The 57,671-nt window shown below is 36.5% G+C and carries 51 protein-coding genes (1 of these 51 only partly in view); 20 read left to right on the forward strand and 31 right to left on the reverse strand.

Features of this window, described 5'->3' with window-relative positions; genetic code table 11:
* The 4 genes in view from ACWPWS_RS05910 to kduI are tightly spaced (at most 17 nt apart) and all read right to left on the reverse strand, a layout consistent with a single transcriptional unit that may run on beyond the window.
* A protein-coding gene (locus tag ACWPWS_RS05910) for a sugar kinase (protein ID WP_454045854.1) crosses the window boundary here: on the reverse strand, positions 1 to 996 show its 5' portion. The gene continues 9 nt to the left of window position 1, outside the view; the window shows 996 of its 1,005 coding nt (coding positions 1-996); the start codon lies at positions 994 to 996; the stop codon falls past the left edge of the window.
* Between the two features lie 9 nt (positions 997 to 1,005).
* A complete protein-coding gene (gene uxaC, locus ACWPWS_RS05915; protein WP_454045855.1) occupies positions 1,006 to 2,403 on the reverse strand; it encodes a glucuronate isomerase in 1,398 nt (465 codons plus the stop codon).
* A gap of 17 nt (positions 2,404 to 2,420) precedes the next feature.
* A complete protein-coding gene (locus ACWPWS_RS05920; RefSeq protein ID WP_047430171.1) occupies positions 2,421 to 3,203 on the reverse strand; it encodes a gluconate 5-dehydrogenase in 783 nt (260 codons plus the stop codon).
* A gap of 8 nt (positions 3,204 to 3,211) precedes the next feature.
* Positions 3,212 to 4,048, reverse strand: a complete 837-nt coding sequence (gene kduI, locus ACWPWS_RS05925; RefSeq protein ID WP_454045856.1) for a 5-dehydro-4-deoxy-D-glucuronate isomerase — start codon at positions 4,046 to 4,048, stop codon at positions 3,212 to 3,214.
* A gap of 872 nt (positions 4,049 to 4,920) precedes the next feature.
* Between kduI and ACWPWS_RS05930 the strand changes: the two genes are divergently transcribed.
* The 15 genes from ACWPWS_RS05930 (at position 4,921) to ACWPWS_RS06000 (ending at position 24,160) form a co-directional block, all read left to right on the forward strand.
* Positions 4,921 to 7,938: a SusC/RagA family TonB-linked outer membrane protein gene (locus ACWPWS_RS05930; protein WP_454045857.1), complete on the forward strand. Its 3,018-nt coding sequence runs from the start codon at positions 4,921 to 4,923 to the stop codon at positions 7,936 to 7,938.
* A gap of 10 nt (positions 7,939 to 7,948) precedes the next feature.
* Complete coding sequence (locus ACWPWS_RS05935) at positions 7,949 to 9,784, forward strand: RagB/SusD family nutrient uptake outer membrane protein (protein WP_454045858.1); 1,836 nt, start codon at positions 7,949 to 7,951, stop codon at positions 9,782 to 9,784.
* Positions 9,785 to 9,866: 82 nt separating this feature from the next.
* Positions 9,867 to 10,889: a pectinesterase family protein gene (locus ACWPWS_RS05940; RefSeq protein ID WP_454045859.1), complete on the forward strand. Its 1,023-nt coding sequence runs from the start codon at positions 9,867 to 9,869 to the stop codon at positions 10,887 to 10,889.
* A 32-nt stretch (positions 10,890 to 10,921) separates the two neighbouring features.
* Positions 10,922 to 12,337 (forward strand): pectate lyase, encoded by a 1,416-nt coding sequence (locus ACWPWS_RS05945; RefSeq protein WP_454045860.1) that lies wholly within the window; start codon positions 10,922 to 10,924, stop codon positions 12,335 to 12,337.
* Positions 12,324 to 13,382: a DUF4861 family protein gene (locus ACWPWS_RS05950; protein WP_454045861.1), complete on the forward strand. Its 1,059-nt coding sequence runs from the start codon at positions 12,324 to 12,326 to the stop codon at positions 13,380 to 13,382. The genes ACWPWS_RS05945 and ACWPWS_RS05950 overlap by 14 nt, the downstream gene beginning before the upstream one ends.
* An 11-nt stretch (positions 13,383 to 13,393) precedes the next feature.
* Positions 13,394 to 14,647, forward strand: coding sequence for a glycoside hydrolase family 88/105 protein (locus ACWPWS_RS05955; RefSeq protein WP_454045862.1), 1,254 nt, complete (start codon positions 13,394 to 13,396; stop codon positions 14,645 to 14,647).
* Between the two features lie 55 nt (positions 14,648 to 14,702).
* Positions 14,703 to 16,346 carry a glycoside hydrolase family 43 protein gene (locus ACWPWS_RS05960; protein WP_454045863.1) on the forward strand — a complete coding sequence of 548 codons (1,644 nt, stop codon included), beginning with the start codon at positions 14,703 to 14,705 and terminating at the stop codon, positions 16,344 to 16,346.
* A 50-nt stretch (positions 16,347 to 16,396) separates the two neighbouring features.
* Positions 16,397 to 17,242 carry a rhamnogalacturonan acetylesterase gene (locus ACWPWS_RS05965; protein WP_454045864.1) on the forward strand — a complete coding sequence of 282 codons (846 nt, stop codon included), beginning with the start codon at positions 16,397 to 16,399 and terminating at the stop codon, positions 17,240 to 17,242.
* A gap of 1 nt (position 17,243) precedes the next feature.
* Positions 17,244 to 18,911 (forward strand): glycoside hydrolase family 28 protein, encoded by a 1,668-nt coding sequence (locus tag ACWPWS_RS05970; protein WP_454045865.1) that lies wholly within the window; start codon positions 17,244 to 17,246, stop codon positions 18,909 to 18,911.
* A gap of 347 nt (positions 18,912 to 19,258) precedes the next feature.
* Entirely contained in the window at positions 19,259 to 20,167 is a 909-nt protein-coding gene (locus tag ACWPWS_RS05975; protein WP_454045866.1) for an alpha/beta hydrolase, read from the forward strand.
* A 16-nt stretch (positions 20,168 to 20,183) separates the two neighbouring features.
* Positions 20,184 to 21,164 carry a pectinesterase family protein gene (locus ACWPWS_RS05980; RefSeq protein ID WP_454045867.1) on the forward strand — a complete coding sequence of 327 codons (981 nt, stop codon included), beginning with the start codon at positions 20,184 to 20,186 and terminating at the stop codon, positions 21,162 to 21,164.
* A 300-nt stretch (positions 21,165 to 21,464) separates the two neighbouring features.
* Positions 21,465 to 21,605, forward strand: a complete 141-nt coding sequence (locus tag ACWPWS_RS05985) for a hypothetical protein (RefSeq protein ID WP_454045868.1) — start codon at positions 21,465 to 21,467, stop codon at positions 21,603 to 21,605.
* Positions 21,606 to 22,199, forward strand: a complete 594-nt coding sequence (locus ACWPWS_RS05990) for a rhamnogalacturonan acetylesterase (RefSeq protein WP_454045869.1) — start codon at positions 21,606 to 21,608, stop codon at positions 22,197 to 22,199. It begins immediately after the preceding gene.
* A gap of 43 nt (positions 22,200 to 22,242) precedes the next feature.
* A complete protein-coding gene (locus ACWPWS_RS05995) occupies positions 22,243 to 22,581 on the forward strand; it encodes a cupin domain-containing protein (protein WP_454045870.1) in 339 nt (112 codons plus the stop codon).
* 472 nt (positions 22,582 to 23,053) lie between these two features.
* Positions 23,054 to 24,160: a pectate lyase family protein gene (locus tag ACWPWS_RS06000; RefSeq protein ID WP_454045871.1), complete on the forward strand. Its 1,107-nt coding sequence runs from the start codon at positions 23,054 to 23,056 to the stop codon at positions 24,158 to 24,160.
* Between the two features lie 112 nt (positions 24,161 to 24,272).
* Here the strand turns inward: ACWPWS_RS06000 and pelA are convergent, their stop codons facing one another.
* The 4 genes from pelA to ACWPWS_RS06020 all read right to left on the reverse strand — a co-directional run bounded on the left by pelA (position 24,273) and on the right by ACWPWS_RS06020 (position 28,174).
* A complete protein-coding gene (pelA, locus tag ACWPWS_RS06005) occupies positions 24,273 to 25,292 on the reverse strand; it encodes a pectate lyase (protein ID WP_454045872.1) in 1,020 nt (339 codons plus the stop codon).
* Positions 25,293 to 25,320: 28 nt separating this feature from the next.
* Positions 25,321 to 26,499 (reverse strand): DUF4861 family protein, encoded by a 1,179-nt coding sequence (locus ACWPWS_RS06010; RefSeq protein ID WP_454045873.1) that lies wholly within the window; start codon positions 26,497 to 26,499, stop codon positions 25,321 to 25,323.
* A 348-nt stretch (positions 26,500 to 26,847) separates the two neighbouring features.
* Positions 26,848 to 27,531, reverse strand: a complete 684-nt coding sequence (locus tag ACWPWS_RS06015) for an MBL fold metallo-hydrolase (RefSeq protein WP_454045874.1) — start codon at positions 27,529 to 27,531, stop codon at positions 26,848 to 26,850.
* A 55-nt stretch (positions 27,532 to 27,586) separates the two neighbouring features.
* A complete protein-coding gene (locus tag ACWPWS_RS06020; protein ID WP_454045875.1) occupies positions 27,587 to 28,174 on the reverse strand; it encodes a Crp/Fnr family transcriptional regulator in 588 nt (195 codons plus the stop codon).
* A 102-nt stretch (positions 28,175 to 28,276) separates the two neighbouring features.
* Here ACWPWS_RS06020 and ACWPWS_RS06025 point away from each other — a divergent pair, with 102 nt between their 5' ends.
* Positions 28,277 to 28,468 (forward strand): GNAT family N-acetyltransferase, encoded by a 192-nt coding sequence (locus tag ACWPWS_RS06025; RefSeq protein WP_454045876.1) that lies wholly within the window; start codon positions 28,277 to 28,279, stop codon positions 28,466 to 28,468.
* A 650-nt stretch (positions 28,469 to 29,118) separates the two neighbouring features.
* On the opposite strand, the gene ACWPWS_RS06030 is transcribed toward ACWPWS_RS06025, so the two are convergent.
* The 7 genes from ACWPWS_RS06030 to pnuC form a co-directional block, all read right to left on the reverse strand.
* Positions 29,119 to 29,997, reverse strand: a complete 879-nt coding sequence (locus ACWPWS_RS06030; protein ID WP_454045877.1) for a glycerophosphodiester phosphodiesterase family protein — start codon at positions 29,995 to 29,997, stop codon at positions 29,119 to 29,121.
* 16 nt (positions 29,998 to 30,013) lie between these two features.
* On the reverse strand, positions 30,014 to 31,417 hold the full coding sequence (locus tag ACWPWS_RS06035) for a RagB/SusD family nutrient uptake outer membrane protein (protein WP_454045878.1): 1,404 nt from the start codon (positions 31,415 to 31,417) through the stop codon (positions 30,014 to 30,016).
* A 4-nt stretch (positions 31,418 to 31,421) separates the two neighbouring features.
* Positions 31,422 to 34,646 carry a SusC/RagA family TonB-linked outer membrane protein gene (locus tag ACWPWS_RS06040; protein ID WP_454045879.1) on the reverse strand — a complete coding sequence of 1,075 codons (3,225 nt, stop codon included), beginning with the start codon at positions 34,644 to 34,646 and terminating at the stop codon, positions 31,422 to 31,424.
* Between the two features lie 71 nt (positions 34,647 to 34,717).
* Positions 34,718 to 35,530, reverse strand: coding sequence for a FecR family protein (locus ACWPWS_RS06045; RefSeq protein WP_454045880.1), 813 nt, complete (start codon positions 35,528 to 35,530; stop codon positions 34,718 to 34,720).
* A 174-nt stretch (positions 35,531 to 35,704) separates the two neighbouring features.
* A complete protein-coding gene (locus tag ACWPWS_RS06050) occupies positions 35,705 to 36,199 on the reverse strand; it encodes an RNA polymerase sigma factor (protein WP_454045881.1) in 495 nt (164 codons plus the stop codon).
* A 141-nt stretch (positions 36,200 to 36,340) separates the two neighbouring features.
* Entirely contained in the window at positions 36,341 to 37,372 is a 1,032-nt protein-coding gene (locus tag ACWPWS_RS06055; RefSeq protein ID WP_454045882.1) for a hypothetical protein, read from the reverse strand.
* Positions 37,359 to 37,955: a nicotinamide riboside transporter PnuC gene (pnuC, locus tag ACWPWS_RS06060; RefSeq protein ID WP_454045883.1), complete on the reverse strand. Its 597-nt coding sequence runs from the start codon at positions 37,953 to 37,955 to the stop codon at positions 37,359 to 37,361. The genes ACWPWS_RS06055 and pnuC overlap by 14 nt, the downstream gene beginning before the upstream one ends.
* Before the next feature lie 234 nt (positions 37,956 to 38,189).
* Between pnuC and ACWPWS_RS06065 the strand changes: the two genes are divergently transcribed.
* Together ACWPWS_RS06065 and ACWPWS_RS06070 are read left to right on the forward strand one after the other, a co-directional pair.
* Positions 38,190 to 38,423, forward strand: coding sequence for a hypothetical protein (locus tag ACWPWS_RS06065; RefSeq protein WP_454045884.1), 234 nt, complete (start codon positions 38,190 to 38,192; stop codon positions 38,421 to 38,423).
* Complete coding sequence (locus ACWPWS_RS06070) at positions 38,420 to 38,782, forward strand: hypothetical protein (protein WP_454045885.1); 363 nt, start codon at positions 38,420 to 38,422, stop codon at positions 38,780 to 38,782. The genes ACWPWS_RS06065 and ACWPWS_RS06070 overlap by 4 nt, the downstream gene beginning before the upstream one ends.
* A gap of 9 nt (positions 38,783 to 38,791) precedes the next feature.
* Here the strand turns inward: ACWPWS_RS06070 and ACWPWS_RS06075 are convergent, their stop codons facing one another.
* Positions 38,792 to 39,403: an alpha-ketoglutarate-dependent dioxygenase AlkB family protein gene (locus ACWPWS_RS06075; protein WP_454045886.1), complete on the reverse strand. Its 612-nt coding sequence runs from the start codon at positions 39,401 to 39,403 to the stop codon at positions 38,792 to 38,794.
* Between the two features lie 194 nt (positions 39,404 to 39,597).
* On the reverse strand, positions 39,598 to 40,170 hold the full coding sequence (locus tag ACWPWS_RS06080) for a DUF892 family protein (protein ID WP_454045887.1): 573 nt from the start codon (positions 40,168 to 40,170) through the stop codon (positions 39,598 to 39,600).
* Positions 40,171 to 40,806: 636 nt separating this feature from the next.
* Between ACWPWS_RS06080 and ACWPWS_RS06085 the strand changes: the two genes are divergently transcribed.
* Positions 40,807 to 43,416 (forward strand): TonB-dependent receptor, encoded by a 2,610-nt coding sequence (locus ACWPWS_RS06085; RefSeq protein WP_454045888.1) that lies wholly within the window; start codon positions 40,807 to 40,809, stop codon positions 43,414 to 43,416.
* A 107-nt stretch (positions 43,417 to 43,523) separates the two neighbouring features.
* Here ACWPWS_RS06085 and ACWPWS_RS06090 read toward each other — a convergent pair whose 3' ends face one another.
* The 10 genes from ACWPWS_RS06090 to ACWPWS_RS06135 form a co-directional block, all read right to left on the reverse strand.
* Complete coding sequence (locus ACWPWS_RS06090; protein WP_454045889.1) at positions 43,524 to 44,105, reverse strand: YdeI/OmpD-associated family protein; 582 nt, start codon at positions 44,103 to 44,105, stop codon at positions 43,524 to 43,526.
* A 248-nt stretch (positions 44,106 to 44,353) separates the two neighbouring features.
* A complete protein-coding gene (locus ACWPWS_RS06095) occupies positions 44,354 to 45,640 on the reverse strand; it encodes an HlyD family secretion protein (protein WP_454045890.1) in 1,287 nt (428 codons plus the stop codon).
* 1 nt (position 45,641) lies between these two features.
* Positions 45,642 to 46,310: an ATP-binding cassette domain-containing protein gene (locus ACWPWS_RS06100; RefSeq protein ID WP_454045891.1), complete on the reverse strand. Its 669-nt coding sequence runs from the start codon at positions 46,308 to 46,310 to the stop codon at positions 45,642 to 45,644.
* On the reverse strand, positions 46,297 to 47,838 hold the full coding sequence (locus ACWPWS_RS06105; RefSeq protein ID WP_454045892.1) for a cysteine peptidase family C39 domain-containing protein: 1,542 nt from the start codon (positions 47,836 to 47,838) through the stop codon (positions 46,297 to 46,299). The genes ACWPWS_RS06100 and ACWPWS_RS06105 overlap by 14 nt, the downstream gene beginning before the upstream one ends.
* Entirely contained in the window at positions 47,829 to 48,602 is a 774-nt protein-coding gene (locus ACWPWS_RS06110) for a tetratricopeptide repeat protein (protein ID WP_454045893.1), read from the reverse strand. Before ACWPWS_RS06110 ends, ACWPWS_RS06105 begins: the two co-directional genes overlap by 10 nt.
* A gap of 10 nt (positions 48,603 to 48,612) precedes the next feature.
* Positions 48,613 to 49,248 (reverse strand): hypothetical protein, encoded by a 636-nt coding sequence (locus ACWPWS_RS06115; protein ID WP_454045894.1) that lies wholly within the window; start codon positions 49,246 to 49,248, stop codon positions 48,613 to 48,615.
* Complete coding sequence (locus ACWPWS_RS06120; protein ID WP_454045895.1) at positions 49,218 to 49,817, reverse strand: hypothetical protein; 600 nt, start codon at positions 49,815 to 49,817, stop codon at positions 49,218 to 49,220. The genes ACWPWS_RS06115 and ACWPWS_RS06120 overlap by 31 nt, the downstream gene beginning before the upstream one ends.
* Positions 49,814 to 50,518: a CPBP family glutamic-type intramembrane protease gene (locus ACWPWS_RS06125; RefSeq protein WP_454045896.1), complete on the reverse strand. Its 705-nt coding sequence runs from the start codon at positions 50,516 to 50,518 to the stop codon at positions 49,814 to 49,816. Before ACWPWS_RS06125 ends, ACWPWS_RS06120 begins: the two co-directional genes overlap by 4 nt.
* 79 nt (positions 50,519 to 50,597) lie before the next feature.
* Positions 50,598 to 50,768 carry a hypothetical protein gene (locus tag ACWPWS_RS06130; protein WP_454045897.1) on the reverse strand — a complete coding sequence of 57 codons (171 nt, stop codon included), beginning with the start codon at positions 50,766 to 50,768 and terminating at the stop codon, positions 50,598 to 50,600.
* Positions 50,769 to 51,139: 371 nt separating this feature from the next.
* Complete coding sequence (locus ACWPWS_RS06135) at positions 51,140 to 51,451, reverse strand: hypothetical protein (protein ID WP_454045898.1); 312 nt, start codon at positions 51,449 to 51,451, stop codon at positions 51,140 to 51,142.
* A 30-nt stretch (positions 51,452 to 51,481) separates the two neighbouring features.
* On the opposite strand from ACWPWS_RS06135, the gene ACWPWS_RS06140 reads away from it, so the two are divergent.
* Positions 51,482 to 52,060 (forward strand): hypothetical protein, encoded by a 579-nt coding sequence (locus tag ACWPWS_RS06140; RefSeq protein ID WP_454045899.1) that lies wholly within the window; start codon positions 51,482 to 51,484, stop codon positions 52,058 to 52,060.
* A gap of 50 nt (positions 52,061 to 52,110) precedes the next feature.
* Here the strand turns inward: ACWPWS_RS06140 and ACWPWS_RS06145 are convergent, their stop codons facing one another.
* From ACWPWS_RS06145 to ACWPWS_RS06160, 4 genes are all read right to left on the reverse strand, one after another.
* Positions 52,111 to 52,983: a hypothetical protein gene (locus ACWPWS_RS06145; RefSeq protein ID WP_454045900.1), complete on the reverse strand. Its 873-nt coding sequence runs from the start codon at positions 52,981 to 52,983 to the stop codon at positions 52,111 to 52,113.
* A gap of 106 nt (positions 52,984 to 53,089) precedes the next feature.
* Complete coding sequence (locus ACWPWS_RS06150) at positions 53,090 to 53,644, reverse strand: hypothetical protein (protein ID WP_454045901.1); 555 nt, start codon at positions 53,642 to 53,644, stop codon at positions 53,090 to 53,092.
* A 55-nt stretch (positions 53,645 to 53,699) separates the two neighbouring features.
* Positions 53,700 to 55,316, reverse strand: coding sequence for a polymorphic toxin-type HINT domain-containing protein (locus ACWPWS_RS06155; protein ID WP_454045902.1), 1,617 nt, complete (start codon positions 55,314 to 55,316; stop codon positions 53,700 to 53,702).
* Between the two features lie 16 nt (positions 55,317 to 55,332).
* Positions 55,333 to 57,465 (reverse strand): type VI secretion system Vgr family protein, encoded by a 2,133-nt coding sequence (locus ACWPWS_RS06160; protein WP_454045903.1) that lies wholly within the window; start codon positions 57,463 to 57,465, stop codon positions 55,333 to 55,335.
* Positions 57,466 to 57,671: the final 206 nt, after the last annotated feature.

A 57,671-nucleotide genomic window follows, 5' to 3' on the forward strand; every position in this document is an offset into this window, starting at 1 on the left:
TATTCTTCCTCCTGAATTTCCATTCATCACTTCCAGGATGTCTTCTACACTTGAATAGTTAATATCCCCCGGAATAGTATGTTTTAAAGCACAGGCTGCGTTTGCAAAATTCAATGCTTTTTCATCATCAAAATTCTTTAAACCATAGATCAGACCTGCGGCAAAAGCGTCTCCCGTCCCGATTCTGTCAACGACAGGATTGATTTCAAGGAGATTGGTTTCAAAATAGGTTTCATCTACCCATGCTCTTCCCTGGGTTTGCTGAGTGCTGGCTGTGACCCCAATTCTTACTTTATCAAAAATCCTTTGAACGGAAGGAATCTGTTGTTTTAATTCTTTACAGGCTTCAATAAAACCTTCTTTGTCTGAGGAAAACTGAGTTTCGAGAATTTCATTGATTTCGTTTACTCCTCCGATAAAAATGGTGGAATAAGAAACCAGTTCTTTCAGTATTTCATTTCCTTTTTTGCCATATTTCCAGAGATTTGAACGATAAGCCGGATCGGTCGTCACTTCAATCCCCATCTCCTGAGCGGTTTTCAGCCCCTCTTTTAAAGCTTCATAGGCCGATTCCGAAATACCGGGACTGATTCCTGTCCAGTGGAAGTATCCGCATCCTTCAAGCGCTTTTTTCCAGTCTATTTTTTCAGGCCGGATGTTCGCAAAAGAACCGTTCAGCCTGTTATAAGCAATTCTGCTGGCACGAACTGATGATCCTGCTTCAAGAAAATACAGTCCCAGAGGATGTTCATTCTTGTTGATAAAAGTGGTATCAATACCAAAACTCTGAATGAAAGAAACCGCAGATTCTCCAACAAAATCATCGGATACACAGCTGATATGCTGTACTTCACAACCTATTGTTGCCAATGAAGCAGCGACATTCAACTCTGTTCCTCCAAAAAAGAACTCCATTTCATGACTTTGTTTCATGGTTCTGTTTCCGGGTGGAGAAAGCCTCATAATGACTTCACCGAATGTGACTATTTTGCTCATGATATTCAATTAAAAATCAAAATAGTTTTTTGCGTTATGATAACAGATATCTGAAATAGTTTTCCCAATCAGTTCAATGTCATCCGGCAGTTCGCCATTCTTCATTTCTTCTCCGAAAAGATTACACAATACTCTTCTAAAATATTCATGTCTTGGATAAGAAAGGAAACTTCTGGAATCTGTGAGCATTCCTACAAAGCAGCTAATCAATCCCATATTGGAAAGGGCATTCATTTGTTTAATCATCCCATCTTTCTGGTCGAGAAACCACCATCCTGAACCAAACTGTACTTTTCCTTTGATGCTTCCATCATTAAAATTTCCGATCATTGTCGCGAAAATTTCGTTATCAGCTGGGTTTAAATTGTATAAAATGGTTTTTGTAAGTTTATCTTTTCCATCTAAAGTGTTCAAAAATCGGGACAACGTCTCCGCCTGTACAAAGTCTCCAATCGAATCCCAGCCGGTATCAGGTCCCAGAACTCTATGCATTCTTTCATTATTATTTCTCAAAGCTCCCAGGTGGAATTGCTGCACCCATCCGTATTTATGATAAGCCTCCCCTAAGAATAATAAAATGGCTGTTTTAAATTGATTCACCTGCTTTTCGGCAATCACTTTTCCGGCCAATTTATCATTGAAAATAGTATTCACTTCGGCTTCTGAAGCTTCTTCAAAAGAAATATTGTTTAAACCATGGTCACAAAGTCTGCATCCGTTTTCGTGGAAATACTCAATTCTTTTAAGCAAAGCATCACATAAAGTCTGGTAAGAATTGATTTCAATATCTGCTGAAGCTCCCAGTTTTGCGATATAATCTGCAAAATTGTGGTTTTCAATCAAAATGGCTTTATCCGGACGGAACGCCGTGCTTACTTTGATACTGAAATCGCTTTTCGCCAGATCCTGATGGTAATTCAAAATATCTGTAGGATCTTCTGTGGTACATAGAGATTCCACATTCATCATTTTCAAAAGACCTCTGGTAGATTTTTCCGGTGTCTGAAGCTGAGCGGTGATATTCTCATAGATCTCTGATGCGTTATCTTCACTTAATAATTCATCAATTCCGAAATATCTCTTTAATTCCAGATGAGTCCAATGATACAGAGGATTTCTCAATGTATAAGGAACCGTTTTTGCCCATGCTTCAAATTTCTCTTTGTCAGTAGAATCTCCTGTGATGAATTTTTCATTCACTCCCATGGTACGCATAGCTCTCCATTTGTAATGATCACCGGCAATCCATACTTTAGAGATATTTTCAAAAACAGTGTCTTCTGCAATATCTTTAGGGATCAGATGATTATGATAATCGATGATCGGCTGTTTTTCTGCAAACCTGAAGTAAAGTTCTTCAGCGTATTTATTTTGTAATAAAAATTGATCTGTTATAAAAGGTTTCATTCTAGTCTAATCTGTAGTTATTCATTAGCAGGTTTTCCAATGGTGGCGAGAATTCCTCCGTCAACGTAAATAATCTGTCCGTTGATGAATCTGCTTGCATCAGAAGCAAGGAAAATAGCTGTTCCTGCAAGGTCTTCCGGATTTCCCCACCTTCCTTCCGGTGTTCTGCTGATGATAAAATCATTGAAAGGATTTCCATCCACACGGATGGGTTCTGTCTGGGAAGTAGCAAAATATCCGGGACCGATTCCGTTCACCTGAATATTATGTTTTGCCCATTCTGTTGCCAGATTTTTAGTAAGCATTTTAAGGCCGCCTTTTGCAGAAGCATACGCCACTACATTATCGCGTCCCAGCTCACTCATCATCGAGCAGATATTGATAATTTTCCCGGATTTTCTTTTAATCATATATTTCCCGATTAATTTCGACATGATAAAAGGTCCGGTAAGGTCTACATCAATTACTTTTCTAAAGTCTTCCACTTCCATATCAATAGCCGGAATACGTTTGATAATTCCTGCATTGTTGACAAGGATATCTATTTTTCCATGGGTGGCTTCCATTAACGCTACTTTTTGGGCAGCTTCCAGTTCATCCGTCACATCAAAAATATAGCCTGTTGCTTTATACCCTTTTTCGTGGTAGTAATTCAATGCTTCTTCCAGTTTTGATGGCGTTGTACTGGTGATTGCCAGTTCGGCACCAGCAGCAGCAAGGCCTTCTGCCATTGCCATTCCTAATCCGTGAGTACCGCCGGTAACGACTGCTACCTTACCGGATAAATCAAATAAATTCATTGGGAAAATTACTTTAGTTCGTTTGTTTTAATACCGTCCATATCGCCGTAATCCATATTTTCTCCGGCCATACCCCAGATAAAAGTATAATGGGATGTTCCTACCCCAGAGTGAATAGACCATTCGGGAGACAATACTGCCTGCCTGTTCTTCATGAACAGGTGACGGGTTTCATGAGGCTGTCCCATAAAATGGCTTACCGTCTGCCCTTCTTCCAGATCAAAATAGAAGTACGCTTCCATTCTTCTGGCATGAGTATGGGCCGGCATTGTATTCCATACACTTCCGGGGTGTAGTTCCGTCATACCCATTTGGAGCTGGCAGGTTTCAACTACAGAATTCACAATCAGTTTATTTATCGTACGTTTGTTGGCGTACTTTTCTTCACCCAATTCCACAATTTCTGCTTCATTTTTCGTGATTTTCTTTGTGGGATATGAATGGTGTGCCGGTGCTGAATTGATGTAGAAATAGGTTTGCTCTTCGCCATCTTTTTCAAAAAATACTTCTTTAGCTCCTTTTCCCACGTATAAAGCTTCTTTATTCCCAAGGTTATATACCGTTCCATCTACCGTTACTTTTCCGGCACCACCTACATTGATGATTCCCAGCTCTCTTCTGTCCAGAAAGTTTTCTGCTTTCAGATCGTCTGTAGGTTCCAGCTTCAAAGCTTTGGACGAAGGCATTACCCCTCCTACAATAAGCCTGTCATACATAGAATAGACAACTTTTATTTTATCCTCATTGAATAAATCATTGATCAGAAACTCACTCCTAAGATCTTCTGTAGTATACTTTTTAACATCTTCCGGATGATGGGCGTAACGAAATTCTGACTGTATCATACTCCTATTTTTACTTTTCTTTTTTGCGGTTTTCTCAAACCCGTTAAATTAAATGTAATCGATTGCATAAAATTACACTAAAATTGGCAGAAATACTTGTGGGATAAATATAGAATTATTCTTTAATTAGTTAACAAAAAATTAATTTAATTTTTAAAGTAGTTGATTTTCAAATATATAAAATTAAAAACAATGCTTGTTTTGATTGAAATAAAAACTTTTCATTCGGAAAAAATTAACCAAAAACAGAACCAGGAACCTTCAAAAATATAAAATCATGCCAAAATAAAACGATATTTTTAAGATATCAAATTGATAAAAATTAAACACTTTTGCAAAATATACTATATACATTATGATATATCATTAAAAACAACAAAATACAGATGCGAAATCCTGTGGAAAAAGATGACAAAAATCAGAAAATATCACAAAATTTTGTTTCAAGATAATAATTCAGGGATTTTTTTGATGCAAAAACAGATGAATTTTAAGTTATTTTTAAGTTTTCTAAATCTTAAACATTAAAAAACCGAAAAATTTCTATCCCCTCCCATAATATTCAGAACGAACAACTATAAACCTTATTTACAGTGCATTATATGATCAAAACTCACAACATCCGATTAGAATATTCTTATTTATACCATCAAATTAATAAAAAAATAACATTTTTTTCTTTGCATATTGAAAAATAATATTAGTTTAGAAGCCAGAATAATGTTTTATAAAAAATTACGCAATCGATTGCACAAAGGCGTAAAAAATATTAAAAGCTTCATGACCACTAAAGTCCGCAGAATACTTAACAGTCCTAAACAAGAAAGATTGAAAAAACTTTCAAGCAAGAATTAAAACTATAAGGATATACAATGGATAAAAGAGTACAATCAATAAAGTGGTTATATTTAACTGTTTTTCTGCTTCCTGTCCTTGCAATGGCTCAAGAAAAAGAAACAAAAAAAGATAAAGAAACCAAACTGGATGATGTGGTTTTAGTGGGATATACAAAGGTTTCTAAAAAAGATGTTACCAACGCTGTTTCTTCGGTGAAAGGCGAAGCGCTTAAAGATATGCCGTCTACCAATGCTGCTGAAGCTATTCAGGGAAGACTGGCCGGAGTACAGGTTTCCCTGAGTGAAGGATCTCCCGGCGCTGATGTGGATATTGTAATCCGCGGTGGAAACTCCATCACTCAAAGTAATGCCCCGCTCTATATTGTAGATGGTGTACAGATGGATAATGCCCTGACGATCTTATCACCAAAGGAAATAGAATCAATTGAGGTTTTAAAAGATGCTTCATCAACCTCTATATTCGGTTCAAGAGGAGCCAACGGTGTGGTTCTGATCACAACGAAAGGAGGCCGTAAAAAGGGAAAGACAACGATCAATTATAATGGTTTTGTAGGGGTAAGAAGCATTCAGAATAAGCTTAATGTTCTGGAGCCTTATGAATATGTACTTTATCAGTATGAACAATATTATAAGAACGGAGACCTGAAAGATATTGAAACTTTTAACACCCGTTACGGAACATTTGACCAGCTGGATAAATATAAATCTGTCAAGAATGTAAACTGGCAGGATAAACTCTTCGGAAGAGAAGCTTTCAACTTTACCCATAATGTATCTCTATCCGGAGGAAATGAAAATTCGGCATTCTCTTTAACTCTGAATAATGTAGAAGAAGACGGGATTATGATTGGTTCCGGATTTAAAAGAAATATGGCCAACTTCAGGTATGATTATGATATTTCAAAAAAGCTGAGCATTGGTCTTAATGCCCGTTACAGCCGCCAAATGATTTATGGCGCGGGAACTTCTGCTTCCGGTTCGCAAACGACCAACAGATTGAGAAATGCTATAAGATATCAGCCTTTTGAAGGAGGTTCTGCGGTAGATGTTGATGAATTTGATCCGTTATTCGCAGATCAGACCAATCTTGTCAATCCAATTCTCCTGGCCAATGATGAAGTAAAAGAAAGCGGAAGAAATGATTTATTGCTTAATGCAACGCTCGATTATAAAATCAGTAAAGATTTCACTTTTCGAAGTGTAATCGGATATGTGCAGAGAGATCAGATTGTCAACCAGTTTTCCGGTCCTGTAACCAACCTTGCAAGACAGAATAATGATCAGCCTGTCGTATTTTTAAGCAACGCTCAAACCAGAAGGATTACCAATACCAATACCCTGAATTATAGAAGAACCTTTGGAAATCACAAGCTGGATTTGCTAGCGGGTCAGGAAACGGTAAGAACAGACGGAGAATCAACGTCTATTAATATAAAATGGTTCCCGAAATCTTCTTCGGCACAGGAAGCATTTGCCAATTCACAACTGGCTTCACCTCCGTCAGGAATGGTTCAGGATGCTCCTAAAACCGCAAGAGAAGTAGACCGTCTGGCATCTTTCTTTGGAAGAGTAAATTATATCTATAATAATAAATATATCGCAACGGTATCCATGAGAGCTGACGGCTCAAGCGTTTTCAAGCCAGGTCCCAACCAGTGGGGATACTTTCCTGCAGCTTCTTTAGCCTGGAAAATCAAAGAAGAAAATTTCTTAAAACAAAGCAATTTTGTCAATGAACTGAAACTTCGTTTAGGATATGGAAAATCAGGAAATAACAGAATCGGAGCTTTTTTATATGATACCTTCTTCACCTCTTCTTCAGACTATGGATATGCTTTTGGAACCAGCGTTACACCAGGTGCCACAACAGGAAATATCATGGCAAACCCTAACGTGAAATGGGAGACTGCAACTTCTTATAACGCAGGTCTTGATTTTGGTTTATTTAAAGGAAGACTTTATGGTACTATTGATGTCTATAAAACGCATACAAAGGACCTTTTATTACTGGCCAAAATACCACAGACTTCGGGGTATGAGTTTCAATATCAGAACTCAGGAAGCAGTGAAAATAAAGGGATCGAATTATCAATGGGAAGTACCATCATCAGTAAAGAAAATTTTTCATGGAAGATTGATGCCAATATCTCATCCAACAGAAATACGATCAAAAGCTTAGGAAACAATGCTTCTGCAAGTTCCAATTCTTACTACTACCCTTCCGGATGGCAGAATAACCTGTTTGATTTCCTTGTACAGGTAGGAAAACCGGTAGGAACTTATTGGGGATATGTTACGGCCGGAAGATATGAAGTGAGTGATTTTAATTATGATGCAGCCACTCAGATTTATACTTTAAAAAACGGAATTGCAAGCTCTGCCGCTGTGGCTAACGGGGCAAAAGCTGTACAGCCGGGAGATCTTAAACTTCAGGATCTCAATGGTGACGGAGTGATTGATAATAAAGACATGACCGATCTTGGAAGCGCACAACCTAAATTCTATGGTGGTTTTACGCAAACATTCCGTTATAAGAACTGGGATATGAGCTTACTTTTCAATTTCTCAATAGGAAATAAAGTATACAATGCCAACAAAATAGAATACACTACTCAGTATCTGTATAAGGATAATAATATGCTGGCAGAAGTAGCGGACCGCTGGAGATGGTTTGATAACGCCGGAAATAAGGTGACAGACCCAACAGCTCTTGCTGCCCTTAATGCCAATACAACCATGTGGACTCCGCCCGCAGGTGCTTACTTCCTGCATTCCTATGCCATTGAAGACGGTTCTTTCTTAAGACTGAATAACCTGACCATCGGATATAGTCTTCCAAAAGGATCTTTAGAAGCCATCGGAGTGAAAAACCTGAGACTGTATGCTACTGTGAATAATTTATTTACAATTACCGGCTATTCAGGATTTGATCCGGAAGCCAATACAAGAAGAAATCCATTAACTCCGGGAGTTGATTATTCAGCTTATCCAAGAAGCCGATTTATCTTATCAGGAGTAGATATCACTTTCTAAAACGAACGCTATGAACAAAAATAAATTTTCAAGCCTTTTTCTATCCCTTGCATTTGTATTAACCCTGAACTCATGCAGCGACTATTTAGAGGTAGAAAACCTTTCCAATACCGCAGAAAAGCAGCAGTTTGATTCAGCACCGGATACTTTTGCTGCTCTTGTAGGAGTTTACAACAGTGCTATGGGCGACAATACCTATGGACAGAGAATGAACCTTATTCTTTCCCAGTCAGGAGACGATTTCAGGACGTCAGGAGATTACAATGCCAATGACAGAAGAGGAGTCAGCTGTTTTGGAGCAATTCCTACCAATACAGAATTATTAAGACCTTTCCTTGATACTTACACGGGTATTGAAAGAGCCAATCTGGTTATTAAAAACATTCCACTTTCTCCTGTATATCAAACAGGATCTGCAGCTGATAAAAAGCTGATGGACCGTTATCTTGGGGAAGCTTTGACATTAAGAGCAATGTTTTACTTTGATCTTATTAAAAACTGGGGAGATGTTCCCTTTCAGGACAAACCTTCAGCTGATCTTCCTTCGGTATATTTACCTAAAACAGATCGTGACATCATTTATGATCAGATACTGGAGGATCTTGCTCAAGCTTCAACTTTAGTTCCATGGAAATCTGAAGGAGGAACTACAGCACAAAGACTTTCAAAAGCTGCTGTAAAAGGATTAAGAGCGAGAATCGCCCTGGCAAGAGCAGGATATTCTCTGAGAAGAAGTCCCCAATTAATGGTACAAGGCACCAATCCTCAGAAGTATTATCAGATCGCTTATGATGAGTGTAAAGAAATCATCAATTCCGGACAGCATAAGCTAAATCCTAGTTATGAAGGCCTTTTCAGATCATTGCATACCAACAGTCCGGATACAACGAATGAAATTATTTTCGCTATCGGAGCATTTGGAGGAAACTCACGAACAGATTCTAAAATCGGATATTATAATGGGTTAAGACATGATGACTCAGACTGGAAATCAGCAGGAGGAATCAGTGCTATTCCTACTTATTTCTATGAATTCGGTAAAAATGATCTGAGAAGAGATGTCAATATTGCTATTTTTAGGGTAAGTACGAGTAAACAGGAAGATCTTCAGACTTCTATTAACTGGAATGACGGGAAATTCAGAAAATCCTGGACGAGTATTACAGGAACATCCCAGAATTTAGGAATTGACTGGCCGCTTTTGAGATATGCAGATATTTTATTAATGTTTGCTGAGGCAGATAACCAAATTCACAGTGCTCCTTCTCAGGAAGCTATCGATGCCGTAATGGCTGTCAGACAAAGAGCTTATGCCGGAAATATTGGCCAGGTAGGAACCATTCCAACTTCTAAAAATGACTTTTTCAAATATATTGTTCAGGAAAGATTATTGGAATTCGGAGGCGAAGGTTTAAGAAAATATGATCTGATCCGCTGGAATCTTCTGGAAACAAAGATCAATGAAACCAGACAAAAGCTTACAGATTTCATGAACGGTACCGGAGCTTATGCCAACGTTCCTGAATACATTTTTTATAAAAAACCAGCTTCCACTGTTGTTAATTATGTGCCTGCAAAAACGGCTCAGCAAAATGTACTGGATATGGATATTTATGTCAATGGAATCAATAAAGCCGATGTTTTCTACAATCCTAACCAAAGTGTTGCCACACCTTCAGGATATACGAAAATCAACTGGAGACTTGCCATGACACAGCCTTACATCAACGGAGATCCTGTGAAAAGTTATGCTTATTATTTCCAGCCTAATAAAAAGGAACTTCTTCCTATAGCACTGGACGTAATCAATTCAAATTATAATCTTACTCAGGATTACGGATACTAGACAGTTTAAGTTTACATTCATATCAAAAATACAGGTTGTTCTCTTTGGGGATACAGCCTGTATTTTAAACCAAAATTGCTTTATGAAATATTCCATTTTTTTAAAAAACACGGCTCTGTTTTCTGTTGCTTTGATTGCTTTATTGAGCCTTCTTTCTTTCAAAACAAAGGATAAAACCATCGTGGTTTCGAAAGACGGAAAAGGTGATTTCACAACCATCCAGCAAGCGATTAATGCTATTGAAAACAATTCTTTAGTAAGAACAAAAGTTTTTATTAAAAACGGAATTTATAAAGAAAAGATCACCATCCCGGAAACAAAAGGAGCCATACTGCTGGAAGGTGAAAATCCAGAAAAAACGATCATTACTCACGATGATTATGCCTCCAAAAAGAATCCTGAAGGAAAAGAGATCGGAACTACAGGTTCGTCTACAATATTTATTTATTCAAATGATTTTACGGCAAAGAATATTTCATTTGAAAACAGTTCCGGCAAAGTAGGACAAGCCGTTGCCGTATTAACCTCCGGCGACAGGATTGCGTTTGAAAACTGCAGATTCCTGGGAAATCAGGATACTCTATATTTAAAAGGAGCACAGGATCTTGAAGACAAGACAAAACCGTCAAGAAATTATTTTAAAAACTGTTATATAGAAGGAACAACGGATTATATTTTTGGAGCAGGAACAGCCGTTTTTGAAAATTGTATGATCTACTCCAAAGAAACAGCAAGTTATATTACAGCCGCTTCTACTCCACAGGGAAATGAATTTGGGTTCGTTTTTATCAATTCAAAAATTACCGGAAATGCAAAAGACCATTCCGTCTATCTGGGAAGACCATGGAGACCTTTTGCCAGGACGGTTTATATTGACTGTGAGCTTAACACAACTATAAAGCCTGAAGGATGGCATAACTGGAACAAAACCGAAGCCGAAAAGACCACATTTTACGCAGAAAGCAACTCAAAAGGAGCTGGAGCTACTATTGCTCAAAGAGTTTCGTGGTCGCATCAATTAAATAAAGAAGAAAGAAAAAAATATACTCCAGAGAACATTCTTAAAGGAAATGATCAATGGAATATAAAAAAGAGCCTACAATAATTTAACCTACTCCTAAAGAGAATTTTAAAATCATGGCAAAGAGCTTAATCAAACTATTCGTTACCGGAATTGTATGCAGTATTTCTCTGCTGATCAATGCGCAGGAAGCATTGAGTTTTCCCGGTGCTGAAGGTTTTGGAAGATTCACAACAGGCGGACGTGGCGGAAAAGTATATTTCGTAACCCATCTGAGAGACGATAGCTCTGAAGGAAGTTTAAGATACGCTTTAGATCAAAAAGGTCCGAGATATATTGTATTTAAAACCAGTGGAACAATTTACCTGCAGTCTCCTTTAAAAATAAAAGAAGGTGATGTCACCATTGCCGGACAAACCGCTCCCGGAGACGGAATTACCGTTGCTAACTACGAAACATTTGTAGCGGCTGACAACGTTATTATCCGTTATCTGAGATTCAGAATGGGAGATCAGAAAAAATTTGAAGGCGATGCTTTGGGAGCCCGATTTATCAAAAATCTGATGGTGGATCATTGCTCAATGAGCTGGTCTACAGACGAAACCGTTTCCATCTATGCCAACGAAAACACAACCCTTCAGTGGTGTATCATTGCGGAAAGCCTCAGAAACAGCTTCCATCAGAAAGGTGCTCATGGTTATGGCGGAATTGCCGGAGGTAAACGGGCATCATTCCATCATAATATCTATGCTCATCACGACAGCAGAAATCCAAGACTGGGTGAATACGCAGGAAGTAAATTTGCACTGACAGACCTTACTGATTTCAGGAATAATCTGATCTACAACTGGGGCCACAACAGTATCTATGGAGGTGAAGGAATGAATGTGAATCTCGTTAATAATTATTACAAACCCGGCCCTTCAACGTTAACCAGACAACGGATTGCCGCCATCGATAAAAATGAAAACCCAAAAACAGAAGTCTATAATATCTGGGGAAAATATTATATCAACGGAAATGTGATGGAAGGAAATCCGGAAGTTACCAAAGATAACTGGACAGAAGGTGTTTTCAGCCAGATGAAGGCAAGCTACAACTTAGTAGAAAAGGATAGAAATTCTATTAAAATCAATCAGCCTCATGATATTGAAAATAACATCAAAACCCATTCTGCGGAGGAAGCTTACAGGAAAGTGCTCAAATCCAGTGGAGCAAGACTGGTAAGAGATGCTGTTGATCTTCATGTTTTAAAAGACATTGAAACCGGAAGTTTTACTTACAAAGGTTCAAAAGGAAGTAAAAACGGAATCATTGATTCCCAAAATGACACAGGTGGATTTCCTCTGTTAAAACAGGCAAATCCTCTCCCAGATTCCGACAATGACGGAATCCCGGATGAATGGGAAATCAAACATCATTTAAACCCAAAATCTGCCAATGCCAACGGCAGAGATCTGGATCATAACTATGACAATATAGAAGTGTATATGAATGATATTGTCCACAAAATAACCGATGGGCAAAACTAATAACCATAAAAACTCATCAACAGAAATCGGTAACCCAACAGGAAAAAGTATGAAACTCAGTTTATTTAAAATAGTTATAGCAGGCGCTTTTATCAGCACAAACCTTTCAGCACAGACTTCTGTGATTGAAACCATTAAGAAAAACCCAAAAGCACCTTTTTCTTACGCTGAACTTTCTGTAAAAGAAGGCGGAAAATGGGAAGGCAATCAATACATTGGAGGAACTTTCAAAAATGTTCAGGAGCTTACCCTGCCGGAAGCCCATACGGATCACTCCTCGTATATCAGATATGAAGGAATTGGTCTGGAAAACAATCAGGTTGGCTACAGACTTTATCTGGACTGGAGAAATGCTACGGATATTTTTGGTAAAAAAGTAACCACTCTGGTATTACCGGATGTGGGTCAGGATGGTTTTGAATCTTATCATCATGATGCTCCCTGGGGACAGGATATTCTGAAATCCGGACGTACCATCGGAATCGGATCTTACGGAAGATATGATGAACAGAATGATTATGTGGAAACTTTTAAAATCGTAAAAAGGACTACCGCAAAAGTGGTTAATGAAAAAGACCAGTCTTATGCTACGATCGATTACAAAGGTTGGAAAACATGGGGAAATCCGGTAGATTTGCAGTCAAAACTGACTATTTTCCCCAAAGACCGTTTCGTAAAAGTAGACCTTACCCTAAGCAACAGTCTTTCAGGTTTATGTACAGGAATCGTTGCTTTTAAAAACATTCCCTTAAAACAAGGAATCAGTAAAAATAAAAAATGGGGTTATATTGCGACTTATGGACCGCAAACTTTAGCCAAAAAAGAAGACAATCTGGGAATGGCAGTCTTCTATCCTATTGAAAGCTTTGATCAATATCTAAAGACAAAATCTACCCATACGATCATTTTCAAAAAGACAAAAAATGTATCCTACTACTTTTTAGGAGCCTGGTCACAGGAACCCAACGGCTTAACCACCGAAGATGCTTTCTACAAGGATCTGGATCAAAAACTGGATATTCTGGATAAAACTCAACAACTTTAAAGTTTAAACTTATGAACTTTATTAATAATTCTATAACAATCTATGCATTGGCAGCAGTATGTTCAGGACTCTTTTTTTCCTGCGCACAACAACCGTTGCAAAATTCTTCATCTGAAATACAATCACAAGTAAATGGAAAAATTTCAGCCAAACTTCCATGGTCGGAAAGAATGCTTCTTTCTGAAATACAACGCTTTCCTCAGGCATGGATGCTGGATTACAACAAAGCTCCTAAATGGAGCTATCCCACAGCCATCGTTCTGGAAGGCGCGGAAAGATTATACGAAAAAACCGGAAACAAAGAATATTATCAGTATATCACAACCTTCGGTGATACCATGGTGAAAGAAAACGGAAGCATCGTTTCTTACGACCTTTCCAAATACAATATTGATATGCTGAATTGCGGAAATATCCTTCTATACCTTTACCAACAGGAAAAAAAAGATAAATATTTAAAAGCTTTACAAACCCTGCGTTCTCAGATAGACGGCCAGCCAAGAACTTCAGAAGGTGGTTTCTGGCACAAGAAAATTTATCCTAACCAGATGTGGCTGGACGGATTATATATGGGTGAACCATTTTACGCACACTACACTCATTATTTTTCAAAAGGAGAAGAAGCTGAAAAAGCTTACAGTGATATCATCAATCAGTTTGACCTCATTCAAAAGCATCTTTTAGACAAAAAAACAGGACTGCTCTATCACGCCTGGGACGAAAGCCGTCAACAGCAATGGGCCAACAAAGAAACAGGTCTTTCACCCAATTTCTGGTCGAGAGCAATGGGCTGGTATGGAATGGCTATCGTAGATGTTTTAGACTATTTGCCTCAGAATCATCCGGGAAGAGCAAAATTATTTTCCTATTTAAAATCATATTGTGATGCAGTCATCAAAGTACAGGATTCCAAAACAGGACTTTGGTATCAGGTATTGGATAAAGGCGGAAAAAAAGGAAATTATCTGGAAGCTACTGGCTCTTCAATGTTTGTATACACCATGATAAAGTCCGTCAATAAAGGATATTTACCCAAATCGTATAAAACATATGCCAAAAAAGGATACGATGGCATTATCAAAAACCTGATAACAGTAGATGAAAACGGCGTTGTCAGCTTAAATAAATGCTGTGCTGTGGCAGGATTGGGCGGAACACCTTACAGAAGTGGTTCTTACGAATATTACGTGAATGAAGAAGTCCGTTCCAATGATCCGAAAGGAACTGGTCCGTTTATTCTTGCCAGTTTAGAATTTGAAAAGTAAAAAATTGAGAAATTCTCAAAAAAAGTCAAGATAACTTTAATGTTTAATTGATTCTATGAAGACAAAAAGTATTGTAAATATCATTGCCGTCACAGCATGTTCAGTAGCATCAGCATACCTTCAGGCACAGGAGAAAAACTATGTTTCCGAAGTATGGACTGCTGATCAGGGAAAAAACTACAGAAATCCTGTTTTATATGCAGACTACTCTGATCCGGATGTGATCCGTGTGGGCAGCGATTATTATATGACGGCATCCAGCTTTAATGAAACTCCGGGACTTCCTGTCCTTCATTCCAAAGATATGATCAACTGGAAATTGGTTAATTATGCCATTCAGGACATCCTTCCTCAGGAACATTTCTCCACCCCGAAAAGAGGTGACGGAGTTTGGGCACCCAGTATGAGATTTCATAAAGGAGAATTTTATATTTATTGGGGAGATCCGGATTTTGGAATTTATATGGTGAAAACCAAAGATCCATTAGGAACCTGGGAAAAACCGGTTTTGGTAATGGATGGAAAAGGATTAATAGATTCCTGTCCGTTCTGGGATGAAGACGGCAATGCCTACCTGATTCATGGCTGGGCGGGAAGCCGCGCCGGAGTAAAAAGTATTCTAACTCTTAACAGAATGAATCCTGAAGGAACAAAAGTTCTGGATAAAGGTATTCATGTATTTGACGGTCATGATGCCCACCCTACGGTTGAAGGACCTAAACTATATAAAAGAAACGGCTATTATTATATTTTTGCTCCTGCTGGCGGTGTAGCAACAGGTTGGCAGCTTGCGCTGAGATCAAAAAATATTTATGGCCCTTATGAAGAAAAAATAATATTGGAACAGGGTTCTACAACCATTAACGGACCTCATCAGGGAGCGTGGGTAAATACTCCTTCTGGTGAAGACTGGTTTTATCATTTTCAGGATGTGGATGCCGGAGGAAGAATCATTCACCTACAGCCGATGAAATGGGAAAAAGACTGGCCTGTAATGGGAGTAGATTATAATAAAAATGGAATAGGCGAACCTGTTTCAACCCATAAAAAACCGGATGTTGGACAACTCTACCCTGTTTCAACTCCTCCGGAAACTGATGAATTTGACGGTGAAAAATTAGGATTACAGTGGCAATGGAGCGCGAATGAAAATATTGTATGGTCTTCCAAACTTCCCGGACAACAATTTTTAAGACTCTTCTCTATAAAAGTTCCGGAAGGTGAAAAAAATCTGTGGAATGTACCGAATCTGTTAACCCAAAAATTCCCGGCTCCGAATTTTACTGCCACAACAAAGGTAAAATTAGTTCCCGAAGAAGCTAAGGAAGGCAAGACCGCGGGATTATTGATCATGGGACTAGACCATGCATCATTGGTGATCACCAACAAACCTGACGGTTATTATGTACAACTAAGAAAGTCTGAAAAAGCAGAAAAAGGCGGAGAAGAAAAAATACTATTTGAAACTCTATTAAAAAGTAATGAAGTTTATTTAAAAGTCAATGTAAATGAGCCTAATGGTCTATGCCAGTTCAGTTACAGTGAAAATGGTAAAAATTTCATCAAAACAGGTGAAGTTTTCCAGGCAAAACCGGGAAAATGGATTGGAGCAAAAGTAGGGCTTTATAGCATCAGTACGGCAAAAGCACCAAGAGGAGGATATGCCGATTTTGACTGGTTCAGAGTTACTAAGAAATAAAGTAGAGAATAAAAAATGATGCCTTTCCGATTATCCAACAAAAAAGAGTCATGAAGAAAAGAATATATAAACCCGTTTTGTTTTTAGTAAGTGCCCTGGTTCTGTCAGCCTGTCAGTCACAGGATAAAGCACAAAAAACGGCAATAAAAACAGATAGAAAAGTAACCCATATTTACCTCATCGGAGATTCCACAATGGCTGATTATACAGGAAATTATGATCCAGGAAAAGACTATATGAAAGTGCGGTATCCCATTACAGGTTGGGGACAGGTTTTTCAGCCATTTTTTGTGAAAGACAGTATACAATCTCTGAAGCCCATTATTAAAACTGATTCTGTGGCGGTTATTGACAGGGCTCATGGCGGAAGAAGCACACGAACTTTTTTCCAGGAAGGAAGATGGCGTTATGTGTATGAGCATCTTCAGCCTAATGATTATGTGATCATGCAGTTCGGACATAACGATAGTTCTGAAAAGCATCCTGAACGTTATGTGAATATTCAGGGATATAAGGAATTTTTACGGTTATTCGTTTCTCAGACGATACAGAAAGGAGGAAATCCAGTTATTGTAACTCCGGTAGCCAGAAATTACCCCTGGAAAGACGGAAAACTTGAAAATGTACACGGTGAATACTGGCAGGCTCCTATGGATATCGCTAAAGAAATGAACGTTCCTTATATTGATTTAAACAAGCTATCCATGGAGTATTTTACTAAAAAAGGACAGGATTTTACAACGAATCATTATTTTATGAATCTTCCGGAAAATACATATGAAGCTTATCCAAAAGGACAGAAAGACAATACCCACTTTCAGCCTGAAGGAGCAGAAGCAGTCGCCTCTTTAGTCTATCAGGAATTTAAAAAAATAATTAAAACTCAAAAAAAATAACATGAAGAAGTCACTTACAATTATAGGTTTAGCCGCAGCAATGATGTTTTCGGGGCAGGCTTTTGCCCAGAACCTGGATATTTACAAAAACATTGAGTTTACAATGCCTCAGGTTGCAGAAACCTCTTTTCCTGCCCAAACAGTTTCCATCACACAATTTGGAGGAATCTCAGGTGGAAATGTAAAAAATACGGCCGCTTTCAAAAAAGCCATTGAAGACCTTAGTAAAAAAGGAGGCGGAAAACTGGTAGTTCCCAGAGGAATGTGGCTCACGGGACCTATTGAATTAAAAAGCAACATCAATCTTCATGTGGAAGAAGGCGCTTTCATTATTTTCAGTAAAGATAAAAATGATTATCCTTTGGTAGATGTAAGTTTTGAAGGGCTCAATACCATTCGATGCCAGTCTCCTATCTCCGCAAAAAATGCTACGAATATTGCCATTACAGGGAAAGGAGTCATTGATGGAAGTGGTGACGCATGGAGAGCCATCAAAAAAAGTAAAGTTGCAGAATCTGAATGGAAAGAAATCATAAAATCAGGGGGAATTCTATCTTCCGATGGCAAAACATGGTATCCTTCAGAAAGTTATAAAAAAGGATTTGAAAGCAGCTCAAGCTTCAATGTTCCTGATAAGATCTCAAAAGACGAACTCAACACAGTAAAAGACTTTCTGCGTCCGGTGATGGTGAGTCTGGTAGGTTGTGACAAAGTATTGTTAGATGGTCCTACCTTCCAGAATTCCCCGGCGTGGAATCTTCATCCATTAATGTGCTCCAATGTAATCCTAAGAAATCTTACCGTAAGAAATCCATGGTTCTCTCAAAATGGTGACGGTGTAGATCTGGAATCCTGCAAAAATGTTCTGATCTATGATAATACATTTGATGTGGGAGATGATGCTATCTGTATCAAATCCGGGAAAAATGAGGATGGCAGAAAAAGAGGAATGCCTACTGAAAATGTTATCATCAAAAACAATGTAGTGTATCATGGCCATGGAGGATTTGTTGTGGGAAGTGAAATGTCCGGAGGTGCCAGAAATATTCATGTTTCCGACTGTACTTTCATCGGAACAGATATCGGGCTTCGTTTTAAAACAACCCGTGGAAGAGGCGGAATTGTAGAAAATATTTACATTAAAAATATTGATATGATTAATATTCCTACCCAAATGATTGGTTTCAATATGTTTTACGAAGGTTCTTCCCCGGTTTTAGAAGAGGGGCAAAAACAGGAAGGAAATAAAACCCCGGAAAAAGTTTATCCTGTAACGGAAGAAACTCCGGTTTTCAGAAATATCTTCTTTAAAAACATCAATGCCATTAATTCTTATGAAGCTATTACCCTATTTGGTCTGGCTGAAATGAACCTTAAAAATATTGTAATTGAAGATTCAAAATTTGATACCAAAAAAGCACTGACAATTGTTGATGCAGATGGAATCCAGTTAAAGAATGTAACCCTGAAATACACTGAAGGAACGGGAGCAACAGTTTATAACAGTAAAAACATTAACCTGTCTACTGTGAAATTCGAATCACCAATCAAGCCTTACATCAAAGTTTTAGGAAACAAAACCGGAGCAGTAGCTGTACCTAAAGATTTACTATCTGATAAAAGCGCTGTTTCTACAGGAACAGAGGTAGCTAAGAACTCAATAAAATAGTTGATTATCGCAAAGACGCAAAAAATTAAATTAACAGTATTTTTAAGACGCAATGATTCTATCTTCGATAAAATTGAAAGCCTCTCATTTTGCTGAAAATCTCATATTGAGCGAAGTCGAAATATTCTCGCGCCTTATAAACAAAATAAAGGATAAAAATTTTGCGCCTTTGCGTATCCCAACATTTATAAAATTAAACAATTATTAAACCATTAAGATGAGTTAAATTTTTAAGAATATTAAGTTAGACTTTGCACTAAAAATTCCACTTAAAAATCAGAAGGATTTTCTTCATTTATCTTAATAGCTTAAGATTCTTAATAGTTTCAATGTAAAAATCTGACAAAATGATTTTTAACAAAAGACATACTTATATTTCTATTTTCTTCGTAGGGACGATGGCATTCGGGCAGGTAAGCAGACCGAATGCTTCTCCTTACACCAATGAAGGAACTTTTGAAAAATTAAAGAAAAAATATCCCTCTATTACCCCTATTGATCGCCCGGTTCCTCCAAATATTAAAATCGACAAGGATATTGAATACAAAAACATCAATGGTTCATCATTAAAAGCCGATGTATACTACCCTCTTGATGATTCAAAAAAGCATGCAGGAATTGCAATGGTTCACGGTGGCGGGTGGATTTCCGGAAGCAAGGACAATGAAAAATATATGGCAATGGAGCTGGCATCAAAAGGTTTTGTAGTCATAGCTGTTGGTTATCGCCTTGCTGATATTGCCAAATATCCTGCAGGTATTCAAGATATCGAAACGGCTATTCAATGGATCAGAAAAAATCACAGAAAATATTCTTTAAATAAAGATAAAATGGTGGCTTTTGGTGAATCTGCCGGAGCACAAATGGCAACCCTGGTAGGCGTAAAAGCCAAAAACAAAATAAAGGCAATCATCAATGTTGACGGAATTGTTTCCTTCATCCATCCAGAAGCTGAGGAAAGTACCTATGCTTCCTATTGGCTGGATGGAGACCGGAATACCAATCTAAAAAACTGGACAGAAGCTTCACCGCTGGAATATGTTGATAAAAATACTCCGCCTACTCTTTTTATCAACAGCTCTCAACCCAGGTTTCATGCCGGAAGAGATGATATGATGAAAAAACTAAAGGCTTACAACATCCCTACTGAATTTCATGAAATTAAAGATTCACCACATTCATTCTGGTCGGCAGAACCATGGTTTACTCAAACATTGAACTATACTGTTGATTTTTTAAATAAAGTGTTGAAATAATTTTTAACCGGTTCTTATGAAAAAATTATTTGTAATTCTGTTCCTGCCAATCGTTCAGTTTCTATGGGCACAGAGCAAACCTTACATCAGCGTTACAGTGGCACAGGATGGAAGCGGAGATTTTACCGCCATTCAGAAAGCAATCAATTCTGTGAGAGATCTTGGTCCGGCAGAAGCTTTAATTAAAATCAAAGCTGGGATTTATCATGAAAAATTGGTTATTCCTTCTTCGAAACATAAGATCACTCTGGAAGGGGAAAACAGAAACAATACGATAATTACCAACAATGATTTCTCCGGAAAACCAGATGCTTTTCATGAAAAGATGACGACTTTCAACTCCTATACTCTTCTGGTAATGGGTGATGATATCAAAATCAGCAATCTGACCGTTCAAAACAGTTCATGCAATGAAGGACAAGCGGTTTCTCTTCATGTAGAAGGAGACCGTTTTGTAATGAAAAACGCCAATATTATTGGTTGTCAGGACACTTTTTATGCTGCAACCAACCATAGCAGACAGTATTTTGAAAACTGTTATATAGAAGGAACTACCGATTTTATTTTCGGACAGGCAACCGTTGTTTTTAAAAACTGTACGATTAAAAGCATAGCCGATTCTTACATCACTGCTGCCGCCACGGAAATTGACAGAAAATATGGATTTGTATTTTTCGATTGTAAGCTTGTTGCTAAAGATGAGGTATCTAAAGTTTATCTCGGAAGGCCGTGGAGACCGTATGCTAAAACAGTTTTTATCAATACGGAAATGGGAAAACACATTCTGCCCGAAGGCTGGAATCCCTGGAAAGGAGATAAAATGTTTCCCGATAAAGAAAAAACAACTTATTACGCAGAATCCGGCAGTAAAGGCGAAGGAGGAAATTCTTCAAAACGGGTAAGCTGGTCTCATCAGCTAACCAAAAAAGACCTGAAGAATTACACTCTGGAAAAAATATTTGATGGCTGGAACCCTAACATAAATAATAAGCAATAGGTAATAAGTAATATCCAATATACAGAAGATATTTAAATAAAAAAGCAAATGAAAAATAATGACCAATTTTTCTATCCCATTGACATTGGAATATGAAGCGTTAAAAAAATTATTTCTGTGAACGTTAAGAAAATTCTATTGTTTGAGTGCGACACCAGTAATGACCCGAAGAAGAAAAATCGAATTCGCACGAGTTTAGAATTTTTAGAGAATAGAATTAATTTTTAGCGGAAGATTCCCAGTCTTGAATTTTTGATTCTTTTGTTTCAAGACAAAAGAATTATACTAAATAAGATAAACATGAAAAAAAAACTTACCCTTCTTATTTTCTTCCTTTCCATCATCACCTATGCACAGCAACCTACGCTATTCCTCATTGGTGATTCTACCATGGCCAATAAAGAAAATCCGGATAAAAACCCGGAACATGGCTGGGGGTAGATGCTTCCCTCTCTTTTTACCTCCGGAATTTCTCTTCAGAATCATGCAACTAACGGGAGAAGTTCAAAAAGCTTCAGAACGGAAGGAAGATGGAATAAAGTGATGAATCAGCTTAAGAAGGGGGATTTTGTGATCATCCAGTTTGGGCATAATGACCAGAAAATCAATGACTCGATACGATTTACCAATCCATATACTCAATACAGAGCCAATCTTGAAAGATATGTAACTGAAGCGAGATCAAAAGGTGCTATTCCTATTCTGATGACGTCTATTGTCAGAAGAAACTTTAATGAGAACGGTGTTTTGGTGGATACACATAAAGAATATCCTTTGGTGGTCAGAATGGTTGCCAATGATCTTAAAGTTCCTTTGGTGGATTTACAATTATTGTCAGAGCAGCTGGAAATTTCCTATGGTCCGGAAAATTCAAAAAAACTGCATCTGCATTATAAAAAAGGGGATGAACCTTATTATCCGGAAGGAAAAGATGACGATACCCATTTGTCAAAGCTGGGTGCAGCATCTATTGCAAAACTGGCTGTAACTTCTTTGAAAGATCTGAAAACAGGCTTAGAGAAGTATATTAAATAATACGAATTGTACAGATTGCACAAAATTTTAATTAAAATATAAAATGGATTTCAAAAAAGAACCTTTCTTCGATAGGAACACGGCATGGGAAGATTTAGGAAATGGTATTTCCAGGCAGTTTGTTGGATATAATTCCCAGATAATGATGGTGATTGTAAAATTTGAAAAAAATGCTGTAGGAACTTTGCATCAGCATTTTCATTCTCAGATCACATATGTCGCTTCCGGAAAGTTTGAAGTTACAGTAGATGATGAAACAAAAATCTTACAGGAAGGAGATGGATTTTTTGCACAGCCCAATATTTTCCATGGGGTGAAATGTATTGAAGAAGGAAAGCTCATTGATGCTTTTGCGCCTTTCCGGGAAGATTTTCTTGTTTAATAAGGTAAATAGAGGTTGGAAAAACGCAAAGGCGCAAGGTTTTTTTTGAAATACTATCCGTTTTTAAGACACAAAGATTTTATCTCCGATAAAATTGAACAACAAATATTTTATGAGTTTCTTCAGGTTTTGCAAGTTGAGCCGATCATCATGAAAAGATCCGCGAGATCTGTAAAATCTGTGAGAAAAAAAACACTCATTTGCCTGATATTTCATATTGTGCAAATCCGAAATATCCCTGCGCCTTTGCGATAATCCTACAAAAACAAAGCATTAAAAATATAAAATACTGTCATTTTCAGCTACCAGTTTAAAACAATAAACAAATTTTTAAACAAAACATAAAATGCAACCGATTGATCAAATAAAATATTTAATATTATAATTATATAAATATTAATATAGTAAAATATAAAATACTTTACTATTAATACTTTAATTTTACACAAGAACAAATCACAAAATATAAACTATGAAAACAACGTTCAAAGCGGCTCTGTTATCAGCCGCTCTAAGCTCTGCTTTTGCCTTAACCGGATGTGGTCAGGAAGAAATCAACAACGACCTTACACAAAGCGAACTCAACATTAAAAACTCGCTGACACAAAAGATTGTTCCTCTGGCCAATTGCGTAGCTCCGGGATGGGCTTCTCAAAACGGAGGAACAACCGGTGGTGGAACAGCAGCCGAAACAACCGTTTCCAACTACGCTCAGTTAAAAGCTGCTATTGAAAATACAGCTGTGAAAGTGATCAAAGTAACCGGAACCATTACCATCACTACCCGTTTATCGCTTCAGGATCAAACAGGAAAAACAATTTATGGAACAAGCGGAGCCAAACTGGTTTCTACAAACCAGACCAAAGATGGTTCAGGCATTATCAATATTAAAAGGTGCAACAATATTATTATCCGAAACCTGATTTTTGAAGGTCCGGGTGCTTATGACACCGATGGTTGGGATAACGCTATTCTGGATGACTGCCGAAATGTATGGATAGACCACTGCGAATTCAGAGATGGTGTAGATGGAAATTTCGACATTAAAAACAAATCCGACTATATTACGGTTTCCTATACCAAATTTCATTATCTGAAAGCTCCAAAACCAGGAGGCTCAGGAGGAACGGATGACCACAGATTCTCGAACCTTATCGGATCCAGCGACGGAGCAACTGCTGATGCCGGAAAACTGAATGTAACTTTTGTCAGATGCTGGTGGGCGCCTGGATGCAGAGAGCGTATGCCGAGAGTACGATTTGGTAAAATTCATATCCTGAACAGCTATTTCAACAGTTCCGTAAGCAACAAATGTATTGCTGCCGGAGTACAGGCGAATATTCTGGTAGAACGAAATGTTTTTGAAAATGTAAAAGAACCTATCAATCTGATGAGTGGATTTACCGCAGTAACCCAATCCGGAAGCAGTTTCATCAATGTTACCGGAAATACAGCAGGAAGCGGAACGGCATTCACTCCGCCATACAGTATCACAAAACTTAACGTGGCAGATGTGAAAGCAGATGTAACGGCTAATGCAGGTGCTACTTTAGGAGGAAATGTCTGTGATCAGTTTTAAAAGAGACTTAATAACAACAATAATAAAAGGAAGAGGGCGTCTCAGAAATGAGATGCTCTTTTTTATCTTACAAAAAATAAGCGGGCCTAAACCCGCTTCTGTTAAAGATCAATTATTCACTTAGTTTATTTTTCTCCAGCCATTTCGGGTATTCCTTGGCTAAAAGCTTTTCTGCAAAATCACCAAACCAGCTGTATCCGTTTCTTCTTTCTTCCGAAACTTCATTGTAATTATACTTTACACTGCCATCGCGATCTCCAAACAAAGGTTTATTGGTATGAATATCATAAAATCTTGCCCAGATCACGGAATTTTTATCTTCAGCCAATACTCTAACTGCTTTACCATTCTGTTTGGTAACATTGTAGCTATATCCCTCAATTTTATTCTGCTTAAACCACGCTACTGCTGCTTTTATTGACTTTTCTATTTCGGGAGTCACGGGCTGCTGCATCAAAAACCTTATAATTCCTACCGATTCTCCGGTGGCTAGTGAAACAGGCTCGAAAGCTCTTGCCTTATCCGGCTGCAATGTAATTTCATGATACTGATCTGCCCAGATGGAAGGATTTCCCTTTTGGACTACCTGAGTTTTCAAAATACATCCAATACCTTTCTGAACAGCTATTTTTGATTTTTCTTTTAAAGAAGATGAAATCACATCAAAATTATTCTTGTCTTCCGCAGCATTGTACAAAACAGTAAGAGCATTGATCATTGCATTATCGTTATAAGTTACCTGCTTTCTATAAAGCCCCGTATTGGGATAATACTGCGGGAATCCTCCATTATCATACTGCATCAGAAGGAGATAACTGATTCCTTTTTCTGCAGCTTTTAAATAATCTGGGTTTTTGGTTGTTGCGTACGCTTTAATCAAACTGTTGATTTCTCTGGATGTTGCATTATTATCAATAGTTGCATGATCATCCCCGGTAGATTTTATCTTTCTTAAAAGGTTTTTATCAATCGGCAGGCTATAGTTTACCACCGACTTATCTTCCAGCTGTTTTCCCCAGCCACCATTAGGAAGCTGATAGATCAGCATTTTCTCCGCCAGAGTATCCTTAATCTGAGCAGAATAAGTTACCGACAGCAGTCCTAATGCCAATGTGTATATTTTTAGATTCATTTTATATTATTTAAAAATTACCACTTCATTATTCTCCTACTTCCACTACTAATGGTTTTGCAATGATCCGGGCCTGCTTCTGAAGCATTTTCTCCCAGTCCTTCTCTGTTTGAACCTGCCCGCTTTTCTGCCATGCAAATCCGGCGTAATACGTTAACACTTTTGAAGGTTTGGTCACAACATACAAATTACTTTCATCAGGAACATTTGAGGTAAAAGCGATTGATTTTTCAACGATTTTCGGGTTTACAACAATTCCTTCTCCCACAAAAGCATCGTCTATTTTCTCCCAGTGAAGATAATATCCGTCTTGATCATTCAGTTGGGTTTTTCCTTCATTTTTATCCAGCGAAATTCCGATAGTATAATTAGGAGCAGGTTTTTCTGATTCAAAAACAGATTCAAACTTAGAAAAGTTGGAACCCAGATCCAAAGAAACTCTTTTGGTTTCTTTCACTTCATATTCACTCCATGGCTGATAAGTCAGTTCAAAAACTGTTCTTAAAGGACCTTCAGCAATTGTTCTGGAAGTAACAAAGTTTTGGGAAACCTGAAGTTTTTCATTTTTCCAGATTCCAATTCCACCTGTTCCCCTGCTGTTTCCCACATGGTAAGGATCATAGCCTTCCCCTCTTGTATCTTTATGATAATACATGGGATCTGTAAGATAACCTTTATACCATTTGTTAATAACAGGCTGGTCTGTTCTTTTCAGCCAGATGTCCACACCGCTTGAAAGTGTACTGCTTTTTATTCCCTGCAAAGCTTCCTGCTGGCCTTTCGGACCATAAACCCTGAAAGCAATTTTATCATTTTCCCAGGCGTAATCATCTACTCTTTCCGGGACTAATCTCGAATAGGTAGAAATTCCGATTTCTGGGATTTGAACGCTCCCATCCGCAACAATAGTGTATACATTGGTCTTTCCTGCATCAATATTTACCAGAAAAAGTAGTTCTTCATTTTTTCCATCACCATCATAATCTATCCATTGAATTGGTAACCATTTCCCTTTTGCATCCTTTATTCTAAGTTCCTCCTCACTGTTTTTATGTAAGAATGACTTCAGCATACTCCTGGGAATTGCCACTACCTCAGTTCTGGAAACATCCAAAGGATTAACAATCTTTACAGATCTTTGAGCATATAAAAAACACGAAAAAATGCAATCGATTGCGCAAATTAATTTAAAACTTACTTTATTCATACATAGAGGTCTACAGTTTCTCCAAAAATAGAAAATATTTTCAATATAGAGATTATAAACTTAGAGTTTCATCATAGGCAATGGTAGCTAATAGCTCATAAATGATCATACTTTTCAATTCCTCCATCATAATCCTGTAAATAATTTAAAATTTAATAAAACCAAATGACACCATTTAAAAAAACAGTGTCATTTTTATTTCGACAGAAAATAACCAACATCAGGGATAAACAATTGATAACCATTTATTTCATAGAACCATTAGTATATGAACGAAAAATAATACCATATGAATGAAGCCTGCATAAAGCACATTCAATCCGTAATTTACCGCACAGTTTATTTTTATTAAACAAAAACGCTGCATTGGGCAACAAATTCCTCAAACTTCCGATCTCTATTTTGCATGACTGGTCCGTGACCGAAGCAGAGTATGGCTGGATTCAGTTCTGCCAGTTTCTGAAGCGATTTGATGTTACGCTGCTGATCTGAGGTGAATATGTTTGGTGGAAGCCGGAGACCCGTTGCTGTTGTGAGCAGGTTCATATTTGTCGCCGCATCTCCGATGATCAGTACGCCATCTCGCTCACGGAATAAAGAAATATGACCTGCCGAATGTCCGGGAGTCTCTATTACCCGAAAGTTTCCAATCTTATCATTTTCAACGATTGTCTGATCTACTTTGTGTCCCTGCCCTGCCCAGTACTTTTGCTGAAGCTTTGCTACCCAATGCCGGGGAGTTGGATAGTCATTGGTTACCCTACCTGTTTCGGTTCTCAAAACTTCATCAGGATGACAGAGCAAAGGTATTCCGAACTCAGCGCATATCTGATCGCTGCAGCCCTGGTGGTCTGCATGGGCATGGGTCAGTACATGTTGATAAACGGGGATTTTCTGGAGAGCTTTCTTTATAGTGGCATACGAACTCCGTATTCCGGAGTCTATCAATACACCTTCGATAATATAGCAGTTGATACTATTTCGTGGCATCAGTGAAATCTGGAATACCTCGGGAGCAATTTGACGTAACATAGTTTTTTTTGTGCAAATCTACATCGCTGATCAGGGCATAATAAGGACATTTGTCCTATAATATACTGGGTCTGTGGATTTGTCCCTTCGCTCGTGTAAGTGATCGCTGCGTAAGACCCAGATACGATGCCAGATCCTGTGTTGTTACACGCTGAACGAGTATCGGTTCACTAGATAAGACATGAAGATATTTATCCACAGCCGACTTATTATTATAATTCAGCATATAACGTTCCTTTTGGATATACTCCTGCTCCATCACCAGTTTTATCACTTCGTTCAAAGCGGCCAACTGACCAAGCAGATACTGATAGTCCAGGTAGCTTATCCTATAGATTATGCTATCCTCAATAGCCCTGATACTCCTTCTGGATTTTTCCTGTGCCATAAACTCAGGAAAGGAGGTGGCAAATTCATTTTCAAACTTGAAGCAGGTGATATTTTCCCTTCCTTCCTTATCGGTGGCATATGCTTTTACAGAGCCACTGGCGACAAATCCTATATAACGGCAGGGCTCATCCTCACGAATAAAAAAATCACCTTTTTTTAAACTGATCGGTTTGAAGAACTTCTCAGCAAAGGTAATTTCCTCAGCTGATAATCCTCCTATGGTGGATAGGTAATTTTCAAATACGTCAGTCATTTCGCACTCTTTTTATTATTTTATTTCTTCTTAACCGTCTATGGGTTACTCAACAAATCCAGGATACAAAACTAACAATTATTGTACATTAAAAAAGGATCGATGTCCTTTACTATTTCAACTTTATGGATGTGGATCGGAATTCATTGTATCGGAGAGGAGAATGCACAGGCAGAACTGGGAATTACATTACATACAGCTTTAAAAGGTAAAGGATATGCTTCTGAAGCTTTAACCGAAATTATTGATTTCTTAATAATGATTTGTATAAACATAGAATTACAGGTTCCGTAGATCCTGAGAACACAGCTTCATTCAGCTGATGGAAAGGATGGACTTAAAGAAAGAAGGACAGTTTTTGAAAAGTCTGTTCTGGCAAAATGAATGGGTTGAAAATAAAAATAGTTTACCAAGGCACTACTGTACCGTATATTTTTCGTAAAATGGAGAGAATTTTGTTCTTACAATAGTTAAAGCAACTAAATCATTGCAAATCAAATAGGATACAATCATGGTATGGTACCACTTTTTAATGATAACGATAATCCAATTATCATTTTCTATCAATGGATACATCTCTTTTTCAAAATGCCTGATAACATAATCCTTCCTCTTCCCGTTGAGTGAAAATAAGTCTTTCATAATCTTTGGTAATCTTTAATAATTTTTAGTTTAACAAGTTTTTATGCTGGCTTATTACATGGTTAGCTTTATTATTCCAAATATAGTGAAATACATAGCATTTGTTTTATGACACAAATCATAAACCATATGTTAAAATGTCCTAAAAAAGGCGTATTCCAGTTATTTTTTTCTTAAACTTTCAATTTCCAAAGTAAATTTTTTGAGTATCATCCTGAACAATCCATCGTAGGAAATAAAGCTTATACAACTACCCAATAGATAAAAAGAGCTGAAATTGAATATTTCAGCTCTTCTAATTCTTAAAAATAAAGTTTTTTACTTTTCAAATAATGGATCAGTTCTTTCGGGCGGTCAGTCTGGATAATGTTGACTCCTTTATGAATATACCAGTCATATATATTGGGATGATCCAGAACCAGGTCATCATTATTTCCGGCATTATGATGGGGCCACAATGAATTCACCCAAATTTTAACCTTATTTTCTCTGAGTTTTTTAAAATCAATCAGGTTCTTTTCTGTTGTTCCGATTGTAAATTCAAAACCGTAAACTTTATAGCTCTTAAGGTACTCTGAGATTTTTTTCAGATCCTCCTCTTTCCCCAGCTGGATAATCGGCATATAGTGAATTTCATTTTTTATATCACCGTATTTCTGATTGAACTCTGAGTAAGATTCATGACCTTTAAACAAAATCTGATCAAGCATATTTCGTTTTTTCACCAAAGGATATACCTGTTTTATATAATCAAAACCTTTGTCCAGATTCAGAAGTATTTTTCCATCAGAAATCTCTAAAATTTCCTGTAAAGTAGGCACACTCATTTGGGTTTCCACTCCTAATCCGTCTCTCAGATGGAGTTTTTTAATCTCGGCCAATGTAAAATCAGACGGCTTTCCTTTCCCTGTTGTCGTTCTGTCGATGGTATTGTCATGCATCAGGATCAAAACACTGTCTTTCGTCATGGCAAGATCTATCTCAGCCATATCGACTCCTTTTTCAATGGCTTTTTTTACTGCCCACACCGAATTTTCCGGAGCCTCTCTCCAATCTCCACGGTGAGCAACTACCATGACTTTACGGTCTGGAAAAGTGGAAAGTGAGATTTTCTTTTGCTGAGCAAAACACAAAGAAGAAAAAATAAGAAGAGAAAGTGGTAATAATTTATTGTTAAGCATAATTTCAAATGTTAAATTAATATCCTGGATTTTGTTTAATGGCCGGATCAGTATTAATCTGACCTTGTGGAACCGGCATCAGAAGGTGGTATGGCTTAATCTGCGCCGTACTGTATCCCGCATTATTACTAAAATAAGCAGTCATCACAGAAATAGCCTTTCCCGTCCTCACGAGATCAAACCATCGGTGTCCTTCTCCTACAAATTCAAGCCTTCTTTCGCTGTCAATTTCATTCAGTAATGTCTCTTTTGTTGAGAGGTTTACAGAAGCAATTCCTGCTCTGGTTTTAATTTTGTTTAGCCATACATTGGCATTGGCAAAATCATTCTGCTGAGCAAAACATTCCGCCATCATCAGGAAAACATCAGCCAATCTCAACACCACAAAATTGCTTCCTCCATCAGCAATCGTATTGGATGTTTTCACAAGTTTTTTACTGAAAGGAATTCCGTTTGACGTAAGACCGATATAGGCAGACCTCCTTGTATCTCCCGCCAAATAAAGATTGTAGACTTCTTTGGTGGGAAGATTATGGCCTTTCGCTCCGGAAACTGATCCGGAAGGACTGAACATCTGAAATGCCGAACTTCCTTCCGAATTTCCGTTCAATCCGGAGGTGAACTGTACATCAAAAATAATTTCAGCATTATTTTTATTAGTGACATCAAAAATTTTATTGACATCGGTCAAAAGTTGATAGCCTAAAGATTCAATCTGACTTAAATAGGTCAGTGATTCTGCAAACTTGTTCTGTGTCAGAAGCACTTTACCCAAAATTCCCAAAGCCGCTCCTTTGGTTACTCTACCCTTTTGCGTTGTGGTGGTTGGTAAAAGATCAATCGCTTCTTTCAGATCTTTTTCTATTGCTGAATATACCTCTGCGACAGGTGTTCTTGGCTGCCCAAAGTAATCGTTAACATTCGTGGTTTCTTTTAATACCAATGGAACATCACCATAAATTCTTACCAGATTAAAATACATCAGCGCTCTCAGAAACTTCATTTCTCCGGTTCTCGTATTTTTCAGGGCATCGGTCATATCAGGGATTTTTCCAATCCTTGTCAGAATAATATTCGCCTGCTGAATCCCAACATAATTGTCCTTCCAGGTACTTGCAATAAGGCTGTTATTAGGCTGAATAGTGAAAAAATCCAGCTCTCCATACGTAAAAGAATCATTGGCTGGAACCTCATCATACGTGTTGTCAGAAGGCAATTCTCCCAACGCAGGCATTGCCAGCTGATACTGTCCTGTGTACTGAAGGGCTCCGTAAACTGAAACAATTCCCTGCTCAATTTCAGAAGCATTGGTATAGAATTGTGAGGAAACTTTCTGGGCTTCAGGATTTACATCCAAAAGATCAGACGAACAAGAAAACATCACAGAAAGACTGAATATTGTAAAGAATATTTTTTTCATGATTTTAAAATTTAAGGTTAAAGCCTACAGAATATATTTTAGCTACCGGGTAATAAGCCTGATCAAATCCTTGGGTAAGAACATTGTCTGAAGTGGCATCGATATTCATTCCTTTATATTTTGACAGCGTGAAAAGATTGTTTCCTACCAGATAGACCTGTGCGTTTTCCAACCCGATATTTCCAAGCATTGATTTTGGAAAATTGAAAGCAAGACGCAGCGATCTCAATCTCACATAATCGGCATTTTTAAAATAGAGATTTGAAGTTCTGGCTTCTTTTCTGTTGTTGGAAAAGTTCATATTCGGCATTCCGAAAAATCCATTGGGATTGGTTGCTGCATTATAGCGGTTGTCAAAATAATACTGCGAGGCCATTCCGAAACCTTCTCCCGATTCTAAAGTAGTGACAGCATCTGCATTGTAAATTCTCTTCCCTATTTCGCTGTATAATGAGAAGCTTAATTCAAAAAGTCCATATCTGAAATTATTATTGAAACCGAGAATGTATTTGGGAACGCCGCTTCCGAAACTTCTTTTATCATTGACATCAATTTTCCCATCACCATTGAGGTCTTCCATAATATAGTCTCCAACCATTGTTCCGGTAATGTGTGGTGAATTGTTGATCTCCTCCTGAGTTTTGTAGATTCCGACAATATTGTACCCATACATTTCCCCAATAGAACCGCCCACTTTTGTGACAGAGAAATTATTTTCACCGGTAATAATCTGATTCTGTCCGTTTGCCAAGGCCAAAACTTCATTTTTATTGGTTGAAAAATTAAAGCTTCCCGAATAGGTAAAATCGTTGGCAATATTGAAAGTTTTCGAAGAAATCTGTAATTCAAAACCGGAGTTTTTGATCTTTCCTATATTTTGAAGCGATGTACTGAAACCAGACTGCTGTGGAACGGGAACATCAAGTAACAAACCGTCTCTGTTCAGAATATAATAATCTGCAGAAATATTCAGGATATTTTTAAACAGAGAGAAATCAATTCCGAAGTTGTTTGATCTGGACTTTTCCCAGGAAATATTAGGATTGGGAGCCGTTGCCGTTGTATACCCTGGTGTTAGAACACCGCCAAAGTTGTAATTATCAGGATTCATCAGCGAAAGTGCCCCGAAATTAGGAATCTGATTATTTCCGTTGCTTCCCAGGCTGTATCTTAGCTTTAAATCCGTTACAATAGTATTTTCAGGAAAGAAATTTTCATTACTGATCGTCCAGCCTGCAGAAAATGCATAGAAATCTCCCCATTTGGAATTCTTCCCGAAACGTGAAGAGCCGTCTCTACGATAAGAAGCCATCAGATTATATTTATTATCAAAGGTGTAATTAACTCTGGTGAAATAAGACATTAACCTCCATTTGTATTGTGTCAGCGTGTTTTTAAATGAAGTTCCGCCTGCAATATTCCGGATGCTGTTGTCTGGAAATGCGGTAGCTTCGGTTAAAAGCTGAGTATTATCTTCCTGCTGAAAAGACTGTCCGGCAATGGCATCTATTCTATGCTCACCCCATTTTTGATCAAATGAAAGCAGGTTTTCAATCAGATAATTTTTACGGATATATTCTGTTCTGTTCGCAAAAGTAACATCGGGAGCGGCCGCTCTGTAGGCTCCTACTGTAGAAGGATCAAAGAAATTATATTCGTAGTTGGTGTAATCCCCGCCTACTGAAAGTCTGTATTTCAAGCCTTTCAACAGCTCAAGCTCTGTGAAAATATTTCCGAATGTTTTAAATAAAGTATATTTTCTGTTCGTCATTTCCTGAATCGCAACGGGATTCTCTACCAAAGCACCGTCAGTTGCTGTATTTCCTAAGATTTGTTGGGAAATGGCCAAACTTCCGTCATCATTATAAGGTTTAAAGAACGGATACATTGCAGTAGCCATCTGCAGTGGATTATAACTTCTCGAATTTTCTGCTGCATTGATGGTTCCCGTTGCATAAGACGGTGTCATCGTTACTCCTATTTTCCATTTATCCGTAAGTTCTGTGGAAAGATTAACGCTGGTGGAAAATTTTTCGTAATCTGTCCCGATCACCAATCCTTTCTGGTTAAAATAACTCATGGTAAAAGCATATTTGCTTTTATCGCTTCCTCCCGTAACATTTAATGAAGTCTGGCTTATGGGTGCCGGTTTCATTACAGTATTCAGCCAGTCGGTATCTGTTAATCCAGGCTGCTTTGCCAGATAAGGGGCGAGATAATCAGGGATTAACTCTCTTAAAGATGCTCCCTTACTTATTCTTGTAGCATTATCATCAGAAATACTTCTGTTGCTGCCCTTGGAAAGATAGTTGTTATCTCTGGCTTCTTTCAGAAAAGTGGCCATATCGTAAGCATTCACCAATTTTACATTATCACTTCTCATCTGCATTCCGTAATAGGAATCAAAAGAAACAGCCATTCTGCCTTTTTTCCCTTGTTTTGTTTCAATGATAATCACCCCATTGGCTCCTCTGGAACCATAAATGGCTGCGGAGGCGGCATCTTTTAAGATATCAATTTTTGCAATGGAATTAGGATCAATAGCATTCAGATTGGAACCTTCGGTGAGAGGAAGTCCGTCAACAACGATCAAGGGATTCGAACCAGCTGTTAATGTTCCGATACCTCTTACTCTGATAGAAGGTGAACCTCCCGGCGTTGCATTAGCCTGAGTAATCTGAACTCCGGTAGCTTTTCCGCCAATAATATCCCCGAAATTACTGGAGGCAACCCCTTTCATCTGTTTCTCGTCAATAGAAGAGATGGAGCCGGAATTGTTTTTCTTACTCTGTTTTCCATACCCTACCAAAACAACCTCATCAATATTTTTTTCCCTGGATGTTACCGTGTCTTTTATCGGATTTAAATATTCCGCAGACTGTTGAGCATTATTCCTCTGAATTTTTGCAATTGCTCTTGCATTGAGACGAACGGTGACTGTTTTCTGATCTACATTAAAATCCAGACCAACATTTTTCTTCAGATAGTCTAAAGACGATGATAATGACTGATAGTTAACCTGAGATTCATCCACCTGAATATCCTTAAGGTCTGAAACCGAATAAAAGAATTTTACGCCATGTTCTTTTGAAAGTTTTTCAAAGATTTTAATTAAAGGCGTTTTCCGCTGAATGACGGACTGTTGAAAACATTTGTTAGCCTCTGCGTAGGTAAACTGTGGCGCACACAAAAGACCCAACAACATCATGCTAATTGTTGTTTTTTTCATAGCTTTGCTGAAATTAGTTGTTATTTGACTGATTTATATTCAATGCATCGGTAACCCCAATTACTGGTGCATTATTTTTCTAAAATGATATGATAATCTGATTCTTTTCGTGTATTTAAACTAAAAGGAAATCCTATGGTTTTAATAACTTTATTAAGGTCTCCGGTGATATCTCCATCAATAACATTCTCTCTATACTGCTGAGGATAGCCTATCGAGATATTGTACGTCTTCTCCAACTGTGAAATGGCCTGCCCGAATTTCATCTCATTAAAATCAAATGTCCTTACAACATCCTGATCATAGAAATGTTTTTCAGTTCCGTTTTTGTCTGCCAGCCATGTTTCTTTAGGCAAAAGATAAGTGGTGTGACCTTTATAATCAATTTTCACTTTTCCTTCTTTCAGATAAACTTTTTTATCTTCGGATCTTTGATCAAGGAGGAATTTTGTCCCCAATACTTTTACTTTAAATCCATTGGCATCAATGATAAAGGGCAACGCTTTATTTTTAGCAACACTGAAGAATGCCTTTCCTTTAAAAGAAACATTTCTGGTTTTCTTACCGAAATTTTCTGTCAGCATCAATTCACTTTTTGGTTGCAGGGTAATAATACTTCCGTCCGGCAACGTGAATTCCTTTTGCATCGTTTCCGTTCTGAAAACCATTTGCTGATGAGATGAAGAGCTTAGAGCATTTTCAGTAAAGAAGAGAGTCATCACAGTAAATAAGGGCAAAAGAACAGCCGCCGCCCACAAAAACCTTTTTGTCTTGCTTCTGGATCTGATTTTATTTTCAAGTCCGTTCCAGATTCGCTGATCTGCAGAATCCTTCATTTTCCTGTTTTCTTCTTTGACTGATTTCCATTGATTTTCGAAATCCATACGCTCCTATTTGATCTTTATTAGAGAATACGCAGGAAGTGCAAAATCGTCAACCTATATTTTTTTGATTTAACGATTTGTTCATATTGTGTGATATTGAGTTAAAGTTAGCTCAAGCCTAACTAATTTAAAGAAATTAGATGATGAAGGAAATTGGAATAGTAAAAGTATAATCTAAAAGAAAAAATTCAAATTCGCTCTCAGAAACTTCAACACCTTATTCACATGTTTTTCAACAGCCGTTTTGGAAATATCATTTTCCTGAGCGATGGTAAAAAGGCTGAGATTCTGGATTTTATTTTTGATGAAAAACTCACGGCTTTTTTCGGGAACCTGTTCCAGGAGATCTTCAATCTTTTTGAGCTGGTCTTCCTGCTGTATTTGTTTTTCTATTTCTGAGTTTTCTTCATCCTGACTTTCCGGGGAACTTTCAAGAGGAACGAAAATCATTTTTCTTTTACGGTAGAAATTGGAGACTTCCTGTTTGGCAGATTTAAAAATAAGCGCTTCGATTTCTGACGGAGAATGGGTTTTGGATAGATATTTCCAGACATGCATAAAAATGTCCTGTACAATTTCTTCAATATCTTCTTCTTCCGAAAGGTATTTGGCCACAAAAAAATACACCCTGTGCTTGTAACCGGAATATATTTCTTTAAAATGATCCATTCTTTAATACGTCTTTGAACTCAAAACTGGTGATACAAAAGTATCTAAAAGCTATGGCAATCATATTAAATATATATTAAGTTTAAATCTTTAGCATTCACTCATCGCCGGATTTTCAAAGAAGTATTTTCTGATTATTTCTCAGAAAGAAAAGTTTACATCATCCGCAGAAGGTCTGAAATTGGAATGCATTGCTGCTGTAAAATAATCACAGAATACCTGATACACTGCCGAATGGGTATCCGTAGCCCGGATCCCCAGCTGTGTATAAACGGTAAGGGTCTGATGGGATAATTTTTGAACCAGTTCTACTCCATATTGATGAATCTCGTGTTCTTTATCTACTGAAATTCCTTTGTGATCACCAAGTATATTTTCTACTTCTCTGGCTATGTTTAAAACTTTTCCCAAATGCTTTTCAACAGATTCTGCAAAACTTTTGAAATTGATTTCAGCACGAATGCCTTCTGCTTCTTCAATAAAATGAGAGGCCATTCCCAAATAATTGACCAAGAGCGTCAAATCCGCAAAAACCCGAAACGGAATGCTGTCCAGGATATCATTCGTGAAAAAATGATCGTACACAAAACTGTAGTCTTCGCTTACCATAACATTTTCAATGGTAAAGGAATAGGTACCGCTTGCTTTCATTCCCATAGATTTCCAGTTGGGGATAATTTCAGCATGTTCTTTCGGAATGATGAATGAGCGAATCACCTCATTGCCGTCTTTATCCGTTATAGGTTTCCCGTTTTCTGTAATCCTGGCATTCAGTGTAAAATGGGTCAGATGAGGTGCTCCTGTTGCAAAATTCCATGAACCATTGATCAGATAGGTATTATCGTCCTGCTTTTCTGCGGTGCCACCAACCATTCCGCTTCCGCCAAAACAGGTTTTGGTATGAGTGAAGAGTAATTGGGCAACTTCGGGTTTACTATTTCTGGAAAAATAGTTGGCTCCCGCACAAAGTGTGAGCATCCAACCAAAGCTTCCATCGGTTTGCGCCCAGCCAAATAATGCTTTAAGCCCTTCTTCAAAACGATAGCCAAGTCCTCCATATTTTTTGGGAACCCAGATTTTAAGCAATCCTTCTTCGTGAATATGCAGCATCACTTTATCAGAAATTACAGAAGCTCCCTGAAGTTCTTTTCTGATGTCTTTAGTACTGAGCATGAGCTTTGGATTTAATGATTTTTTGCCATTCTATATAACCGGAGATTGCCACTAAAAATAAGAATGATGTTAAAACAGCATAGAGGTATAATTCCTTATGAATCATTAAAGGAATGGAAATAATATTACTGATATTGAGGATCACCCAGTTTTCAATTTTCCGTTTTGCCATCAGCCACATTCCTGCCCAGGCAAAAGCACTTACCAGAGAATCCCAAACAGGAACATCCGAATCGGTAAAATGAGTGAGAAAAGACCAGAATAAGATAAAAGTTCCCAAAACAATTCCTCCGGTAATCCATTTTTCAGTGGTGGTGGTCACGGAGATTTCCATTTCGGATTTCTGTTTTCCGAATTTCCAGTACAACCATCCGTAGATGCTCATGATCAGATAATAAAGATTTAAGGTAAATTCAGCATAAAGCTTTGATGTAAGCATTACGTACAGCGTAAGCAGAATACCTGCAATTCCGAAAAGATAGTTATTGACATTGTTTTTACGGGCCAGTAAAACCTGAATCACTGAAAATAAGACTCCGAACCATTCCGGTAAGGTAATTTGTTTTAAAATGTCCTGCATCATATTAATTGTTAGAAATCAAATGATGAGATGATAAGTAAGCAATCCCTACGCCGGCATTATCCGGATCAGGTGTGGAAATACATTCCTGGGTATCATCTCAGCCACCGTTATCTGTAGCACCCCATTGTGGAGCAAAGGTGCAGCTTTTTTGTGGAAAAATAAAATGCATCCTGCTTTTTATCGGGATTACGAATATTTTTTATATTTGTCAGATACACTATAGAAACGACAACCATGAACTTTTTCAAAAAACTTTTTTCAAAAAATACAGACACGACTGGTCAACAACAACCTGATCACCCAAGAATAGACGGAATATATACAGATGAATATTTCAAAAACAGATATACTGAAGATCAGCTTTTGTCCGATGATACTTTGGTTGACGGCTCACTCAGAATGCTGAACAGTTATTTTATGGATAGTAAAATAGAACCTGCTCTTGAAATCTTATTTATCATCCCATGAATATAGACAAGGCTGTTACCACAGAACCAGGATTTTATCAGTATTGTAAATCATTTGACCAGGAAGACAAACAGATCGGGCTAATGCTAACGATAGCATTTTCATACTATATGATCCATGAATTTGGATTTAAACTCTACAGAGATAAAACTCCTGAATTTCCTTTACGATTTATGACTTTGAAATATGACAATAACGGAGGAGTGATTTCTTTATACCCATTTGAATATTCATTGAAAGTCTTGAACGGAGAAGCTTTATTCAATGATCTTTTGGAAAGAATTAAAAGCAATTTAGGAAATATCCCAAATGCAGAAGATTTAATCGCTAATTTTAAACAGAATCTGGCTCAGGAATAAATTATTACCCTACTCTTCACGAACTAACCGGAATGTAAGATTAATACGCTCCTTCATAGAGGTTACAGACTTAGCAATCCGATGTTCCCAGTTTTCCTGAAGATCTCCTTTCATAATCAATAATGACCCATGAGGAAGCGGCAGACTATATTTACTTTGATGATGGTCTTTTTTCCTGAAATCAAAGTTTCTGGTCTGCCCCAGACTTACTGATGCAATCACAGGACGTTTTCCGTATCTGCTTTCCTTATCTCTGTGCCAGGCAACAGAGTCATTATGATCCCGGTAAAGATTCAGCAATACAGAATTGAACTGATAGCCGAATGTTTCTTCTATCCTTTGTTTTAAAGAAAACAATTCAGGGGTCCAGAGGTTATTCTCCACTTCACCATTTCCTAATGGATAATCCTTTTTCGGATCCCCATACCATGCGGTTAAGCGTGGGGTCAGAACCGTTTTATCATACATTTTCTGGGTACGCTGTTTCCAGGGTGCTGTTTCGAGCAGATGAGCCTTAAGTTTATCTGCTTCATGCTGACTCAGGAAATGCTCACTGTATTCCAGAAGGTCTTTTGGAAATTCATATAAATCTTCTGAGTCGAACAAGCTGAGTTGAGTCATATTTTTTTTAATAGGAGAAAAGCTTATGGTATTTAAGCAAATAAATCTGATACAAATAATATCTGCAAATATATTAAAAATGATACAAAAATAACCAAAATCGAAGTAGTTTCATTTTTGAATCTGATGATATTTCAACAATAAAAAAGAGACCAAGAATAAACCCGGTCTCCTTTTTTATAATGAATACATACTTATACTGCTTTGCTGTTAAGATTGGTATCAGCCACTTTCGTTAGCAGCTCGTCACATTTTTTCTCTTCTTTTAATGTGCTCAAAAGATTTTTAAGACACTCTTTCTCTTTCAATACTTTTGCAAAGGCTGCCAGTGTACCATATGTGGCAATTTCGTAATGTTCAACTTTTTGTGCCGCAGCAATGATTCCTGCATCTCTTACTGCTCCGGGTTCTGTCTCTTCCAAAATACTTTTTCCTTCATCCAATAATCCCTGCATGGCATCGCATTTCTTTGCCTGGGCTTTTTTTCCTAATGCTTTAAAACACTCTTCGAGTCTTTTAACATGGCCTTCCGTTTCAGTAATGTGCTTGTCAATAGCTGTTTTCAGCTTTTCACTGGTCGCATTTTTCATCATTGCCGGCAGCGCTTTCAACAGTGCTTTTTCAGCCCAATAAATGTCTTTAAGTGAATCTTCAAAAAGATCTTCCAAACTTTTGGCTGCATTTTTTTTGGCCGGCGTTTTTGCAGATGCTTTCGCTGTTGTCTTTCTTTTTGCGGGTGATTTTTTGGTTGCTGTTTTAGTTTCCATAATATAATAATTTAGTGTTTGATTGGTGATGAATCTGCAACTATAAGACCATTTCTGCCTGAAATGCTGAGATGTGGTATCTAAAATCATTGAAAAATTTAGTTATTATAAGACTTATATTTCTTTATCCCCAACAGGCTGAGAAGGTTTGAAATTGCAATTATTCATATCGGTGTTGCTGTCCTGCAGAATCTGAGGCGGGCTTTGATTCATTGGAAAGCTTATCTAATTTTTCATAATACTTATGAAACTGATCAAGTTCTTATAATCACGGTTTTTAAATAAATTATAATACAAGGTATCAAAACGAAACTATAAAAATTATGACCCAAGTCACTTACACCTTTTATTAGTTAGCTATTATTATAGTATATTTTCCAACATATTTTAGTTTTATTTAAAAATATGGAGAGCCACATAATTATTTATATCGCTTAAAAACAAACTATTTATTTCATCATTTTCTTTTATAACAAATTGTAAACGAAAGATGTATAATAATTAACATATTCAAAAAATTAACATATAGAGCATGTTCCAAAAACTGAATAAAATCACATCGCTAAGATTTAATACTCAATTCAAAAATAATTATCCATCTTTGCAGCCTTAAATTCAAAAACGCTAGTTTATTTCATGAGCATTACTTTTAAAAAGCGACTTATTATAGCGCTTGTATTACCTACGGCAGCCATATATTATGGGCAGAGTACGAAGGATTCTTTAGAGAAATCTAAATCTATTGATGAGGTTATGTTGGTAGGTAGAAACCTTTCCCAAACAGCCAAAGAGAGAAAAACCCCTGTTGCGGTTTCCAACATTAAGGCGGCAGAAATTCAGGAGAAACTGGGAAACAGAGAATTCCCTGAGATTATGAAGTCTACTCCATCCGTTTATGTTACCAAAGTAGGTGGAGGATTTGGAGACAGCAGAATTAACATGAGAGGTTTTGACGGAGCCAACATTGCGGTCATTATCAACGGACAACCGGTGAATGATATGCAGGGAGGTACGGTGTACTGGTCCAACTGGACCGGGCTGGCTGATATTGCAAGCAACATTCAGATCCAGAGAGGTTTGGGAGCGTCTAAATTTGTTGTCCCTTCTGTAGGAGGAACCATCAATATTGTAACCAAAGCTACCGATTCTGAGCAAAAAGCAATGATTAAAGGAGAAGTTGGAAATGATAACTACTCCAGAATATCAGCAATGTACTCTTCAGGATTAAAAAACAAATGGGGAACAACCGTATTGCTATCCCGCTGGCAAGGTGACGGATACATCAATGGAACAAAAGGAGAAGGTTACTCATGGTTTTTCTCTACAGGATTTAAGCCTAATGAAAAGCATGCATTCAATTTAATTGCTACCGGAGCACCTCAGGTACACGATACGAGAAGATCTTCTGCAACCGGAGCTAATGTGGCAACCCTGCAGCAGTTTGAAACTTACGGAAGAAGATACAATCCACAAACAGGAATGCTGAACGGTTCTCAATTCAACCTGGCTCCTAACTTCTATCATAAACCCATTGCTTCTTTGAACTGGGACTGGACTATGAATGACAACCTGAAGCTATCTACCGTTCTTTATGGTTCATGGGGACGTGGCGGCGGTGGTACCGGGTTAAACGGTTCTATCAAAAATGCAGGCGGACAAACCATGAATTTCATGAATTATGGCGCTGGCGGAGACGGTACCATCAACTGGGATATGATTTATCGCTATAACAGAGGTGGTATGGTAACAGATTATAATGGAAATACCTTCCAGAAATCAACCTTTACTGCTCCTGCAGGTTCTCCAGGTGATTACAACGGGCAATATGTAGCAACGCTGAACGGAACCAGTGGTATCGTGAGAAAGCAAAGTATCAATGCTCATGACTGGTATGGTGTGATTGCAGACCTTAATTATAAAAAAAATAACTGGACTTTTAACGGAGGTATTGACCTTAAAACATACAAAGGAGCATTATATGATATTGTAACTGATATGTTAGGATCAGATGCATTATTTGTTCCTGGTACAGCCAACGCTCCAAAAGGATATTATATTAACCAAACCGTAAAACCGGAACCACTTACCAAGCTTAAAGATGCTCAGAAAGTTTCTATTCACAACGAAGGGCTGGTAAAATGGGCTGGAATCTATGGAATGGTTGAATACAGCTCTGAAAAACTAAGTGCGTCTGTTCAGGGATCTGTTTCTGAGCAGTATTACAAGAGAAGAGACTATATGCTGTATACTCCGGGAAATCAGGAGACAAAATGGTATCACAAAACAGGTTATATTGTAAAAGGAGGTGCGAATTATAATATAGATGATCACCATAATGTATTTTTCAATACAGGAGTTATTTCAAGACAGCCATTATTCAACGCTCTATTCCCTTCAAACCAGAATATTTATAACGATGCGAAGAATGAAAGAATCTTCTCTGTAGAGTTAGGATACGGTTTCAAATCGCGTTATATCGATGTGAATATCAATGCTTACAGAACACAGTGGGATGACCGATTCATTTCCAGAACATTCAATGCTACTGCTGCGGATATTGCAAAATTCCCTCAGTTAAGCCTTGGAAATGCCTATTTCTACAATGCTCTGAATGTTGGTCAGCTGCACCAGGGAATTGAACTGGAAGCAAAGGCAAGACCTTTTAGCAACCTTAGACTGAGAGGAATGGTATCATTGGGTAACTGGAAATATAAAGGAAACGCCAACTTCAATATTCTTGATGTTCAGAACAACCAGGAAATAGCTGGGGCAACCGGAACCATCAATATCAAAGACCTTAAGGTTGGAGATGCCGCTCAAACAACTGCAAGTATCGGAGCAGATTATAATATCACCAAAGCTTTCAGTATTGATGCCAACTGGGAATATTATGACAAACTTTATGCTCAGTTCAACCCGATCAACTTCCTTACTGAAGCGGCAAGAGAAAAAGGAATTGTAAAATTGCCAAGCTATCATTTATTTGATGTAGGTGCTTCTTACAAATTCACGCTTGATGCAAAAAAATCTTTAACATTGAGAGCGAATGTATACAACTTATTCAACAAATATTATATTTCTGAATTAAGCTCCAATATCTTCGCCGGAGATAAAATTGCCAATGGTCCGGATGCCGGAAAAACATATCAGGAAACTGGCAGAGTGTATCAGGGTGTTGCAGACGGGAACACAGGATTCCTAGGTTTTGGAAGAACATGGTCTGTTTCAGCAACTTTGAGATTCTAAGATAATATCATTTCAATAATGAGTCAAATCAATAGGCTGTCCTCAAAAAGGGCAGCCTATTTTTATCTTAATCATAAGTTCTACAGTAATATATAATTTTTTACAGTCTAAAAATTCTTAGGTTTCTTATTCTGAGCTGCCTGTCTTGCAATTTCATCAATACGATTTTTTCTGGTTTCGGGTCTTTTGGCAAGTACAATCCATTGCAGCAACATTTTTTTTATAGATTTACTCAGGCTTAGAAAATAGATTTCGGAGCCTTCATGAATTTTAAATGCTTCATTCAGATCCTCCGGAATCTCCAGCTCTTCCACACTGTCTAAAATATTCCAGGAACCATTCTCTTTTGCAATGCTGATGGTCTCAAATCCTGCCTTAGTCATCAGATTATTTTCTATCAGCTTCTGAACCTTATCCTTATTAATTTTTGACCAGGTACTCTTCGGCTTCCGTCTACTGAATAACTGCATAAACGAACCTTCATCAATCGTCTTCCTTGTACTGTCAATCCAGCCGAAACAGAGGGCTTCATCCACCAGCTCAGTCCAGTGAACAATGGGTAAATTTGATTTTCTGGTGTTACAAATAAGCCATACAGACTGTTCTATATGGTGATTCTCTTCCAGCCATTGCCGCCACTCTTCCTTTGTATTGACATAAAAGGTTTTTTTCTCTGCAATTGTACCCATAGTTTTTTATTGATACTGTAAAATTAAAAGACTTTAGTGACAATAGTTTGTCAGTATTAAAATTTCAATTTCTTAATAAGATCAATACAAGCTTATCTTCAAGAAATAAATAACAACACTAAAAAATTATATAACTTCGTTCAATTGAATATAAATCAGAAAATGGTGGATTATCTCGGGGTTTCGGTAATTAGTAATCAATTGTGGAGCATAACTTTGATCTCTTACAGTTCTTTGAAGGGACTATATCATCTAGCAAATAAATCCCTAAATTGATAAAGTAATCTTTCTATTAAACGTAAATCATCTGTAACTATATCAGCTCTGCCATTCATTTCTTGCTGGAATGCAATTCTTTTTTTATAAGATGTTTGTAGTCCTTTTGGTAAAGAGACATCAAGTAGCAAATTTCCATCTTTATCAGGAGTCAGAGAAATATTATTGATAATCCCCTCTAAGATTCCAAACTCTTGCTCAGGGTAATTAGCTAATTTAATATTAACAGTTTGACCTACTTTAACCTTTCCAAAATTTTGTGCAGGAGCTTTTACTTTTCCTATATACTGATTACCTCCAATAGGAATGATTGAAAATACATTATCACCAATATTGATACTCTGGTTAACTGACCATAATTGTAAATAGTTAATCCTGCCATTTATTGATGAGCGAAGAACATAATTTAGTTCCCAATCTTTTATAAACTTTTTTAATTGATAAAAAGATTGAAGAACATTTCTTTCTAAGTTTATATTTTCCTTACTTTCATTTATAGTTGTAACTTTATTATTTTTATTAAGTTCGTTTATGGATGACCGTAGTTGTGATATACTACTTAATATATTTTTATAGTTTTTTTGATCTTGAAGAAATAAAACTCTTTGTTTTTCAATTTCTTGTGTTGAAATCACTCCTTCTTTATATAATAATTCACTTCTGGTAAGATCGCTTTGTTTTAATTTCAATTCAGATTCATTGATACTTTTTTGAGATTCCAATAAACTTAACCTTTCTTTGAGTTGAATAGCCTCATAGCTTTGTGCATTATTTTCTACCCTATAAGGTTTGAAATCAGTATTGAGCTGATTAGCAATATATTCTTTTTGGAATGATGAAAATGCACTTTCGATATCTCCTAGCTGTGAAGATTTTAATTTTTCAAAAGGAAAATTTGATTTATCTAAATTAATTGTATCTACAATACTTTTTAGTAAAAAAACATCTTTATAACTAGCAGAATTTTCAAGAATAGCCAAAGGAGTATTTTTGGTAACAGTTTCTTTATCTCTTACAAGTATAGCATCTATTTTCCCTGAATTTTTAGCAACTAATTTTTGAGGCGGAGTCTTCGTTGTTATAATAATTTGGGAAGTTATAATATCTGGATATTTAACAAACCAAGAGATAAGAAGTAAAATAATTATAAAACTTAATAATATTGTATTTCCCCACTTCAAAATAGTTTTTGGGGGATCTGTCAAAATATCTCTGACTTCCTCACTATAAATTTTTAGACCATCATTTATTTCGTCCATATTAATTGCCTAATTCTAATTGGTTTTTTACTAACTCATAATATTTACCACGCATTGAAACTAAATCTTCATGATTTCCTTGTTCTACAATTTCTCCTTTTTCAAGAACAATAATCTGATCTGCATTTTTTACTGTACTCAGTCTATGAGCGACTATAATTGATGTTCTTCCTTTAATGAATTGATTGAGATTTTCCATTATTACTTTTTCATTATTGGCATCTAAAGCAGAGGTTGCCTCATCAAAAAAAACATAAGACGGGTTTTTATATACAGCTCTTGCAATCATCATTCTTTGTTCCTGCCCTCCACTCAACCGAATACCTGATGTTCCTAATTCGGTATTATACTTATTCGGTAAATTTTGTATAAAATCATCAATATTGGCAACAAAAGCAGAATGATATAGTTTTTCTCTATCAATAATTTCATTTTGTTCGGATTCAGATATATTACCAGCAATAGTATCATTAAACATAAAAGTGTCTTGCATTACCGCACCACAATTCATTCTCCAAAAATCATTATTTATCCCCTTTAAATCAACACTTCCTATATCAATACTCCCTTGTGTACTATCATAAAACTTTAACAAAAGCTTCATTAAAGTTGTCTTTCCACTTCCACTGGCACCTACAATTGCTGTAGTTTTTCCTTCAGGAATACACACAATTAATATTTTTTAACACAAATGGTGTAGATTTACCACCATATCTATAAGATACATCTCGAAGAATGATACTTTTATCTTTAGGTAATTCCTTTAGCTTATTTTCAGATACTACATCTTCATCTTCCTTTGTATGTACCTGAGAAAGTCTTTCTAAACTAATTTTAGCATCTTGCCAATTTTGGATGAAAGTGATAGAGTTGGTAAGTGGAACATTGAGCTGTCCTACTATATATTGTATAGAAGTCATTATCCCCAACGTAAGATCTCCATCTATTACAGCCTTTGCAGAAAGAAAAGTGATGAAAACATTTTTAAATTCATTAATCGTACTAGCTCCAACACTTTGATATTGTGCTAATTTTAAAGAACTTAAGGAAGTTTTAAATAATGTAATTTGTGTAAATTCCCATTTCCATCGATTTTTACGTTGTGAATTATTAAGTTTAATTTCCTTTATCCCACTAATTATTTGTAATAAATTGTTTTGGCTTCGTGAAGTTTGGTCAAAACGCTTAAAATCTAATTCCGCCCTTTTCTTTAAGAAAAAGAAAGTCCAACCTGTATATACAATAGCAGAAATTAGAAAAACTAAAAATATTTTAAGACTATAATATGCTAAGATGCCATTGAAAACAATAAAAGTTACTATAGAAAACAGCATATTAAGCGTTGAAGAAGAAACAAAGTTTTGAATACGTGTATGATCACTGATTCTTTGTAAATGTTCTCCAGCATTTCGGGTATCAAAATAATTAACCGGAAGTTTAAGCATTTTATACAAAAAGTCAGAAATCATTTTGATATTAAATCTGCTTGTAATATGTATTAGCACCCATTCTCTAAAAATACTGACCAATGTCTGTGTTGATATAAGAATGAATTGTGATGCTAAAATCAAATATATAAATGGAATATCCTTGTTATTTACCCCAACATCTACAACCGTCTGCATTAGAAAAGGTAAAATAAACTGAATAGCAGTAGCTACCAGCAAACCGATAAATAGCTGATTAATCAGTTTTTTATAAGGTTTAAAATAAGGATATAAAAATGAAAACCCTTCAGCTTGTATTTTCTCGCCCTCCTGACTATCGAATTTTGTATTAGGTTCTAATAAAAGGCAAAATCCAGTTTCATCTACTGCATTAGTCCAGGCTAATCTAAAATCTTCATGAGAATAGCTTAGCAAGCCTTGAGCGGGATCTGCTACATAAATTTTATTCTCATCAGTTTTGTATACTACTACAAAATGTTTTTGTCTCCAAGGTATAATAAAGGGAGTTGGTGCTTCATTTACTAAGCTTTCTATTGAAACGCGTACCCCTAAAGCCCTCATTTCAATAGCCTCCGCAGCCTCTGCTATACCCGCCATTGTCACACCTGTAGTTGTAATGCTGGCTTTATCCCGTAAAAATTCTCTAGAAAATGTTTTGCCATAAAATTTAGCAATCATTCGTAAACAAGTGGGTCCACAATCCCTACTGTCCAATTGTTTATAAAATGGAAACTTATTTTTTATCGCCATACTACCTGATAAGGATATTTTTCATAAATAGCATTACTTTCACTAATTGTATTACCTTCTTCTGCATCTTTTTTACCTTCTGCTAAAAGAATATTAGCCTTAATATTATCATTCAAATGTTTTAGGCATATGTCTGAAAATCTAGGATATAGTTTTAGAGCTTTATCAAATTCTGCAATTGCTTCTTCCCATTTTTGTTGTTCATATTTCGCAATGCCGTAATAAAATAAGGTAACTGGATTTACCCAGTCTTCACCGTTTTTATTAACCGTAGTCTTAATGTCATCAGATAGTAATTTTTCTGCTTTATCAAACTGATTCAATTGAAGATAACACAAAGCAATGTAAAAGTTATAAGTGTGATCCATTTCATATTGATTTCCATACTTTTTTACACATTCTTTAAAATCATCAATAGCCTTAGAATAATTCTTGACAAAAATACACAACATGAAAGCTCTGTATGGCAGATAAGCTTCTTCATCATAATATACTGCTTTGTCTATAAAAGGCATTCCTAATTCATATTTTCTTTGCTTAAACAAAGGCATTGTTTTTTGCTGCCACAGATAAGCAATAGTACTGTCTTTTTTCAGACCAGCATCAATATTGTCCTGCCATTCTTTAGAAAAAAGCATATGTTTCCATGCACCATTTTCTAAATGTTCTTTTATAATTTCCTGTTGTGAAATTTTTCTTGCATCTTTTTCTTGGGAAGAAAAAAAAGAAAAGACAAAAAGACTAAAAAAAAACGCTACCTTCATTAAGTCTTTTTTAATATGTTAATGGATTTAGCTCTATAAACTTAGAATAGGTAAAATTATAGGGTTGATTACTTAAATCATAGACTTTAACTTCATCAAACCATTTTTTTGACATTTTTATTAACGTATTTCTAATTTCTTTATATATAGTTAAACCATCTGCTGTGAAATATTTTGTCGCATTTTCTTCTGATTTAAATGGTTCTTCATCAATTAGAGTTAAGTCTTTGTAGCATTTATTGATATAGAAAGCAATTCTTCCTTTGGCTTCATGAACTTGTCTTTTATCAAAATCCCCTGCATCTAAACAGGCATCTAAACATATAAAACTGACATAATAAGTATAAAGAGCATGGAATAATACATATAAATCTCTATTTTCTATAAAAGTTCCATTAGGCAATTCAATAGTTTCTAAAACTGTTTCTTTAGGAACGTTGAAAAAATTTTCAACGTTGGAAAGTAGAGTATAAAAGATAACATGACCCGTTTGATGGGCAATATCATCAACAAAAAACACTTCATCATAATCTTCTTGGTAAGCGTTATAAAAACCTATGCCAACTGCTTTCTGAGTTGCAAAGGAATTTCTTTCATAGGTATCTGCATTAAAAATTATACATTTAGTAGCATATTTTTCAAGCAATTGAAATTGTGTTGGTATATTTTTTTTATAAGTTGATAAGCCCTAGTAAGCTTTTCCAAATGCTTTTCTGTTATCTGCTCTATTTCTACCTCTACTAATTTCTTATCAACATTAAAAAAGCATTGTTCTAAAAGTGGAATAGGATATTTTAGTATTTCTATCGAAGTGTTTTCTATTAAAGAAAAAGGCTCTAAAGTGAAGTCTACTTTTATATCATCCTTTTCTAAAAGCATTTCTTTCTTATAAAATACTAAGCTTGTATTATTTTTATTAGTGATGAACCAGCCTATATTGGGTATATAGAGTCTTCCAAAATTATCTGTTTGTACTAGAAATTTATTGCCTTTAGAAAATCCAGCTAGTATTTGTTCTAATTGTACAATACTACTATCACTTTTATTAAAATAAGAGAAAAAAAAAGGTTCTTGATAAATTGTTTCACTTTCAAAATCTAAATAATCAAAAATATCTGAATTTAGTTTATAAAGTAAAAGTTTAATATTTTGATTTTGTGTTTCCAATCCTTGTTCTAGAAAAGGTAACAATATGGGTTGTAAAGGGTTGTTCATATTATTTTAGAAAGAATAAATGGGATAAAATTGTTTACGGAATGGGCAACAAAGCTAGCCTCAAACCCCATCCTCACCCTCAAATAGCACAGTATAAATCCAGAAAAAATCTGAGGAGCGAATGTTATAAATGAATACATGATTAGGTTAGAAGTGACCCCATAGTTTCCTATGTGAAGAGCCCCAAATAAAAAACAGGATATGATAATAAATATCTTTTGATTTTTCTTCCAGAAATTAATTAATTTTTCACCTTCATATTTTTTAAAAAGGAAAAAGAATAATGTGAAAAGAACAATAAACGATAAAGTAAAATATATAACTAATTTAACAGTATAAAACCAATGTATATGAAAAATTAATCCATTTATCCATAATATTAAATATGCAATAGTTATTGACACATTAATCTTATTGTACACCAGCCAAAGTCTAAAAATAATTTCTTCTAATAAAGGACCTAAAAACACAAAAAAAAAGAAAGATTTTGTTAATTCTTCCATTTTGTTATCATAGACTAAAGGTGGAACAATTTTTTTTAACACTAAGACATATCTAATACATACAAATAGAAAAACAAAAGAATACTGTAGTAACAAAAAATATAAAATACTAACTGTTTTATTACGAAATGACAAAAGAAGAGTAATTTCTTTGGAAGGACAAAAATAAAAATAGAATAAGTTTCTAATATAAATCATTAGTTTGCATAATTAATCTATTATAAAATTCAAGGAAGAACTTTTGCTCTTCCTTAAATTTTTTAAAGCTTTAATACTATTAAAAAACATTTTTTATAAAATTTCCTACAGCTTTAACAAGTGCTCCACTAATACCATGACAATCGGTCCAATCTCCTCCTTCAACTTTTTGCATTACTTCTTCTGTTTGTACTTTTTCTGCCATCTTTTTAAAGGCATCAAGACTTAATTTTTTTGTTTGTTTTTTCATCTTTGTTTTTTTTTAGATGATTAATAATTTTTTCGAAGTTTCCATCATTGAAAACATTGAATCAAAAATAATACTTTTCCTAAATAAAAAAAGAAAAAACATATTATGTTAACAATTGATTATCAATTATTTAAAGAAAAAATATTTTATTAAAACGATAAAATACGTTTGTTTATTAACATGTAAAAGATGTTCATATAATAGTAATCACCAAAAAATGAATAAAACTAAAAAACACACAATAACATTTTTTTTAACCTCTGAAAAAATGTTCTAAACAAAATGAATTAAGGTGTAAATTTTAGCGCAAGTAATGTTTTTATGAGTATTATATAAGGCTTAAAAGACTAAATAATATGCAGAATAATACGTTATTTCGAGTTCTTCACCTGCAGTGCTCTCTGATAAAAAGATTGATTGGCAATTTTCTCCTCTGCTTCATCAATCGCAGCCAGGAGATTGTTTTTATTGTCTGCAATATCTCCTAAAATCCGGGCCATCAGTTCCCAAACGGGTTTCATTTGATCAATGAGTTCCTGTCCTTTTGATGTGAGCTTAAAAAGTCTTTTGCGTTCGTCCTGTTTATCCTTTTCCCATTGGATCAACTCAAGTTTCTCAAGTTCCTTAAGCAGTGTTATGGTGGATGGATGGGTATACCCTATTTCGTTGGCTATCTCTACCACACTCGCGATTTCTTTTTTGTAATCGTAAAAATGACCGAAAACGAAGCATTAGCCTTGAATAATCATATGTACTATTCAAAGAGTTCCGAAAATGCTTATTTGAGAAATCTGATGATGGAACGTGGCTGGATAAAGTCTGATCCTGAAATAACAAAGCTATTAGAAAATGGAAATGAGGCTTTTCGACAAAACGTTGTAATGAGGATATTGACTGAAACTCCTGAGAAAGTTTTTTTCAATAATTGCCCAAAGTGTAATAAGCTTGCCCGTACTCCCTATGCAAAGCAGTGCAGACATTGTGGATACAGCTGGCATGATGTTACTGCTAAATTTAAGATTGATAGTGTCTTTCAGCTTACCAACAGAAGCTTTTATCTGCTTGGGGAAATTATAGAAGGAGAAATACAGCCAGGTCAATTGATGGATTTAACGGTAGTAGGGCTTCATAAAAAAATTACAATTGGATCTATTGAATTAGCTGATAGAATGAATAACGGAAAACCATGGAACGGGATCGGCCTTGGAACCAATGAACTAACGGAAGAAGAAAAACAGCATTTAAAACAAAAATCTTTTCTTAATCCTATCATCAATATTTCCCGATCATAGTGTATAGCTCTTGAAAAGGCCGTTTGTTGCCACTATTTGTTTAAAGCTAATTATTTACTATTTAAATCCATATCCATTAAATAAGCCAGATGTTCATGCATTTTTTCTACAAAATGAAGCTCAGCATTCAGGATCTTAGCTGTTGATTTTTCAAAATTGTATTTGGTTTTGATACTGAATTCAAATTGGTCAGTAGAAAAATCTTTCTCCTTTTCATAAAGCTTTTTGATATGGCTTTTCATAAGTTCGTCCTGGTTGTTCAGTACGGAATGAAACTCTACAAAAAGATTGTCGTTTTCTTCTTCAAGTTTTACCAGTTTCAACTGATAGTGATATTCTACCCCATCAATCAGCCTGGAATGAATATTTGACGGACTGAATAGAAAACTGTAATATTCATTAGGAGGAAATATCAGGTTATAAACTTCCGGCAGTAAAAGAATGTATTGCAGATTCTTCTTCAATTCAACATCAAAGTTTTTCAATCCCTTTTCATAATTTGTAATCAACTTATTTTGATCCTTTTCCTCCGGGAAAGCACTCGCCAGCTTATTCTCTTTCCATTCTTCCCAATTTTTCCAAAGATCAGGTTTATTCTCAATAGAAAGTATTTTCCCGCTAAGATTTCTTTTCAACTGAATATTGCGGGAAATATCTGCAAGGGTAAGACTTTGCAACAAAAAAGGCTTCATCAAAGTATCATCAGTATCACCCGTGATTTCCTGTAGCTTTATGGTGTTGTTGATATCATGATCTCTTTTTTCCTGTTCAATAATAATATCTGATGAGGTTTTTAATGAGATTGGTTTGTTCTCTTTACCCATCATAAAAGTATTCTCTACCTTCAGGGTGTATTCCTGTGAGAACTTTTCCAGTTGAAAAAGAGGAATATTTTCCCCGAATAAAAAATTTGAAATACTCATTTCATTACTATTGTATACTCTGAATGCCTTTATTGCTGAAAATGAATTTTATATATTTTGATTCTAATTCCAGTTTCTGATTGATAGTCATATTTACAATAAATATTTATGCAGGAACAGATGGAAGCTGATTAAAAAGATTCTGATAATCTAACAATGCTTCATAATCTAAATAATTTTTAGGAGCATCGAACCAATGTTTGGATAAGTCTGCAGTTCCAAATTGTTCGATGAGTACTGTTTTTTCATTTTCTTTTACAAATTCCTTCAAAAAAACATTGTCTTTCTTCTTATTTGAATAGAATAATAGTGTTTTTCCAAGATCACCATACCAGGAAATTTGTTTTAAAAAAATTTTATTGTTACTATATCCCTTAAAATCTCCTTTAACGATGTCACCTTTGGAAAAGACTATCATTAAATTATGCTTAAGTATATTGTTATCGTAAAAATTTAATATTATACTCATAGAATCAATGGTGACCTGGCAATAAGGTTTTTCATCTTTATAAAAGTTAATACTATATTCGAGTTCATTTTCAAAAGCATATCTGGCCCATTCATCAGGGGTATATTTTAAAAACTTCTTTGGAACATTTTGGCTAAATTCCGTTGATAAATGAACTTCTAATGTAGTTTGTTCATCCATTATCTTTTCCATAAGTCCATTATACTTCGAAAACTCTGTTTTATACATTTTTATAATAAATTTTTAATTAAATTAATCCGGAAAGATTATCCACTATTTCTACTCCTTTTTTTCTTGCATGCTCAAGAACTTCTTTACTTAAGTTACCAACTTTTTCAACATGTAATATTACTTTATCTCCAGCTGAGTTTATTACTTGCCCTGTCTGTGTCATAGGTTTACCATTATATTTTGCTGCATCATCAATATAACTTTTGATTGTTTTATCTGAAATTTTACTTAGATCACTGGCTTTACGTTCAATAATTTTAAAAGTCCCGTCAGCATTTTCTATTAATCCATCTATTTTTCCAACTTTCCCTTTCTTTAATAAGACTTCAACTTCATGAGAATATTTAAACCCTTTTTCTAATGCTTGCTTTCTTAATTCGCTATTCCATACTAAATTAAAAAAATATCCACGTCTAACTTTCTGAAACCATTTCTGAGATTCCAACATCATCTGAGACAAGCATCTGCCAGAATTATGTACCAGTAAGGCTAAAAGGCCTACAAAATAGGTATGAAAATGAGCTACCGTAAAGTTATAAACTTTTTTAGGTTCATAGCTATATTCAGTTTTTTCAATGGTGACTTTAGTGTCATCTTTGGTCCAAATCTTTTCGCCAATTTCTAATTCTGAAGCATCTTTCCAACCTTCTTCAGTATAAAAAGGATGTATTGCCGTTGTTTCAATCACTTCAGCTTCGGTATAAATACTAATGGTATGGTCACTTTCATTGATGATAAAATCAATAACCGGCTGAAGCGCTACAGTATCGGTATCTTCATCATAAGCCCACACCTGGTCTCCGATTTGGACATCTTCAATATTTTTAATCCCATGTTCGGTATGCACGGGTGTTCCGGCTGGAAAACAGGCAAAAACACAGGTCTTGAGCAATTTCTTGGCTACATCATCCACACTTTTCTTTAAAGCTTCTTTACTCAGCTTTTTTAGTGCAGCTTTCCCCATCTGTTGCAGAGCTTCTTTAGAGATGGCTTTTGCTCCTGCTTTTATAGCACCTTTTATTCCTGCTTTTGCTCCCTGCATGGCTACGGTTCCGGTTCCGAAAGAAACCACACCTACGGCTATGGAAGCGACATCCCAGATTAAAAATCCGGCATTCATAAGGCCGCCGCCTACATCTCCGGTTTGTATATCATTGATAAGGTCACGACCGCTCCCCCAAACCGGGATCATACCTTCTACAAAACCTGCCTCTCCTACACTATCGCCATGTCCACTGTCGTCAAGTTCACGCTGTGCCTGATCCTGCATATCTTTTACCTCCTTGGCTGCATCATCCGGAAGTGGAACCTGTCCACTGGTCATAAATTCTATCTTCCCGCCTATAGGACATTGACAGGTACTTTTTCCTATCAAAGACCGGATCCCGTTAATTTTCACCTGCCAGGTATCCTGCCATGTCATAGGAACAGTAGTAGGTGTACAAGGTCCTCCGCTGATTTTACACACCTTAAAGGAAGGGATATTAATAAGAGGAGTAGCATCCTGATTGGTTGCCACAAGACAGCCATGGATTTTCACCTTCGTATTGAACGTAGGTTTAAAGAAATCCGGAGCTGCCCCCTGGTCACACATCATCAGGGCATTGAGGGTTATGTATTCTAATTCATCCATGATTTCGGTTTTAGAATTACATAATATTGGTATCTCCTGAAGACACCACAGCGCTTGGTCCGCCGGTAATAGTAAGTGGCGAATCTGTGCTGATATCCATAGGACCGCCTTTACTTGACAATCCCAGAGCTCCGGTAAGTGCAGTGATATCAATCATTCCTTTTCCTGCTGAAGCCATAATACCTGCTTCGGATATGGTGATAGAATTATCTCCTACCTGTAGGGTAATACTTGTTTTTCCGTCAAGGGTAATATTTCCGCCTGCATCCATTTTCAACAGTGATTGTGGCGGAGCATCTTTTTTACCTCCCACATTGATGACATTGGAGCTTCCTGCATTCACAGTATGGTTGCTATTTGCATTGGTAGTAGCATTTCCGGTTCCGTCAAAATTCATATTGGCACCGCCCTGATCTTTAAGATTCATAGATCCGGCTCCATTGTCATATTTCAATTCGGCACCGCTTCGCCCACTGAAACTCATAACATTATTTCCAGTGCCGCCACCAGCTCCAATTCCGCCATGATACATTCCCCCCATCACAAAAGGACGGTCGGGATGAAGATGTACAAAATTGATAATGACCTGATCTCCCACTTCAGGAATAGACATAAATCCTCTGTTTTTGCCTACCTTTTCACTGCTTCCGGCATCAGGAGACATTACACGGATAAATTCTGTGGTATCCTGGCCAGTTTGCCAGTCAAGCTGAACCTGCACACGACCTTGATTTTCAGGATCGGTATTGGAAACTACTTTTCCAAACTGGGGTTCCGCCACCGGAACAGTAAATTCAGGTCTTGGAATAAATCCGGTATCAGAAGCTATGGCCTGGAAAGATCCGTCATAGTAACCGCGGGCATCCACCCGATGGGTTACCTCTATAAGCATTAATTTAGTGAAATAAGAGGTCTCGTTAGTATCTGTTTTACGCATCTGAATATCCGCAATACACCCTGGATAAAGAAAAGGAACGGTTGTATTACCGGAAGTTACAAAAACTTCTGAAGCTTTACTTCCTGCAGTTCCCTTTTGAGAAGCATCAATATCCATAAAAGATGATGCTTTGATAGGCGCCACTCTTAAAGATGGGGTTTGAAAAGTTTTTTCTGAAATTTCATAAGCCCTCTTTGCAATGTCTGAGGTATGCGTTATTTTTGAGCTTCCGCCTTTAAATTTTTCGTTTTTACTACTGTTATATCCATAAAATGAAGGATTCACATGTTGAGCTTTCATTTTGATTTTAACATCCGTCAGATTACTGCCATAGGTTAGCAACACTGGCTTTTCTTGCGGCGGCAATTGTCCGAAATGTAAAACTTCTCCATCATAGAAAAATTGTTCTCCATAAGCTTCAGCAATTCTAGCCAGATAGTTATAATGGGTTTCTCCGTATTGAGAACTGTAAGATACATTGCCATGGCGGGCATCTATTCTGAAGTCAAATTTCCCCTGCCCTAATCCTTCTTTAATCACTTCATTGGCGATGCTGTTCAGACTAATGGGCTGGGCTCCGCCGAAACTTTGAATATGAGGGGCAGCATCTAACAAAATTGTTGGGCTGAAACCTGACAGCACAAGATTACCCAGGCTTCCTTTTTCCTGGCTGAATCCAACTTCCGTGATCACTCCTACAAAATTTCGCTCAGCTCCGCCTTCCACATCTTTATATTTGAAAACCACAGTAATCCTTTTTCCCAGGAAATTCTGTATTTCTTCAAGATTATGATTTTCTGCACTTCCTAACGTATCATGAGCAAGAATGAGCTCAAACTCGTGATGTTTGGTTGCACTTTGAGTAAGGCTAAAATGTTTGAAATATTTTATAGGTTTACCTTCCACATGGATATCAAGCTTCACTACCCGGTTGATTCCTACGATGGCACTCTCCGGAATACTGTCAGCATTGAATATTTTAGAAGTAGGCTGTTTAACCCAAAGTTTATCCTTAATTATGGATGGCTCATTGGGCAGTAAAGGCTGGTTTAGGAATTGTTTTCCTGTATTCACCATATTGACTGCGTTATTCACTTTTGAAGCAGCTTTCTTTACTTCTTTAACTTTTTTATTGTCTTTGATTTTGCTTACAAAATCAGTCTTGTCTGAATCTATTTCCGGCTTGGGAAGATTATTCTGTTCCTTAAACATGACATCTTTTTTTTAGTGTATGGCTTAATTGAATAAGGTGAGACCCTTCGGTTCAAGGAATCAATCTACAAGCATGTAACGGTCTCTTGAACAAGCTCTTCAATGATTGACCTGAGATGGGTGCAGTGGGAATTTTCAGAAAAATAATTCCGCTTTAGATACTTGGTAACACTTTAAAAAGTGGTTGATTTCGGTATTTTTTCATA

The organism is Chryseobacterium sp. Marseille-Q8038, assembly GCF_965111995.1.

Excerpts from the sequence above, each read along its gene's own strand:
- uxaC (WP_454045855.1), bottom strand. The coding sequence starts at position 2,403 with ATGAAACCTTTTATAACAGATCAATTTTTATTACAAAATAAATACGCT.
- ACWPWS_RS05920 (WP_047430171.1), bottom strand. The coding sequence starts at position 3,203 with ATGAATTTATTTGATTTATCCGGTAAGGTAGCAGTCGTTACCGGCGGT.
- kduI (WP_454045856.1), bottom strand. The coding sequence starts at position 4,048 with ATGATACAGTCAGAATTTCGTTACGCCCATCATCCGGAAGATGTTAAA.
- ACWPWS_RS05930 (WP_454045857.1), top strand. The coding sequence starts at position 4,921 with ATGGATAAAAGAGTACAATCAATAAAGTGGTTATATTTAACTGTTTTT.
- ACWPWS_RS05935 (WP_454045858.1), top strand. The coding sequence starts at position 7,949 with ATGAACAAAAATAAATTTTCAAGCCTTTTTCTATCCCTTGCATTTGTA.
- ACWPWS_RS05940 (WP_454045859.1), top strand. The coding sequence starts at position 9,867 with ATGAAATATTCCATTTTTTTAAAAAACACGGCTCTGTTTTCTGTTGCT.
- ACWPWS_RS05945 (WP_454045860.1), top strand. The coding sequence starts at position 10,922 with ATGGCAAAGAGCTTAATCAAACTATTCGTTACCGGAATTGTATGCAGT.
- ACWPWS_RS05950 (WP_454045861.1), top strand. The coding sequence starts at position 12,324 with ATGGGCAAAACTAATAACCATAAAAACTCATCAACAGAAATCGGTAAC.
- ACWPWS_RS05955 (WP_454045862.1), top strand. The coding sequence starts at position 13,394 with ATGAACTTTATTAATAATTCTATAACAATCTATGCATTGGCAGCAGTA.
- ACWPWS_RS05960 (WP_454045863.1), top strand. The coding sequence starts at position 14,703 with ATGAAGACAAAAAGTATTGTAAATATCATTGCCGTCACAGCATGTTCA.
- ACWPWS_RS05965 (WP_454045864.1), top strand. The coding sequence starts at position 16,397 with ATGAAGAAAAGAATATATAAACCCGTTTTGTTTTTAGTAAGTGCCCTG.
- ACWPWS_RS05970 (WP_454045865.1), top strand. The coding sequence starts at position 17,244 with ATGAAGAAGTCACTTACAATTATAGGTTTAGCCGCAGCAATGATGTTT.
- ACWPWS_RS05975 (WP_454045866.1), top strand. The coding sequence starts at position 19,259 with ATGATTTTTAACAAAAGACATACTTATATTTCTATTTTCTTCGTAGGG.
- ACWPWS_RS05980 (WP_454045867.1), top strand. The coding sequence starts at position 20,184 with ATGAAAAAATTATTTGTAATTCTGTTCCTGCCAATCGTTCAGTTTCTA.
- ACWPWS_RS05985 (WP_454045868.1), top strand. The coding sequence starts at position 21,465 with ATGAAAAAAAAACTTACCCTTCTTATTTTCTTCCTTTCCATCATCACC.
- ACWPWS_RS05990 (WP_454045869.1), top strand. The coding sequence starts at position 21,606 with ATGCTTCCCTCTCTTTTTACCTCCGGAATTTCTCTTCAGAATCATGCA.
- ACWPWS_RS05995 (WP_454045870.1), top strand. The coding sequence starts at position 22,243 with ATGGATTTCAAAAAAGAACCTTTCTTCGATAGGAACACGGCATGGGAA.
- ACWPWS_RS06000 (WP_454045871.1), top strand. The coding sequence starts at position 23,054 with ATGAAAACAACGTTCAAAGCGGCTCTGTTATCAGCCGCTCTAAGCTCT.
- pelA (WP_454045872.1), bottom strand. The coding sequence starts at position 25,292 with ATGAATCTAAAAATATACACATTGGCATTAGGACTGCTGTCGGTAACT.
- ACWPWS_RS06010 (WP_454045873.1), bottom strand. The coding sequence starts at position 26,499 with ATGAATAAAGTAAGTTTTAAATTAATTTGCGCAATCGATTGCATTTTT.
- ACWPWS_RS06015 (WP_454045874.1), bottom strand. The coding sequence starts at position 27,531 with ATGTTACGTCAAATTGCTCCCGAGGTATTCCAGATTTCACTGATGCCA.
- ACWPWS_RS06020 (WP_454045875.1), bottom strand. The coding sequence starts at position 28,174 with ATGACTGACGTATTTGAAAATTACCTATCCACCATAGGAGGATTATCA.
- ACWPWS_RS06025 (WP_454045876.1), top strand. The coding sequence starts at position 28,277 with ATGTCCTTTACTATTTCAACTTTATGGATGTGGATCGGAATTCATTGT.
- ACWPWS_RS06030 (WP_454045877.1), bottom strand. The coding sequence starts at position 29,997 with ATGCTTAACAATAAATTATTACCACTTTCTCTTCTTATTTTTTCTTCT.
- ACWPWS_RS06035 (WP_454045878.1), bottom strand. The coding sequence starts at position 31,417 with ATGAAAAAAATATTCTTTACAATATTCAGTCTTTCTGTGATGTTTTCT.
- ACWPWS_RS06040 (WP_454045879.1), bottom strand. The coding sequence starts at position 34,646 with ATGAAAAAAACAACAATTAGCATGATGTTGTTGGGTCTTTTGTGTGCG.
- ACWPWS_RS06045 (WP_454045880.1), bottom strand. The coding sequence starts at position 35,530 with ATGGATTTCGAAAATCAATGGAAATCAGTCAAAGAAGAAAACAGGAAA.
- ACWPWS_RS06050 (WP_454045881.1), bottom strand. The coding sequence starts at position 36,199 with ATGGATCATTTTAAAGAAATATATTCCGGTTACAAGCACAGGGTGTAT.
- ACWPWS_RS06055 (WP_454045882.1), bottom strand. The coding sequence starts at position 37,372 with ATGCTCAGTACTAAAGACATCAGAAAAGAACTTCAGGGAGCTTCTGTA.
- pnuC (WP_454045883.1), bottom strand. The coding sequence starts at position 37,955 with ATGATGCAGGACATTTTAAAACAAATTACCTTACCGGAATGGTTCGGA.
- ACWPWS_RS06065 (WP_454045884.1), top strand. The coding sequence starts at position 38,190 with ATGAACTTTTTCAAAAAACTTTTTTCAAAAAATACAGACACGACTGGT.
- ACWPWS_RS06070 (WP_454045885.1), top strand. The coding sequence starts at position 38,420 with ATGAATATAGACAAGGCTGTTACCACAGAACCAGGATTTTATCAGTAT.
- ACWPWS_RS06075 (WP_454045886.1), bottom strand. The coding sequence starts at position 39,403 with ATGACTCAACTCAGCTTGTTCGACTCAGAAGATTTATATGAATTTCCA.
- ACWPWS_RS06080 (WP_454045887.1), bottom strand. The coding sequence starts at position 40,170 with ATGGAAACTAAAACAGCAACCAAAAAATCACCCGCAAAAAGAAAGACA.
- ACWPWS_RS06085 (WP_454045888.1), top strand. The coding sequence starts at position 40,807 with ATGAGCATTACTTTTAAAAAGCGACTTATTATAGCGCTTGTATTACCT.
- ACWPWS_RS06090 (WP_454045889.1), bottom strand. The coding sequence starts at position 44,105 with ATGGGTACAATTGCAGAGAAAAAAACCTTTTATGTCAATACAAAGGAA.
- ACWPWS_RS06095 (WP_454045890.1), bottom strand. The coding sequence starts at position 45,640 with ATGGACGAAATAAATGATGGTCTAAAAATTTATAGTGAGGAAGTCAGA.
- ACWPWS_RS06105 (WP_454045892.1), bottom strand. The coding sequence starts at position 47,838 with ATGGCGATAAAAAATAAGTTTCCATTTTATAAACAATTGGACAGTAGG.
- ACWPWS_RS06110 (WP_454045893.1), bottom strand. The coding sequence starts at position 48,602 with ATGAAGGTAGCGTTTTTTTTTAGTCTTTTTGTCTTTTCTTTTTTTTCT.
- ACWPWS_RS06120 (WP_454045895.1), bottom strand. The coding sequence starts at position 49,817 with ATGAACAACCCTTTACAACCCATATTGTTACCTTTTCTAGAACAAGGA.
- ACWPWS_RS06125 (WP_454045896.1), bottom strand. The coding sequence starts at position 50,518 with ATGATTTATATTAGAAACTTATTCTATTTTTATTTTTGTCCTTCCAAA.
- ACWPWS_RS06130 (WP_454045897.1), bottom strand. The coding sequence starts at position 50,768 with ATGAAAAAACAAACAAAAAAATTAAGTCTTGATGCCTTTAAAAAGATG.
- ACWPWS_RS06140 (WP_454045899.1), top strand. The coding sequence starts at position 51,482 with ATGACCGAAAACGAAGCATTAGCCTTGAATAATCATATGTACTATTCA.
- ACWPWS_RS06145 (WP_454045900.1), bottom strand. The coding sequence starts at position 52,983 with ATGAGTATTTCAAATTTTTTATTCGGGGAAAATATTCCTCTTTTTCAA.
- ACWPWS_RS06150 (WP_454045901.1), bottom strand. The coding sequence starts at position 53,644 with ATGGAAAAGATAATGGATGAACAAACTACATTAGAAGTTCATTTATCA.
- ACWPWS_RS06155 (WP_454045902.1), bottom strand. The coding sequence starts at position 55,316 with ATGGATGAATTAGAATACATAACCCTCAATGCCCTGATGATGTGTGAC.
- ACWPWS_RS06160 (WP_454045903.1), bottom strand. The coding sequence starts at position 57,465 with ATGTTTAAGGAACAGAATAATCTTCCCAAGCCGGAAATAGATTCAGAC.